This window comes from Mariniflexile fucanivorans, from assembly GCF_004341235.1.
GTDB classification, from domain to species: Bacteria; Bacteroidota; Bacteroidia; order Flavobacteriales; family Flavobacteriaceae; genus Mariniflexile; species Mariniflexile fucanivorans.
This window is the reverse complement of record NZ_SLUP01000002.1, coordinates 692,056-749,726: the sequence shown is the minus strand read 5'-3', so window position 1 is coordinate 749,726 and position 57,671 is coordinate 692,056. Positions and strand designations below refer to the sequence as shown.

The window sequence follows — 57,671 nt, the reverse complement described above, 5'->3', positions numbered from 1 at the left end:
TGATTTTTTTGCTTCCGCACATTTACACATGCTGCATTAAAATCTCAAAAAACAATTACAATTTTATAAAGAACGTTACCTTATTAAGAAACCAAATTTTAATTCATTGTTTAGATGAAACCAGTTTTACACTGTTTTTCTGTTTCTTGTTTAGCTAAGATACAACACAAACCTTGAAAATACAAAATATTTAACATTTTATATATCAACACTTTATCAACAAGAGTTATTAACAAAAGTTAATAAAAAAAGCCCTGAAAAAATTTCAGGGCTTTTAATTTGCTTTCGCAATACTGTTTTATTAACGTCTACGCTCTTTAATTCTGGCTTTTTTACCAGTAAGACCTCTAAAGTAGTAGATTCTAGCTCTACGTACTTTACCACGTTTATTAACTTCAACTTTTTGTAATGCAGGTAAATTAACTGGGAAAATACGCTCCACACCAATAGTACCAGACATTTTTCTAATTGTAAAAGTCTCTGATGATCCAGATCCTCTTCTTTGAATTACTACACCTCTAAAAAACTGAGTACGAACTTTTTCGCCCTCTCTAATTTCGTAGTATACTGTAATTGTGTCTCCAGCTCCAAACTCTGGAAAATCCTTTTTTGCTACAAATTCGTCTTGTACAAATTTTACTAAAGATTCCATATCTTTAAATTTTAATAATAGTTAATTCGAAACAACATTCACGATTCTCGCCAGAGGTTAACCCGAAATAGGGCGCAAAGATAATTAATAATTAACAATGTACAATTAATAATTATAATTTTTATGGTGTTTCTTTTTGCTATGAGTAATACGTTAAATTTGAATGCTTTAGCTAAGCAAAAAGTCAGGCTATCCGCTATATCTTTTGCCCAAAAGCAAAAGGATGCCGCTTCTATCCTTAACACGAAATGAGTTTATAGTTTAAGTATGGGTTTACAGTCTCAGTCGCAGTTTTCAGTTGGTTGTGAATAGCTTTAGAAATAATAGTTTCATTAAAAAACAAAAATCTCAACTGAAATTGATTTTTTATTAGTTATATACGCATGTTGTAAGCCGTTTTCTGCGTTTTGGTTCAGTTCAATAATTCATTTAATCCTTCTTTATCGAATAGAATTCGCCCTACTTTGATGTCGGACCAACCTTTTTTTAGTTTATAAGTAAAGGTTGGTTTGTCTTTTATAAGTTCACAATCTATGTAATAATTTGATATTTTTTCATTAGAAACATTTTTCAGTTCTTGAATGTGAGTTGAAATAAAAAAATAAGAATTTTTAAATTTACTAAGACCGTTTATTGTAGTTTGGCAAATCTCGAACGCGTCTTCTAAATTTGTGCCACTAAAAAGTTCATCGAAAATCGCAAAACATTGTTTTCCTTTTGAAGCGTTTTCAACAACACTTTTGAGATTCATTACTTCTGTCATAAAATGACTATAACCATTTAGGATATCGTCCCGTCTATTGATTTCAATTGAAAAGTGATTACAAAACGGAATTTCCCCAAAAGATGCAGGTATTCCGATTCCTAAATGTCCAAAATATATGCAGAGCCCAACAGCTTTGAGAAAAGTTGACTTACCTGACATATTCGGTCCGTTCAATAAAATCACGTTGCTCTCGGTCTCAAAATCGTTCTTTACTGGTTTATTTATTAGAGGATGATAAAAATCCTTTAATTTAATGTGTTTTTTGTCAAAATTTGGAAATGTAAAGCCGTTTTTATTAATTCCTAAATTGATTGATAAATAAGCCTCAAACAGAAATAAATTTTCCCAAAAAGGCTTAATCAAATCTGTTTCTTTAAGGGTTTTTATTTTTTTTGTTAATTCTATTACGTGCTTGTCCTTTAACCTTTTTTCTCGAATAATATGCTCGTATTTGAAAAGTTCAAAACTTGATAGAAATATTAAAATTTCTTTAATTTTTGTAGCATATTCTTCTGGATATTGATTTAATTTTAGACGTGTAAAGTACCTTGATTCTAGGCGATGAAAAAATAGTATTAGTTGATTGAACTTACTTGTATATCGAGTTTTTTCTTGTTTGGAAGCAAACAATTTATACTTCAATTTTTTTTGTGATAAGTCTTCTATTTTGTCATCGTTTAAAAAATAATGGACTTCATTCAAGTATAAAACGGTATATGAATAGTCTTTAAGAATTTCATTGTTGGCAGTAAACCCTTTTAAAATATTTTGGCGTGCAACAATTTCGGTTGTCGATTCTAAAGGAGTTTTTAAGATTCCAATAATTTTTTCCTTGGCGAACATATTTAAAGAATAGTCGAACAATGGTAACAGTTCTTTTTCGATATTTAAGTCCTTCAAATTGTTCATTCTAATTCTTAGCTGGATATTTTTTAAATGGCTTACAACGTGTTATATAGTAATCTTTATTACTTATATCCCGTAAACAAGTCAGGATATAGTAAGTTTCTTGTTACTGTTATCCCGTAAATATAATTTATTATTTGTAAGAAAAACGAGTTTTTAAGTTTTTCTGTCAGAAATAAAAGCAATCAGATTGTTTTTAAATTTCCGCTAATAATCGAGAGACTTATAACGTAAAATCAATCATCCAACAAATCCGGTCGTCGTTCTTTAGTTCTCAAATAAGCCTGTTCTTCACGCCACTTTTCAATTTTAGGAAAGTTGCCGCTAAATAATAATTCCGGTACTTTCCAGCCTTTATAATCACGAGGTTTGGTGTAAATGGGTGGTGCGAGTAAATTATCTTGAAAGGAATCGGTTAGGGCAGAGGTTTCATTACCTAAAACACCAGGTATTAACCTAATAATAGCATCGCAAAGTACGGCAGCTCCTAATTCGCCACCAGATAGTACATAATCGCCAATAGAAATTTCACGGGTTATAAAATGGTCGCGAACCCGTTGGTCCACACCTTTATAATGTCCGCATAAAATAATGATGTTTTCTTTTAATGATAAATGGTTGGCAATGCCTTGTTTAAGGGTTTCACCATCGGGGGTCATGTATATAATTTCGTCGTAGTTACGTTGTTCTTTTAAAGCAGTAATACATTTATCAATAGGTTCTACCATCATCACCATACCTGCACCACCACCAAACTGGGTGTCATCAACCGATTTATGTTTATCTGAAGTGTAATCGCGTAAATTATGAAAATGGACTTCAACCAAATTAGCTTCAATAGCGCGTTTTAAAATAGAGGCTTCAAAAGGGCTCTTAAGTAATTCTGGTAAAACGGTAATAATATCAATGCGCATGGTTCTGTTTTAAGAATTGCAAAGATAATTGAATTAATGGGTTTAGAATATGGATTTATATTTAAACCTAAACGGTATTTTAATAGTGAGTTGAAATCATCAACATTCGTTTAGGGATTTTTTAGTTAAATAGGTTGAGTTTAGGAATTTATGGAACTTAGTGTTTGGAGATAGCTATAAAGATGGACATTGTAAAACGATTTGGATTTAGATTTTTTAAGATTGTTATTAAATGGTTTTTTAGAATATAGTATAACCAAATATTAATGATAAAGTTTTGTAGTCTGAATACCAGTAATTGTAGTTGCCTAAAATATGTCTAGTAGTTTGGTACCTAAATTCTAAACTATATTTTCCATTTTGTTTAAAGCCTACACCAAATGCATTATTTGTTGAACTTGAAATATCTAAATCACTACCAGGATTAAAATAAATTTTTGAATTAGCTTTAATGTCTAGTATATACAAAGCGTTAATAAAAATTTTAGAATTATTATTCAAAAAGAAATAATGTCTAATTCCTATTGGAAGTTCAATGGATTTATAATCTGCTTTAGCATTTGTTGTAGCTAACTCTTTTTCAGATTTAAAATACTGGTAAGTTGGTTCCACTAAAATACTCCATTTATTTTTGTTAAAAGGTAAAACAATTTCTGCTTCAAGTCCAAAACCTAATCCGGTTTTATTACCAAAATCAGTGTTCTTGTAATTGTTTTCAGTGTTGTTTATTGTTAATGAAGAACTGTTTAAACGAGGTCTAATAGTTAGATTAAACAAATCCTTTTTTTGCTTTTCTTCAAAATTGATTATTTCAGAATTGTTGCACTCATTATATTTTGTGAAAAAATTCATTAAGTCTTCTTTTTTATACTCAAGACTTTCAATATCTTTAATTCTTATGCTTTCGCATTTTAAATCATTCAGCAGTTGTTGTTTAAACCTGTTATTTTCCCCTATTAAATTTTTTGTGGAATTGTATCTTTTAAAAATTAATTGTTCAATATTTTTTGACTCAGTACTATAAAAATAACGAACTAAATTTCGATCTTCATAAATATATAGATTTGATTTTCCTTCAATCAAAACTTTTAAAAAAAGTTCTTCTTCGTTAAAGTCTGGATTTCGGTTTACACTTAAATTCTCTAATATGTTACTAGACCTGTCTATGTTTACAGTAATTCTTATATATTTTGAGTAATTGTAAATACCAAATTCTTTGATAGATTTTAGAGTGGCTGTTTGTTGTTCGTTGTTTTCAGAAAGTTTAAATAAAAATTCAACTGGGTTGTTTTTCCAATCCATATTTTTAATGTAACATTCTACTTTTTCATTGTTATTATTAATGTAATATCCTTTATCAAAAGAAATTTGAGAATAGCAATAAGTGTTTAAGATTGTTATAAAAATAACTAAAAATTGATTTTTCATTTTACTATTAATTTTAGTTATGTAATTCAAAACACTCATAATTAATAAGATGGATGTTTTTATCACAAAAGCGAAGCAATTTAATTAATTTTTCTTACATGATAAAAATATTCATAAAAAAAGTCTGTAATTATATTACAGACTTTTGTTGTTATTTATTTTAAAACCTATTTTTTGGTTTTAATTATTTTTTGCTTGTTAATTTCGTCTTGTAATTGGCGGCGTACTTTTTGTTCGCGCTCTACAGCTGTTTTACGGTGTTCTTCAAATTCGTCTTCCACATCGGCAAGTACACGTTTTGCTTCTTTAGTAACCGCATTGCTGTTTTTAAATTGGTAGATGAAAAACAAAAGTAAAGCTAATAGCACACCTATTATAGACCACATAAGTCCGCTGTAACCACTTTTACTCATTTGGATTCCAAGCAACGACATATTATTTTTTTCGCTCTTGGTTTTATCTAAATTATTCTGTGTGTTGGTAAGTCTGGTTTTTAAATCTGCAATTTCTTGCGTTTGTGCTTTTACTGTTATTTCAGTAGCTATTATATCTTTTTTAATAGATTGTAATGAATCTAGCACATGAGCTTTTAACTCGGTTAGCCAATAGGTTTTTATAACTCTATATGATTGTCCGCGTTCATCGTTCCAACCATTCGATTTTTTTATAACATATTCAAATTGATTATCAAGGGTTCCGCTGTTTAATGATAGTTTATCCTCATCACTATCAGTTGTTTGAGAGATTGCGGTTAAGGATAATAAAAGTGTTAGTAGGGTTAAAGCTTTGGTAAGATTCATTTTTAAGATTGGTTTTCGATTTTTTTGGTTCACTAATTTATAAAAAAATGTTAATAAACCGTTTAAATTTAACAAAAAGCCTCACAAAGTGAGGCTAATTTATATACGGTGAAAACTCCGTATTAGATTTTTTTAAATTCTTTAAAATATTCTACTTTTAAAAAATGATAAAAAAAAGCTGTTTTTATCTAAAATTATAACGCTCTTTTTCTCCTTTTGAATTTATAAGTTCAATACGCAAAGGTTCATAATCCGATTTGTTTTTCATGGCTTGCTGCACATCATCAACAGAGTTTATTTTTGTATCGTTTATTGACGTGATAATAGAGCCTTCATTGATGCCATTCTTTTTCCAGTACTCGGCATATTTTTCGTCTAATTCAATAATTTTAACACCATTTGAAGCTTTAAACTTTTTCAAATCTTCTTGTTTTGCGTTTTTAACACGACCTACAAGTGGTAATGTTAGGGTTTCGTTTCGGGTTAAAGTCACATTAATAGTTTTTAACGAACCATCTCTTGACACCTTTAAAGTCACTTGGTCACCAACACGTTTAGCACCAATATGTCCTGTTAAATCGGCAAATTTTGATACTTTTACATTGTCAATTTCCTTTATAATATCACCTTTTTTAACGCCTGCTTTTTCGGCACCCGATTCTTCAACCACACTGTCAACATAAATACCTTCGGTATCGTTTACGCCTAATTTTTCAGAAAAGGCACTGTTCAGCGAGCCTCCGCTAATACCTAGAATTCCGTTCTGTACGTTACCAAATTCCATAATATCTTCGATAACTCGACGTGCAATATTACTTGGTACTGCAAACGAATACCCAATATAAGAGCCTGTTTGCGAAGAAATAGCCGTATTAATACCTATCAATTCACCTTTGGTATTTACAAGTGCACCTCCCGAATTCCCTGGGTTTACAGCCGCATCTGTTTGTATAAACGATTGCGAACTCGTACCCGATAAATCTCTAGCTTTCGCACTAATAATACCTGCGGTAACAGTAGATGTTAAGTTAAACGGGTTGCCAACTGCCAACACCCATTCACCAATTTTAGCTTGGTCAGAATCGGCGAAGGTTACAAAAGGTAAATCTTCATCAGCTTTAATTTTTAACAGCGCAATGTCTGTTTTAGGATCCGACCCAACAATTTCAGCTTTATATGCTTTGTTATTGTTCAAAGTCACTGTTAGTTCATCCGAATTATTAATTACATGGTTATTCGTAATAATATAACCATCTGCATTAATAATCACGCCCGATCCTGTTCCCATTTGTGTACGAGGTGAGCTGTTTCCAGAAAATAAATCTTGCAAACTCATTTGCCCCGAACTAATCGATACATTTTTAACGTGAACAACCGCATTCACCGTATTTTCCGCGGCAAGTGTTAAGTCGGGAGTTTCAAAAGCTAAATTGCTCACATTTGTAGCGGGTAAAAACGTAGAGTCTGCTGTTGTATTTAAAGTAAAGTCACTTTTTGGCTCTACAAAAATTTTATAAGCACCAAGTGTTAAAGCGCCACCTAATGCCGAAACCAGTACTAATGATAATATCTTCTTCATATATTTTCGTTTAAGTTTTAAATTATTAACGATTAAAATTAAATATTTATTGAATCAAGAAATCAACTTTAACTCTTTTTAACGCCCACTTTAACGCCTGTTTAACAAACATAATATGGAATAATAATTTGGAAGTTATTCCAAAATAGGGTAGGCTTTCTAATATACAAAGACGTATTCCTTCATTTTTAAGATGGATACCATTTTATCATTCGCTTTTTTATCATTGTATTTTCAACTAAAAAAGACATCAAGAAACCATACATTAAGAAATATTTATTTTTAGTGTTTTGCCAGTTGCTATTCTTAAACAATTGCTTCAAAAAAAAGATGATTTATTAAGTTTTTTTTAACAGTTTCCACATTAAACCTTTGTTTGGTTAAAGAGTCAAATAACAGACTTAATAACCAAAAACTGTGAAAAAATTACCATTATTAGTATTAATTTTATTTTTTTCAACATCCTTATTTGCACAAAAATTCAACTTAGAAGGTGTTGTTAAAGATCAAGGTGCTACTGTTTTAGAAGGTGCAACCGTATATATTCAAAGTATAACAGATAGTATCCCCATCGCTTACGGGATTACCAATAAAAACGGCGAGTTTTCATTGCAAGTAAATACAGAAAACGATTCCAAAGCCATTTTCAATATAGCCTATATGGGTTATAAACCTTACAAAGAAGATATAACCGTGCCTACTGGAAAGCAATTAAATATGGGTATTGTTACTTTGGAAGACCAAATTGAAGAATTAAATGTGGTGTCTATTATTGGTAAAGCACCACCAATTTTAATTAAGAGAGATACTATCGAGTATAATGCCGATAGTTTTAAAACCTTACCAAACGATAAGGCCGAAGACTTATTAAAAAAGTTGCCAGGTATTGAAATAGATTTGGATGGTAACATTACCATGAACGGTATTGAGGTAGAGGCTATTAATGTGGATGGTATGCAATTTTTTGGTGAGAAAAAGGGCGAAATTGCTTTAAAAAACCTACCTAGTAATGTAATTAGCAAGGTTCAAGTTACCGACTATAAAACTAATAATCAAAAGTTTACAGGTGAAGAATCGGACTCTGGTACTAAAGAAATTAATTTAACCATAAAAAAAGGAAAAAACAGGGCCATGTTTGGCGATGTAAAAGTAGGCTATGGTACCGATGAAAAATACCAAGCCAATGCCAACGTGTTTCAGTTAATAGATGGAAAACAGTTAGGACTTATAGGCGGAACCAATAATATTAACATGTCTAGAGGTTTTAATGCACTTCCAGATACCGATACGAGTAATGGTTATATAGAATCAGATTTTGTTGGTGCCAATTTCACTAAGGGTAAATGGAACGAAACACGTGTTAATGGAAATTATAGATATGGTGCGCAAAGCACCGATAGAAATCAAAAAAGCCTTACTCAGTATTTTTTACCCAACTTAAATTATATTACAGATTCTGAAAGTAGAAGTTTTGATGATTCAGATAGTCATAAATTAGGTGGGGATTTAAAATTTATTATAGCACCTAAAAACAAACAATCCAATAACAAAGTTCAGATTTCAAATGAAATTGATGTGAATGTAGAGAATTCTGAATCGGGATCTGTTACCAATAGAACATCTGAAAGTACTAATGGCGATTTGGTGAGTAATTATTATTCCGAAAACGAATCAGTATCCGATAGTTATGATATAAATAACGAATTTAGCGTTACAACCATTACCGGAAAAAGAGATTATTTAAATATTGAATTAAATACGGATTTTAGTAAAGGGAATTCAGATAGTAAAAAATATTCAGAAAATTATATTGAAAGGTTAAATGAAACTATTGTTCAAGACCAAATAAATAATACAGATAATTATAGTAGTAATATTAGGTTGAGTGCTTTTTGGAGTAAAGAGCTGTTTACAAATTTTAGAATTATGCCTAGGTATAACGCTAGTATCAATTCCAACAAAAATGAAAAATATATTTATGATTATGATGAAGCTACTAATGACTATGATGATTTTAATGAAGTTTTAAGTTCAGACAGTAGATATTCCACCACCACGATTAGACCCGCTTTAAGATTACGTTATGAGTATAAAGATTTCCGTTTTGAAGTGGAAGGTGGCTACACAAATACCTATAGAAATTATAGAGATGAATTGGTGGTAGCTCGTAATTTTAAAACCGATTTTGAATATGCAACCTATTCAACAAGAATACGTTATCGCGATAAAAACGGTTACAAAAACATTAACTTACGTTATGATCAAAATGTCGATTTACCATCCGTAAACCAGTTACAACCCGTTGAAGATGTGAGCGATATAACCCATATTCGTGTTGGGAACCCGTTTTTGGAACCAGAAATTAACCATAATATAAGTTTTGATTATCAAAATAATTTAGCATTCAACAATATCAATATTACAGGAAATCTTAGAGCAGAATTTGTTCAGGATAAAATCATAAGTTCTACTATTACAGACGAAGATTTAAATAGATACACAACTTATGAGAATATAAATGGCGATTATTCTTATTCAGGAAACGCAGCTATTTCTAAATCATTTTACAATAAAAAAACCAATATCAATTTAAATGCACGTATTAATGGTTCGTATAAAAACTCCTTATCCATACAAAACGCTATTGAATTTACAGGGAAAACAACGAATGTAAGACCATCGTTTTCTTTCAAATATTCCTATGATAATAAATTGGATTTTAGTGGAAGTTACAGCTATTCAGTCACAAATAGCGAGTATGATACCGATGCGTTTAATGATAACAAATATTTTGTTCAGAATGTAGATTTTGAATCGTCTGTGTTCTTTATAAAAAATGTATTCCTATCCAATAAAGTATCATACCGTTACAACAGTCGTGTGGGCGATGAATTTGATGGCGATGCTATTTTTTGGAATGCAGGACTTGGTATTGAATTGTGGGACAATAAAGCAACTTTAACGCTTGTGGGTTACGATATGCTTGGGAAAAATAATGGTTACAGACGCTCGGTAACAGAAACGTCTATTCAAGATGTTGAAAGCAATATTTTAGAACAGTATTTTATGCTCAACTTTACCTATAAATTTGGAAGTTTTGCTGGACAGAAAATGAATATAGGAGGCGACCGAGATAGACGTGGCGGCGGTTCCAGAGGCGGTGGCGGAAGAGGACGCTAGAATATAAATATTGTTTTTTTAGATATAACCCTTTCATGTTTTTAAAATATGAAAGGGTTAAATTATACATTTTGAACCCATTGGGTGCTTTGCATTGGTTTATAAATCACTATTTTTTATTCCTTAAGTTTTAAACGATTCAAACAGAAAAAATATGTATATTTGCACGCAATTATAATCATAATTGCATCATGACTGCACATCAAAATAAAATTCTAGGAGAAGGTTTAACATACGACGACGTTCTACTAGTCCCAGCATATTCTGAAGTACTTCCCCGCGAAGTGAATATTCAAACAAAATTCACAAAAAACATCACCATAAATGTGCCTATTATTTCGGCAGCTATGGATACGGTTACCGAAAGTAAAATGGCTATTGCCATGGCACAAGAAGGTGGGATTGGGGTATTGCACAAAAACATGACCATTGAAGCGCAGGCTTTAAAAGTTAGAAAAGTAAAACGTGCCGAAAGTGGTATGATTATAGACCCGGTAACTTTGCCGCTTACAGCCATTGTTAAAGATGCTAAAAATTACATGGCAGAATATGGCATTGGTGGTATTCCTATTGTAGCTGAAGATGGAACGTTAAAAGGTATTGTAACCAACCGCGATTTACGTTTTGAACATGATAATACAAGGTCTATTACGGAAGTTATGACTAGCGAAAACTTGGTTACTGCTGCTGTAGGTACGTCATTACAACAAGCTGAAATTATTTTGCAAGAGTATAAAATTGAAAAATTATTAATTGTTGATGATAATTATAAACTATCTGGGTTAATAACTTTTAGAGATATCACCAAACTTAAGCTAAAACCCATGGCTAATAAAGACCAATACGGTCGTTTACGTGTTGCCGCAGCAATTGGTGTTACAGGTGATGCTGTTGATAGAGCAGAAGCCTTAGTAAATGCAGGTGTTGATGCGGTGGTAATTGATACCGCACATGGACACACCAAAGGAGTCGTAGCTGTTTTAAAAGAAATAAAAACAAAATTTCCAGAGTTGGATGTTATTGTTGGTAATATTGCAACAGGAGCAGCTGCAAAATATTTGGTAGAAGCAGGTGCCGATGCTGTAAAAGTAGGTATCGGTCCAGGTTCTATTTGTACCACACGTGTAGTGGCAGGTGTTGGTTTTCCTCAATTTTCTGCGGTATTGGAAGTTGCTGCAGCCATTAAAGGTACAGGAGTTCCAGTGATTGCAGATGGTGGTATTCGCTATACGGGCGATATCCCTAAAGCCATTGCAGCAGGTGCAGATACGGTCATGTTAGGATCGCTTTTGGCAGGGACTAAAGAATCGCCAGGAGAAACTATTATTTACGAAGGACGAAAATTTAAATCGTATCGAGGTATGGGTTCTGTGGAAGCTATGAAAGAAGGCAGTAAAGACCGTTATTTTCAAGATGTTGAAGACGATATTAAAAAATTAGTACCTGAAGGTATTGTGGGGCGAGTGCCTTACAAAGGTGATTTATTTGAAAGTATTCATCAATTTGTTGGAGGTTTACGTGCCGGTATGGGCTACTGTGGTGCAAAAGATATAGCTACCTTAAAAGAAACAGGACAATTTGTAAAAATTACTGCCAGTGGTATTAACGAAAGTCACCCGCACGATGTTACTATTACTAAAGAGTCGCCTAATTATTCTAGGTAGGTTTTATTAAAAATATTTATAAAATTAAAAAAGCTTAGAATTTTTGAATTCTAAGCTTTTTTTGTTCGTTTAATATATTCGGTTTTTCTGAAAAAGTTGAAACTTGTTACTTTTTTAGTCTCATTTTTCAAGTTTAGAAATATTACGATCTAAACTATTTTTAAATTAGTCTTCTAAAATGTGTTTTTCTAAAATAAAACAAACAAATTCACCTTCAAAAACCAATTCGTTTTTTTGATTTTTCACATCTACGGTCACAATAACTTTTTTTCCATTTGAATTGTCGCTTAAAGTTGCAACTGCAGTTACTTCATCATTTAAAACAACTGGTTTTAAAAATTTTGTAGTTGCTTTTCCTAAAACTACAGTTGGTTTATTTACGGCAACCATGGCCGCATAATCTGCGAGTCCAAAAACAAAACTACCATGCGAAAGATTGTAAGTGTCAACAATCATATCGTTCGTAATTGTTAATTTAACGGTAGCACAATCTTTTCCTATGGATATTACAGAACCTATTAATTTTTTTGATGCTAGAAGGTGTGTATTTTGCGTATTAGAGTTCATTGTTTTTTTAATTTTGGTCTTTGGTAATATGTTAAGGAATGATTTTATGAAAACAGAAATGAAGAAGTTTTATAAATAAGGATCTGTGTTTCTGGTATTAAGAATACAATATAAATTTATGTGTTGTGTATTTAAAATAAACTAAATACGCTCGACTAACCATTTCCTAAATTCATAAAAATTTTGAGGCGCAACACCGTGTCCTACTGGGAATTCTGCATATTTGTTTTTAATATTTAAGCTATTTAAAAACGGTGCTGTTTGGCGTGCCCATTCTACAGGAATCACTTGATCTACGCTACCATGCGAACAGTAGAAATCTAGATTCGAATAATCTTTTGTTTTGATGTCGTCAGGTAAAATATCTTTATTTATATAGCCACTTAACGCAATAATATTCTTAATTTTTTCAGGATAGGTTAGTGCGACTCCATAACCTAAAATACTTCCTTGGCTAAAGCCTAAAAGCGTTACATTATTTTTGTTTACGGGATATTCCGCAATAGCTTCATCAATAAATTTTGCAATTAAATCAAGCGATTCTTTAGCTTGCTCGTTATCGTTCCATTTGCCTTGTTCCTGATCAAAATTAATAGCATACCAAGCGTTTCCGTAAGGTTGCATGGGGTAAGGGGCACGAACCGAAATGATGAAAAGTTCTTCGGGTAATTCTGACGAAAATGAAAATAAATCATTTTCATCACTACCATAACCGTGCATCATAATAAGCAAGGGGGCATTTTCGTTTAAAGTAGATTTTCTAGTAATATGGTATAAAGAAAGCGATGGATTTGTCATAGTTATTTTCCTAAGTTTGAAAATATATTTTGGTATAGTTCACCAACTAGTGGTACGGGTTGTGTTTTTTTGGTTAATGCATTTGTAAATCCGAAAATAAAAAGAACAGCAAAAAACAGGTAAAATGAAGAGGTAATTAACCAACTATCAAAAATACCAACCATATACCCAAGAGCAAAAAAAGTAAGCCATAACCCAAGCGATTGCCTAATGTGAAAACTGGCAAATTCACTGTGGGTATCTTCTACGTTATTCAAATAATAAGCGATGATAACACCAATAATTGTTATGTAACTAATAATGGCGTTGTTTCTTCCTCTTTCAATATCCTGTTCTGTCATGTTTAAGAATTTAAAGAAACTTTATTGTTTGCGATAATGCCATACACGGTTCCTTTTAAAGTTTCATGTTCAAAAATGGTGTTTTTAGATTTGGAAATAATGTGTTTTGCCGAAAATGTATATTTAGTATCTGGATTAAAAAGTGTGATATTCAGTTTGTTACCAATATTTATAGGCGTTGATTCTAAGCCAAATCTGGTTTTTCCTTTCGTTAAAATATCGATGGTTTTTTTTGTGGTGAAAATAGTTTGCAACGCACCAAATGCACTTTCTAAACCAATGCTTCCGTAAGCGGCATAATCAAATTCTATTTTTTTGTGTTCAATATCCATGGGGTTATGGTCACTGGTAACCATATCAATCGTGCCGTCTTTTACGCCTTCTATTAAAGCATCTACATCTGTTTGTATTCGTAACGGCGGTAATACTTTATAATGGGTATTGAAGTCGGTTAAAACAGCATCGGTAAAGTATAAGTTATGAATGGCAACGCTACATGTTACATCTAACTTTTTCATTTTTGCCTCACGAATTAATTCCACCGATTTTGCCGTAGAAATAGTTGGAATATGCAATTTCCCACCCGTATATTCTAATAAAAATAAATCGCGTGCTACCTGCATTTCTTCAGCTAAAGCAGGAATCCCTTTTAGACCCAATCGGGTACTCGTAATATGTTCGTTAGCAACGCCGTTTCCTGCAATTTTATTTTCCTGCGGAAAGGAACACACCAAACCACCAAAATTACTCGCATATTGCAGCGCAATTTTCATAAGGTTTGGGTTGCCTATTGGTTTTTTATAATCATAAAAAGCGACAGCTCCAGCAGTATTCATGTCATAAAGTTCTGCTAAATGATCGCCTTTACTGCCTTCGGTTAAAGCACCAACGGGCAAAAGTGTTACGGCATTGTTTGAAGCTTTTGAGTTAACAAACGTAATGTCAGCATTACAATCTATCACCGGGTTAGTATGCGCATTCATAGCAACGGTTGTAAAGCCAGATGCTGCAGCTGTTTTTAATCCGTTTGCAATAGTATCGCGTTCCTCAAAACCCGGTTCACCAAAACACACGCTACTATCAAACCAACCTTGTGAAATATGAAGGTTTTCAAAAGTAATTTCTTGGTATTTTTTAGGGTTTTTTATGGAGTTGGCAACTTGGGTAATCACACCATTTTCGACTAAAATATCTTGAGTTGTATTGTGAAACTCGCTTTTAGTATCAATAATGGTGGCAGATTTTATAAGTATGTTCATTTAAAGTATTTTAATATGAGCATTTCAATAATCAATAACGCTAGTGCAAAAATAACAAACCATTTCCACAAGGCGTTAATTTTTGCATCACTTTTTATGGTATCGAAAATTTCGGTAATGGAATCGTTAACGGTAATATTTTTTGAAGCTGAAAGGGGCACGTAAACTAACGAACTTTCATCTCTGTTATAATTATAACTTACGTTTTTAATAGTTTCGTTTTTATCTTTGATAGCATAAATAGCTGCTATGGAAGGCGTTTCAGAGGTGTTAATAACCACTTTATTATTAAAGTACTGTTGTTTTGGGATGCTATTTTCATCACCATTTACTAAAGAAAGGATGTCGTCTTGCTGTAATGAAATGTCAACATCAAAGGTGTTTTCTTTTCCAATGGTATAATAAAGCGCCGGGTTTTTAAAGCTGAATTTCCCCATGTTATAAAGCGTTGGCACAATCAATGGCGAATTTTTAAAACTAGAATTATCTAAATTTAAGGACGAAGTGAATATGTATGTGTTTTTAATCTGATTTAAAAACGGTTTACCATCTTCAAATTTTAAAATAGCAGAGGCATTTTTAGAAATTATATTATAAAAACTGGCAATTGTTGGATATTGAAAATTATCAACTTGCTTTTCAAACACCCCCGAATTATACAAAGGATGCGAATAATTAATGGAAGTGATGCGTTTTTCGGTTTTAATAATAGTGCCAAAATTACTTCCAAAAGCATTTAATAATTGGTTGTAAGATTCTAGATTGATATCTGTTGAAGGAATAATAATAAGCGAACCACCTTGGTTTGTAAACGCTTTTAATGCACTTGCAAGGGCATTTGGAATATTGTTTAATTCATTTAAAATTATAACATGTTGTTGGTCTAAAAGCGTATAGTTTAATTGATTTTCGGGTGTTGAAGTGAAATTAAATTCATCTTCGGTGTAAATACGTTTTAAAAAGGAATCGTCTTCTGCATTAATAGACAGCACATTTATTTTTGAAGTTTTATTAATGTTGAAAAACAAGCTGTTATCAAACTGTAAATTCACATCATCAATCGTTATTTTGCCATTTATAACATCATTTATAGGAAGTGATAATATGGTTTCAACTTGGTCTTTTATGGCAACCGATGTTTTTGCTATAAGTTCGGTATCATTAAACAAAGAAACAGGTAAGTTTTCTATTGGTTTCCCGCTGTTTGTTAAACGTACTTTTAATTCAATGGAAGTAGGCGTTGTTTCAGAAATATAAGCGGAATCGATAGCGATATTATTACTATTCACAGGTTTTAATTGAACCAAATGTACATAAGTAAGTGAATCTGTTTGTGGACTGAACCCTGATTTATCTTGTTGAAAATCTGAAATAAACACGAGATTTTTTAACGTGTTTTTTTGTTTGCTGAAAAAAGTATTGCTTTTCAATAAAGCCGCTTCTGAAGTTATGGAACTTGATGAATAATCTAATTGTAGTAAATCGTTTTTAATGGCTTTTATGGTGGTGTTCTTAAAAACGGCGTCGTTGGTAATTAAACTTATATTTTCATCTTCGGGCACATTGCTAATAAGATCTTGCACCGCACGTTTTAATAATTCGCCTTGGTTGCCTTTTGCTTGCATGCTAAACGAATTATCTAAATAAATAACCGTTTCTTTTTTTGAATTAAATGTGTTTGAATTGGTAGTAAATGGTTGTGCAAAAGCCAGAATTATGGCAGCCAGCAACAATAGTCTGGTGCAAAGTATCAACCATTTTTTTATTTGTGAACTTTTTCGGGTTTGAATGGTAGCTTCTTTTAAAAAAGCAACATTGGTAAACGCTTCTTTTTGAAATTTACGTAACTGAAATAAGTGAACAATAATAGGGATGAGCAGTAAAAATAAAGCGTAAAGAAGTTCGGGGTTTTTAAACTGCATTTCTTGTTAGATTATTCAAATATAAAAAATGAATTATGAAAATTAACCGCAAATTCGCAAATTATTGCATTATAAATATTTTAAAATATGCGAATTTGCAGTGTTAACTTTGTGATGGCAATGAACATGCTAAATTAACAAAAGAATATATAATCTGTAAACGACTGCTTGTTTATTTTTTTCAAGTAGACTCTAATTTCTTTTTGAGCTGTTTTGTTGGCTACTGTAATAATGCTTTGGGTGTTTTTTAATTTTGAAAGTGCCTTAAAATCTTTTAATTCCTTGCCATAAATATCTTTCCCTATTTTTTTTGGGTTATCGCAAATCCATTCAAAAGGAATATTTTTTTCAATTAAAATGCTTGCCATTAATTTGCCTTTTGTACCTGCACCCCAAATGGTTATTGTTTTTTCTTTATTGTAATCAATTTCTAAAAAATGACGAAGTTTTAATTCTGTAAAATGGTTTTGTGCATAATGAATGTGCGTTCTTGAAGTTCGCGTGCTATAATCGCGCCATTGGTGCAAAACCACATCACAAGGAATGCATTTAAATTGGTGTTTGTAAAAGCGGAAGGTTAAATCGTAATCTTCAGGATATAAATTTGGGTTAAAAGCATCACAAGCCATAAAATCGGTTCGGTGAATCATCCAACATGGAGATGGAATCACGCATTCTTTATAAATTTCAGAATAATTCGTTCCTGTTTTGGTTAAGTTATTAAGCCACGTTTCATAACTTTTATAGCCTTCACCCACGCCCGTTTCACTAAAATATTCCACCAAACCAACAGCCACATGTTTTTTACCAAAGGTGATTAAATTATTCAACAAAACTTCTAACTTGTTAGGCATCATAATATCATCACTATCCATTCGGGTAATATAGTCGCCTTTGCTATGGCTAAAAGCAAGTTGTAACGCATCTATAATACCGCTACCTGAATTTTTAAACAATTTTATTCGAGGCTCATGTTCCGCGAAAGCGTTCACTATTTTATAGCTTTCATCGGTAGAACCATCATCAATAATTATTAGTTCCCAACTTGTAAAAGTCTGATTCAAAATAGAATGAATACAGTCTGCTAAATACGCTTCGGTATTTTTAAAGGGGGTTAAAATGCTTATCAATGGTTTTTGCATGCAGCGAATATACATAATTAAGCTTTTTAACAAAACCTTAAGATGCGAATGCGTAACATAATAGTAATTTGGACGCCAATTAAAGAAACTCAAAAAAAGGTATTAATGAATACAAAAACTTTAGCCGCTGTATTTGCGGGTATCATGTTAGCCAGTTGTAGTGGTACAAAAACGTCTGTAAACGATTTAGCAACAAGTTTGCCCATTGAGACATCAATAAATTTAATGCAAGTAGTAAACGATAAAGCACCTGTTGTTATCAATCCGGGCCGTTTTACTGAAGAAACGGTTGTATATCATATACCTAAAGTAATTCCGGGAACCTACTCGGTAAGTGATTTTGGAAAATATATTGATGATTTTAAAGCCATCGATTATAAAGGAAACGTAATGCCGGTTACCAAAACCGATACCAATACATGGACTATTAAAAATGCCAAAGAATTAGATAAAATCACCTATTTGGTAAATGATACTTTTGATATTGAAGAAGAAGGCGGTATAGGAAAAGAAGAACCATTTTCACCAGCAGGTACTAATATTGAACCAAATAATTATGTACTTAATTTACATGGTTTTATTGGATATTTCGATTCGTTAAAAAACAACCGATACAAGTTAGATGTAACGGCTCCTGCCGATTTTATTCGTACTTCAGCTTTACAAAACACAGGTTCAAAAACCAGTGAAGATGGTACTAGTGTAACAACCAGTTATCTTGCAACTAGATATTTTGATATTACCGATAACCCTATGATGTACGGTGATTTAAGCGTTGAAGAATTTCAAGTTGGTGATATTAAAATTGTGTTAAGTGTATATTCGCCTAACAAAATACATACCGCAGCGTCTTTAAAAGAGACGATTTTTAAGATGATGCAAGCTCAAAAAGCATTTTTGGGCGATATAAATTCTACACCTCGTTACGATATTTATTTGTATTTATCTGAAGAAAAAGAAGAATCTCCAAAAGGGATGGGAGCTTTAGAACATCATACATCTACCGTAGTGGTTTTACCAGAATCTATGGATGAAGAAGAACTTGCTGAAAGTATGGTTGATGTGGTATCGCATGAATTTTTTCATATTGTAACACCATTAAGCGTGCATTCTGAAGATGTGCATTATTTCGATTATAACAACCCAACCTTCTCAAAACATTTGTGGATGTACGAAGGCGTAACCGAGTATTTTGCTAACTTATTTCAAGTAAACCAGGGTTTGGTAGATGAAAAGGAATTTTTAAACAATATGATGCAAAAAATTCAAGGATCTAAGCGTTTAGATGATGCTATGAGTTTTACCATTATGAGTGAGAATGTATTGAAAGAACCTTACAAAAGCCAATACTTAAATGTGTACCAAAAAGGTGCTTTAATAGGTATGTGCATTGATATTATTATGCGTGAAGAAAGTAGTGGTAATAGAGGTATTCTATCTTTAATGAAAGAACTATCAAATAAATACGGGAAAAATAAACCGTTTGAAGATGATAAATTGATTGATGAAATTTCAAGCATGACCTATCCATCGGTTCACGAGTTTTTAACTACACATGTAGTAGGCGATATTCCCATTAACTACAACGAGTTTTTAAATAAAGTAGGGTTGGAAATAGGAGAAGGCCAAGTGGAAACCAACTATATTTTAATGGATGGCGTGCCTATTGTTAGCGGTGATCCGCAAACCAGTAGCATATTTTTCACCGATGCCGTGTTGCAAAATAGTTTTTGGGCCGATAGTGGCGCACAACCAAACGATATTATAAAAACTATTAATGGTACAGATCTTTCAATACAAAACGCAAATCAAGTATTACAAAGCGTATTTATGTGGAAAACAGGCGAAGACGTTGAGGTAAAATTGATAAGAGATGGTAAAGAGGTAATAATAAAAACTAAAACCACTCCAACTTACACAACGGGTGAAAATATTGTAGAAAAAGCGGATGCAACGGCTGAACAAAAAAGCATGCGTGAAGCTTGGTTAAAAGGTTAATGTAATATTTGTGAATTACGAATTACTATGAACGAGGCTGCTTGAAAAGTGTAATTATGTGTCATATTGAGCCTGTCGAAATATTTTAATTTACTGATAATCAATATCGGTTTCGACAAGCTCAACCTGACAAAGTAAATAGAATACACTTTTAGGACAGCCTCGTTTTTTTATGGAGTTAACTATTCTGCTTTCAGTGATGAAAAAATTAGTATTTAGCCGATTTTCCTTTTGATAATGAATTGATTATAAAGTCACGTAAATCATCACAAGAAGACTTTAAATCTTCACTGCGTATGTACATCATGTGCCCACTTTTGTAGCCTTTAAAGGTAAAACGGTCTTTCATTTTTCCACTTGGGTCTATTTGCCACATGGTATATTTAGCACCAAAATAAGTGGTTGCACCATCATAATATCCCGATTGAATTAAGACTTTCAAATATGGGTTTTTTGCCATAGCTTGTCTTAAATTATCTCTGGTATTATCATTTTGTCTATCCCAAGGGTGTACATCACCAAACATATTATATTTTGTGTCCGTTTTAAAACCTAGGTGTTCTCTTATGTAATAATTTATGGCAGGAGTGAAGGCGTGGTTCCAGGTAGTTAGCTCCGGGCTGTAATCAGGACTATCACCAGTATCTCTTTTATCAATGCCTAAATATCTGGAATCTAATCTGCCAATTGTTTTTCCAGTTTCGTCACGCAATAAATCTTTCCAAAAAAAATCTGCAGGGACCTCTAAATTGTTTTGTAAAACAGCTGTTTCAGACAAACCAGAATAGTAAGCTACCTTTTTAGCAATTTCATTTTTTTCATTTTCAGAAATAAAACCACCTTTAGCAATGGCAGGCATCAATGAATTAATGGCAAAATTTTCAGCTTCGGGTAAAAGGTCTAACAAATCTTTATTTTGTAATTCGGTAGCTAATGCTTTATGATACCAAGCGGTTGCTGTGTAATACGGTAAATTTAATGAAGAATATATAGGTTGACTGGTATTGTAAAGTTTATAATCTGCCGGAGATACTAAAATAACACCATTAAGGTACATCCATTGATTATTCTGCAGTTCGTTAGCTAACCCCATGACGCGTGTGCCTCCATAACTTTCACCGATGATATATTTAGGAGATTCCCAACGGTTTTTTCTAGAAACAAATGTTGTCATCCATTCGGCTAAGTATTTTATATCGGCATTTATTCCAAAAAAGAGGTCTCTCTCAGGTAGTTTGCCTTCTTTGTCTTCAATCATTCTGGAGTAGCCAGTATTTACAGGGTTAACGTAAACAATATCAGCAATATCTAATATGGAATTTGGGTTGTTTTTAACGCCATAAGGCTGAATAGGATAGCCTTCTTCATCAATATTTAGTATTTTCGGACCTGTATATCCAATGTGCATCCAAACAGATGCAGAACCAGGTCCACCATTAAATGAGAAAACAATAGGTCTGTTAGCTTTATCTTTAATATTGCTACGCTCATAATAGGTGTAATAAAGTGTTGCAATAGGCTCGTTTTTATCGTTCCAAACAGGCTGTGTGCCGGTGGAAGCTGTGTAAGTAAATGTTATATTTTTTACAATAGCGGTACTTGTAGAAACTACAACGGTGTCTATGGGGATGCTTCTTTTTTGGGCGATAACTACTGCAAATGAAAGTGTAAATAGAAGTATATGGATTTTTTTCATGTGTTTATATTATTGTTGAAATGGTTTATTCATATCATCTTTTTTATTGGGTCTTAAGATTTAGTTATGGATGTTTCATTTCTGAATTTAATAAGAATTGGGTTAAAGATACAGATAATAATTATTTTAAAAGCCTTCAAATACACCTAAACCAAATAAGGCAAAATCATATTTCACAGGGTCGTTTTGGTCAAAATTTCTTAAAGCAATATCTAATTCCATTAACGCTTTTCCATCATTTTGTTTTCTTTTTAGAAGGCCTAATTTTCTAGCAACATTACCAGAATGTACATCTAGCGGACACGATAGTTGAGCAGGAGAGAGGCTTTTCCAAATACCAAAATCCACCCCAGTTTTATCGTTTCTAATCATCCAACGTAAAAACATATTAATCCGTTTGGCAGCCGAATTTTTTAGTGGGTCACTCACATGTTTTTGGGTTCTATTTAAATGTTCTATCTCAAAAAAAGTAGTTTTAAATTTTGAAATGGAAGTTTGAAGTGAGATGTTTTCAGCATGTTTGGCAAACACAGATTCTAAACCGTTATGCGCTACATAAATGTGTTTTAAACTTTTTATAAACTGAATGGTATCATCACCATTAAAAGTTCTATGTACAAATGGTTGAAGTTTTTCTAAATCGCCTTCATCATGATTCATTATAAAATCATATGGGGAATTATCAAGCAATTCCATCAACCGTTTAGCGTTATTAATAATGCTTTTTCTATTTCCCCAAGCTATGGTAGCCGTTAAGAACCCTGAGGTTTCAATATCTTCTTTTAGAGAAAATTGATGCGGAATTTGAATAGGATCGCTTTCAATAAACTTCGGGTTGTTGTATTGTTCAACTTTGCTATCCAGAAAGTCTTTTAGGTCGGTTTTGTTCAAAAGTTCAATTTTAAAACCCAAAAATAGGGCTATTTATTACTTATTCCGCATAAATTATCTTTATAAATATTACTAAATCAATCACTTATTGAATTATTATTTAGATTTATTCTAAATAATTTGTAAAATCTAATTCTTGTATATATTTTTGCGTGAAAATTAATTATTTATAACAAGTCTAAATAAAAACAGATGAAAAAACAACTAACCAGCATACTTCTTTTTTTAATCTTCAGTTACATTGGGTTTGCGCAAATCGGAACTGTTAAAGGCATTATAAAAGACCACACGAATGTTACTTTGTTCGGGGTAAATGTTATTGTTAAAAATACAGCAACAGGAACACAAACGAACGAAAAAGGTGTGTTTGAAATTTCTAATATTAAAACAGGTAATTATATATTAGCTATTTCATATTTAGGGTTTAAAACAAAAGAAATACCTTTTAAATTAAATTCAAATGAAACTATTGATATAGGAACCATCACACTTTATGAAGGTAACGAGCTGTTACAAGAAATTGTGATTGATACTGAAAGAAAAAATAAATTTTCCAGAAAGCAAAGTGCCTATGTTTCTAAAATGCCTTTAAAAAACATAGAGAACTCACAGGTTTATAACACGATAACAAACCAATTATTAATTTCCCAATCGGTTAACACTTTTGAAGATGCTTTAAAAAATGCTGCTGGTATTACTAAATTATGGTCGTCTACAGGTAGAAGTGGCGATGGTGCTGGTTATTATTCTAGCCGTGGTTTTGCTGTGCAACCACAATTAGTAAATGGTGTTGCTGGTATTACAAACGGATTTATAAACCCATCAAATGTTGAACGCGTAGAAGTTATAAAAGGACCTTCAGGAACTTTGTTTGGTAGTGCTGTAACTTCTTACGGCGGTTTAATTAACATCATCACAAAAAAACCATATAGCGGTACTGGCGGAGAAATTACAGTTTCTGGCGGTTCTTACGATTTTTCTAAACTAAATGCAGATGTTAACGTAAGTGCAAACGATAAATTATCATTACGTTTTAATGCTGGTTTTCAACAAGAACACAGTTTTCAGGATGCTGGTTTTAAAAAATCGGTATTTGTAGCGCCTTCCATTTCATATAAAGTGAATAATAACCTTGCACTTAACTTCTCTTATGAAGCTTCTGGAAATGAACAAACTAATGAAACATTTTTATTTTTAAATCGTTATGCACCATTAGCTTTTAATTCTATTGAAGATTTGAATTACGATACAAATTTATCGTTCACAAGTAATGATGTTGCTATTGAAAATATTACCCAAAACTACCGTGGCGAGGTTGCTTGGAAAATTACAGACCAATGGTCGTCTCAAACCTTAATTTCTGGAGGTTTAGCAAAATCTTTAGGGTATTATACTTATTTATGGAATGGTTCAGACAATTTATTCAATTTATACGCCCAAGATACCGATGCAAAGACTAAAACTCTTAATTTACAACAAAACTTTACGGGAATATTTAAGTTAGGAGATTTACAAAACAAATTATTAGTTGGGGTCGATTATCTGGATTATAATATTATTGATAAAAGCTCGAATTGGGGTTATTTACATACTATAAACCTTGATGGCGATTTGGTTTATGGAGAACCTGAAATCAACGAAGAAAATTTAAGAGCAGCTTTATCTGTATTAGGAAATGTTGATAGTAATATTCGTCAGAATATATTTGGTGCTTACATTTCTGATGTTATAAATATTTTGCCTTCTTTATCAATCATGGGGAGTGTGCGTTACGATATATTTGATTATCAAGGCGATAGAAAAACAGATACGGATGATGAAACAGAGTATACCGAATCAACATTTTCACCTAAATTCGGAATTGTATTTCAACCTATTCTTAATGAATTATCCATTTTTGCAAACTACCAAAATGGGTTTTCTTATTTAAATCCACAATATATTACAGATTATTCTACGGGTGAAATTTCATTACAAGCGTTTGATGTAGAGCAAGCTAACCAACTTGAAGTTGGTGTAAAATCTGATTTGTTTAACAATAAATTAGAAGCTACTTTAAGTTATTATAACATTAATGTAGATAACAAATACTATTGGGCAACGCAAACTCAAGACTTAGAAGTTAACAGTCAAGGTATAGAGTTGGAGGTAAACGCAAACCCAATAGATGGTTTAAACATTCACTCTGGTTTTAGTTATAATGATTCTGAAATTACAAAATCGCCTTCTGCTACTTTTTTAGAAGGAAATCGTTATGGGGAATCTGGTCCAGAAATTACGTATAACTTTTGGGCCGATTATAAATTCTTTAAAAATTTTGGTGTGGGTGCTGGTTTTAATGGTCAAACCAAATATGATACTATGGTTGATTATAAAGCAACAACAGGTAGTTTTTACATACCAAGTTATACTATTTTCAATTCCTCTGCTTATTATGAAAACGATAAATTCAGGATTAGTATTAAAGGAAATAACCTAGCAGATGAAACCTATTATTCTGGATGGAGTACAGTAACACCTCAGCAAAAACGTGTGTTACTAGGTACATTTACATATAAATTTTAACTTAATTAAATAAAATAAAGGCAATCATTACGGTTGCCTTTACCCGTTTAAAATGGCATATAAAAAAAGCATTCTTTGGCTACACAAAATTTTAGGATTGGCAACAGGTGTTGTTGTTTTTATTGTAGCAATTACAGGTTGTTGTTGGGCTTTTAAAGATGAAATAGAAAGTCTGTATATAGATGATTATTCTGTTGAAATTCAGAACAAACCTATTTTAACCCCTTCCGAAGTTAAAACTATTGGTAGCTCCGTTTTTCCAAATAATACGATACACGGAGCCATTTTTAATAACAGTAATGAGGCCATTGAAATCATTTTTTATGATGCTGAACCAGAATTCTATCACAGTGTTTTCCTAAATCCGTATTCTGGTAATGTGATGCATGTTGAAGACCATCTTTCTGGATTCTTTGCGTTTATTTTAAAAGGACACATGCGTTTATGGTTTCCAAAGGATATTGGTGAACAAATTGTGGGAGCCTCTATTTTAATATTCATTTTAATCATCATTTCGGGTTTTATTTTATGGATTCCAAAAAAGCGTAAAAACTTAAAACAACGTTTAAAATTCATGTGGAAACCTACAACACGTTGGAAACGTAAAAACTTCGACTTACATGCTATTGTTGGTTTTTACATCTGTTCGTTGGCTTTAATTTTGGCTTTTACAGGTTCTGTAATGTCATATAATTGGATGAAGTATGTAGTGTATAAAACAGCAGGAGGCGATAAAGTGCCACAGTTTATAATTCCACAGAATGAAAGTGAAACATTTTTAGATAGTGAAAAGTTAGCTATTGATAATTTAATTGTGAAGCTAAAACGAGAATTACCAAATGCTGTATGTTATGAATTACACTATCCAGAAACCGATTCTTCTAGTGTTTATGTTGAGGTTTCAAACAGTAAGGATATTTATTACGATGCCGATTTTCGTTTTTATGACCAAAATACCTTAAAAGAAATAGAAACTCCAGGGGTTTATGGCAAATACAGTGATGCTAAAGTAGCCGAAAAAATTCTTAGAATGAACTACGATATACATATTGGAGCCATAGGTGGTTTACCAGGAAAAATCATTGCATTTTTGGTTAGTTTGCTTACGGCAACCTTACCTGTTACAGGCATCCTTTTATGGTATGGCAGAAAGTATAAAAAAGATAATTCCACGGCACAAATACCGATAAACGGTATTAATTGACTTTAAACGGTTGTTTTTTAATGTTGAAGCAGAATAAAATAAAAAATTATAACGTTATTTAACCCATAAATAAAAATAACGTATTATGAAAAAAATGATAGTCCCCATTCTTGCACTTTTTTTTGTGAGCTGTGAAGAAGAAATACAAAACACCCTAGATTCAGCATCTGCTGTTGAAGCTTTAACTGAATATGCCATAGTAAATAATGTTTTTCAGGATGCAGGAAATAATAGTGGAGACGCTATTTTGAGTTCTGAAGATTCAGCATCTAGTTCTAAAACTAGTCAAACGAAAGCTGATGGTCCAATAATAACCATTGAACCTTTAGATTTTAGCACCTTTCCAAAAACTATAACTGTTAATTATCAAGATGGTTTTTTATGTAAAGATGGCATCACACGTAAAGGAATTGTTACTATCATTTCAACCAACTGGTATGGAATTGAAGGCAGCGAGCATACCACCACTTTTAATAATTATTACCATAACGACTATAAAGTTGAAGGGACTCATTATGCAAAAAATATGGGAGAAAATAGTGATGGTGATTTAGAATACCATGTTACCATTACAAATGGAAAAATAATTACAACAGCTGGTAAAACCATAAATTATACAGAGAATTCTACCAGAACCTGGGTAGCTGGTTCCAACACACCTCTAAATATTTGGGATGATGAATATATGTTAGATGGTACGCAATCTGGTGTAAGTTCCAAAGGTGTTACTTATACACTAACAGTTGAAGAACCATTACATTTTGTGTTATTGCCAAGAAGTATCGATTCTGGTATTCTAGATATTGATGTAGCAAGTATCAACGATATTAAATTAAATTATTCAACGTCTACAATTACCATCTTAGGAAAAACGTTTCCTTTTGGTAATTAATTGATTATTATAAAATAATAAAACAGAAAGGGTTTGCTATTAGCAAACCCTTTCTGTTTTATTTATAAATGAGTAGTTTGGTTAATTGTTGGTTATTTTCCCATCAACCATTACTAATTTTCTGTCTGCTAAATTCGCAAGTTCTTCATTGTGGGTTACAATCACGAATGTTTGTCCGAATTCGTCACGCAGTTTAAAAAACAAGCTATGTAAGTTTTCAGCACTTTCGCTATCTAAATTTCCCGAAGGTTCATCAGCAAAAATTAAATCAGGGTTGTTTATTAACGCCCTTGCTACGGCAACACGTTGTTGTTCACCGCCAGAAAGCTCGTTTGGTTTGTGGTTATAGCGATGCGATAAACCTAAAAAATCCAATAATTCTTTAGCACGTTTTTCGGCATCAGCTTTTTTAGTCCCTTTTATAAATGCTGGTAAACACGCATTTTCTAAAGCCGTGAATTCAGGTAATAATTGGTGAAACTGAAAAATAAATCCAATGTGCTCATTTCTAAACTTAGCTAAAGCTTTATCGTTAAGTCCGTTAATGCTAATATTGTTTATGGTAAGTTCATAAGGTTCTTTGGAAGACGCTTTATCTAAAGTTCCCAAAATCTGCAATAAAGTTGTTTTTCCAGCACCCGAAGCTCCAACAATAGAGATAACTTCACCTTTCTGTACATGAATATCAACACCTTTAAGTACCTCTAAATCCTTATAAAATTTATGAATGTTTTTTGCTTGAATCATACCTGTAAAATAATAGCGTGAAAATACTACTTTAAGCGGTTCTAAACAATTAAGAATTGTTTTTATTGCCATATGCTTTTTATGCTTTATATTTAATACTACAAAAACATGAACAATGCCATATAAACATTTTGAAGAATACAATATTCAGGTTACTGATGACGTAAAGGATAGATATAAACATATTATTGAAGATTTAGGTGAGAATACCCAGCGTGATGGGTTGTTAAAAACACCTGAACGAGCCGCTAAAGCCATGCAATTTTTAACACAGGGTTATAATCAAGATCCCGTTGAAATTCTTAAAAGCGCTATGTTTAAAGAAAGTTATAATGAAATGGTTATTGTAAAAGATATTGAGCTCTATTCACTTTGTGAGCACCATATTTTACCTTTTTTTGGAAAAGCGCACATTGCCTATATACCCAACGGGCAAATTGTTGGTTTAAGTAAATTACCCAGAATCGTGGATGTGTTTGCAAGACGTTTGCAAGTACAGGAACGCCTAACAGAGCAAATTTTAGATTGTATAAACGATACTTTAAACCCTCAAGGTGTTGCCGTGGTTATTGAAGCGTCGCATATGTGTATGATGATGCGTGGGGTACAAAAGCAAAACTCAACGACAACGACCTCAGGTTTTAGAGGGCAGTTTGAAAAAATTGAAACCCGAAACGAATTTCTAAAATTAATAGGGAAGTAGGTTTTGGTATGTTTTTTGTTTAACAACATATTAAGAAAACTCGTTTCTTATGAAGAACTTATTACTTTTTTTAATTTCCATAACGCTGGTTAACTGTTCAAGTAAAACAGAGAAAAAAAATATTTCTTTAATAGGAATGGAATTTAAGGAAGCAAAACAAGTTGAAAAGCTTTTCAATTACACAAAAGTAAGCGATACCGTTTTTTATGAAAATGCTAGTGATTTTGAGGCAAAACACGGAATTTTACATTTGAATAATGTCATCAATAACTTGATAATTTTTAAAAGCATTTTGTATTATGTGAATAATAATAGAAGTTTTAAGATATTAGATACTCTGATTATTACTAAACTAGATGGCTCTGAATTTGTTACAATTGGTTATTGCGAAAACAAGATGAATAATAATAACTTTATTGCATTAGTAGATAAAACCGATAGTCTCGAAATTCAAAAAATCAATAAAATTTGGTTAGCTAATGTTTCGTCTGAAAAAATAGAATTAGTAAATAATATGGATAATATTACATGCATTAATGAATGGTTTATCGATATTAATAAAAATTAAGAATGAACAAATACAGTAAATTATTATTAGGGATTCTGTTTGACGCCATAGGTTATGTATCCTTTTTAATTCCCGGTGTTGGAGAGTTTTCAGATATAGTTTGGGCACCACTTTCGGGTTGGTTAATGACTAAACTTTATAAAGGAAAATCTGGCAAAATAGCAGGAGTTATTACCTTTATTGAAGAAGCTTTACCAGGATTTGACATCATCCCATCTTTTACACTTATGTGGATTTATACCTATGTTTTTAGTAAAGAAGAAGAAAGTGTTATTGAAATTAAACAATAGAAAAACAGAGGCTATCTGAAAAGTATATTATATTTACTTTGTCAGGTTGAGCTTGTCGAAACCAATATCGATAACTAATAAGTTAAAATATTTCGACAGGCTCAATATGACACAGAATTACACTTTTCAGATAGCCTTTTTTGCTTTTTTATAAATTGTATGTTAAGCCAAAAGTAATATTTGTTCCCATATTATAAATATTATCAGGTTTTAAACGCGATAAATGATTAATATAGGCTTTGTTAGTTAAGTTAGTACCGGACAAAGTAACAGTCGCTTCATTTTTAAATAGGTTGAAACTACCAACTATTCCAGCACTAAGTAAACTATACCCACTGCTGCTTGTTTCAAACGCACTTATGTTGTTTTGGCTAAATGTTGTTGTTAATTTTACAAATGAATAGCCTTTTTTTAACCACGTTTTTTCAAACTCAACTCGTAATAAATTGGTTAATGAATTTGCAGGAATTAAAGGTAAATAAGTGTCATCAGTTTTTTCTCCGGTAACGGTTTCAAAACTACTTTCAATATGTAACCAATCTAACGGATGTGGATGAAAATGTAACCCAATTTCACCACCATATAAATTAGCATCATCTTGAAGATAAAGATAAACAGGGTCTTCATTGATTGTATTTCCGTTAGGAGATAAAAAAATGTAGTTATTAATTTTGTTATAAAATCCGTTTATAAAAAACTCAACGTGCTCGTTTTTAAATTCTAAAGCGATATCTGTTTGGAAATTTTGCTCGCTTTTTAAGTCAGGATTACCAACTTCATAACGGTTGGTACCTTCATGCGAACCATCAGAAGTCAATTCAGATAAGTTTGGCGCTCTAAAACCTGTGGCTAAATTTACTCGGGCAGTGAATTTTTTAAAAATATCGGTTTTAATTCCAAAGGCACCATTAAAACTATTAAAGTCTTTTTGCAAACCAGAAACAACTTTTATATTTCTGTTATCAAATCGAGCACCAAATTGAATGCCTACTTTTTCAAAGTGGATATGTGATGTTGCCAAAACACCAATATCATTAGTAGTCGCATTTGGAATAAGTTGTTCTTCACCGTAATTGCTGTTAACCTGGTTCATACCTTGAACCCCAACAATGGTTTCAAACTTTCCTAGTTCTGGTAGGTTGTATTTTACATCATAATTAGCTGTTTTTAGCTTCATATGAAGTGCTGCTTCTAAAATTTCATCGTCATGATCTTCTTCATGTTCCTCTTCATGCTCATCTTCATCCTCATCATGGTGGTGTTCCTCAAATTCTTTTCTATCATTATAGAGATATCCTAAATTGATATCTAAACGGGAATTATTTAAGAAGACTGTTGATTTTGAACTAAAAATGTGATTTGTAATATTTTGATAAGGAAGCAAAGGCGTTTTTAAAGTAGATTGTTCGCCAATACCTTCAGGAATTCCAAGTTTTGAATTATTTACATTATAACGAAATTCCGTTTTAAAATTATTGTTTTGGTAGCCCATACCTGCTTTAAAGTCTTGTTCTCTAAAACGGGTATTTGTAACCCGGTAGTCGTCTGTTTTATAATCGGCATGTTCGGCTAAACTTCCTCTAAATAGAAATTTAAAATGATCATCAGACGATTTATAACCTACATTTGTGTTGAAACCTTGGGTGTTGCTAAAGTAATTACCATTAAAATCGGCATGCGATGTATTGCTTTCGGCAAATTTTTCGGGGTTTAAATATAACACACCACCAAGCGCATCGCTACCATAGAGTAGGGATGCGGGGCCTTTTATAACTTCAACACTTTCAATACCAGAATCGCTAAGTCCTAATCCGTGCTCGTCTCCAAATTGCTGATTTTCCAGTCTCACGCCTTGCGCATACACCAAAACGCGATTGGAACTTAACCCACGAATAACGGGCTTTCCAATACTTAAACCAGTGGTAATACTTTCTACACCCGCAATATTGGTAATCCCGTCCGATAAGTTTACGGCACCGTTTGCTTTTAGATTTTTTATGGTTTCGTGTTCCACCTTCATAACGTTATCACTTTGAAGTTTATGGAACGGCGTAGAAACTATAATGGCTTCCATTTCAATAGCCGAAGGATTTAAACTTATTTCTAAATTTGTGATGTTGGGAATTTTTAGGTTTACAGATTTTGTTTCGTAACCTAATATAGAAACTAATATTTTGTAATTTCCTGAAGGTAAATTTTCTATTTTAAAATTACCGTTTTCATTGGTAGATGTACCTTTTTCAATATCAATAAAGTACACGCTGGCATCCATTAAACCTTGTTTTGTGTTGGCGTCAACAACTGTGCCTTTTATTGAATTTTGTGCATATAAGTTTGCGACTGCTAAAAATAGCAATGCATTTATGAATAATTTCATTTATTATTGTTTTTTTTAATTTCCGTGAAAACGGAAATATATTAATTTAATAATGTTTTGATACTGAAAATGTTCCAGTGAATTTGTAATTATTAAACTAATGAAGGAGGCCCCCGAAGTGCTGTTTGTAAGCGTTGAAATTTACTTAAAAATTGATATTGCGACACCATTTTTAAGCTGTTTTCTTGAGGGCAAATAAATACGAAATTAGAAAAAGTAATGGTGTACGAAGTGCTTAATTTGAATTTGTAAAAATCACAATCAGGATTGATTTCGTGCAAGTGAGTAGATTTTTCGCCTTTACAAATATCATGTTTATGATGTGCGAAAATATGAGCAAATTTATAAACAGCAGGAACTAATAACGTTAATGCAAGCATTACTATTATTGTTTTGAAAACGATATGTTCCTTTATTTTTTGCATTTAATCTATTAGACGTTTTAATCCTATACGCCTTAACATTTTTTTCTCAAAATTCCAGAAAAACTTAAATTGACCAAATAGCCAACCAATCAATACAAGTAATATTTGATAAAAAATGAAGCCAATTATAATATATAAAACCCAATAAAGAAAAGGGTTTAGGTTTTCTTTAGTAATGCCAATAAATTTTATAATAGGTCTGCTAATAAATAAAGATGAAGAACCAGTAACTGCAAATACAAGAAAAATGCTAATCATTTCCCATTTATAATTTACTTCCCATTTATTTTCCAATTTATTAAAAATGAAAAGTGTGAACTTTAATAATAAAAAAAAGATAACGGCACTTAAAAAAATATTGAATGCCATATTAAATTCTTTTAGAAAAAGGTAGGACAATTTATAAGAAGAATAAGCTAAAACAGTTATCCCCAAAGCGGGAAATAGCAGTTGCCAATTTTGTTCAATATCCCAACGTTCTTTTAATTTATCCAAAAATTATTATTTAGAAAGGCAAAAGTAAGTAAACAAGTTTAAATTCTAGGAACAAAACTTCCCAATCTTTGTTTGTAGGTAAGTTGAAAATAGATAAAGTAGTTATATAACTTGTAGTTTACTTCATATCCATAATCGATACCTGGTTGGTAATCAATCTGCATTTCATATAAATTAGGGTCGTATCGCTGAGGTTGTAAAACACGTTGATTCCATTCTATAACATATTGGTAATTCCTGGTTTCCATATATTGTTGGGAATAAAAACCTTCGGGTTTAGCTGTACTTGCTAACCAAAAATTAAAACCTGGTTCTATGATAATAATTTGGTATTCTAATTCATCATTAGAAATACTTACAGTATCGCTTAGTTTTGCGTTTTCAAGTTTCTCGTCTGTTTGAGATGTTGTATTTTTAGTTGTACTACAACTAAAAATTAAAAAACAAGTTAATACTATGGAAGCTAAAGTTTTCATGAGTGTATGTTTTATGTTATAGTCAAAACTATGCTTTAGTGTTGTAAAATAAAAGTTACAATTAGTGAATGGTGCTTTTCAGTTAGTAAAGTAGTCTTATCAATATATCTAAAATTACAAAAAACGTTCCTTAAATAGTTGTTTCTGAAGTGGTTTAACAAAAAAAAACGTCAAACTATTAAGTTTGACGTTTCTAAATTTATGAGTTAATGTGTTATTTGCCACCAAAAAGACCACCTAGTAAGCCACCAAGTCCGCCTTTCTTTTTATCGCCACCTAATACCATGCCTGCAACATCGTCAATAATACTACCATCACCATCGGCATCCAGAATAGATTCTAAAAAGCTTTGCTCATTTTTAGCAGAACTACCACCAAGTAGTCCTCCTAATAGGCTTTCAATACCATTGGCACTATTTACATTTTCCTGTTTTGCTTTGTTACCCAAAACTCCCATTAAAATAGGTGCAGCTACTTTTAATATTTGCGCCACTGAACCTGCATCAATTCCAGATTTTTGACTAATTGCATTTTGAACATTTTGCTGTTTTCCGCCTAATACATGTCCTAAAATTTTGCTTCCATCATCCAAAACATTTGTGTCTACACCACCACTAAATAAACCTCCAAGGTTATCTAAAATACTTCCATCATGTTTACCACTATTTAAAGCACCAAGTAATCCTTCCGCTCCTTGAGGCGTAGAGGCATTACGTTTCATAGCCGCCATTAAAACTGGTAAGGCCATAGTTAATACATCTTGTGTTTTGTTAGCGGGTTGATTGGTTTGATTAGAAACACCATTAACAATGGTTTTACCAAGGTCGCTGTTTAATAAGTCTAAAATTCCTGACATGTTTTTTATATTTAAGATTTATGATTTACGGTTTTTGAACTTTTCACTTTTCACTTTTTTCACTTCGGCAGTTCAAGGTACAAAAAAAGTCCCAACTATAAGTTAGGACTCCATTTTATGCAATAGGTCACAATTTTTTATGACTTATTTTAAGATACTAATTATTTGTTCTGCTAATTCAGTACCAATTCTATCTTGTGCTTCGTTAGTTGCAGCACCAGTATGTGGTGTTAAAGATAAACATGAATTCATTAATAATTGCATTTCTGGTTTTGGTTCGTTTTCAAAAACATCTAAAGCAGCACCCGCTACTTTTCCGCTTTCAATAGCTTTTACTAAAGCTAATTCATCTACCACACCACCACGAGCTGCATTTGCAATAAACACGCCTTTTTTCATTATTTCAAATTCTGGAGCACCAATAACGTATTCTTTTTGGGCTGGAACGTGTAAGGTGATAAAATCGGCTTGTTTTAAAACGTCTTCTTTAGAAATGGTTTTAATTTCAAAGTTCACTTTTTGACCATCGAAGAAATCTAATTCTAAATTAGCTTTTTCCATAAATGGATCGAAAGCAATAACTTTCATACCAGCACCTAAAGCAACTTTAGCGGTAGCTTGACCAATACGTCCAAAACCTAAAACGCCTAAGGTTTTACCTTTAAGCTCTACGCCTTTAGCATATGCTTTTTTAAGTTTCCCAAAGTTAGCATCACCTTCTAAAGGCATATCTCTGTTTGAGTTATGTAAAAAACGTGCTAATCCGTAAAAATGACCAAATACTAATTCAGCCACAGAATGCGATGAAGAAGCAGGTGTATTGATAACGTGTAAACCTTTGCTTTTTGCATAATCTACATCAATGTTATCCATACCAACACCACCACGACCAATAATCTTGATACTTGGGCAAGCATCAATTAAGTCTTTGCGTACTGTTGTTGCACTACGTACTAATATAACATCAATTTTATTTTCATTTATGTAATTTGCCAATTGCTCTTGTGCAACTGTAGTAGTAATTACCTCAAAACCTCCTTGTTCAAGAGCTTCTTTACCAGTTTGAGAAATACCGTCGTTTGCTAATACTTTCATTTTTTATGTTTAAAGTTTAAAGTTTAAAAGTTTAAAGTTGTAATAACCTTCACTTTCACTTCAATTTATAATTTTATTTTTTTATCGCTTTTGAGTAAGCACTGCAAACTGCAACTGCTTACTGCAAACTTTTTATGCTTTACTTTCCAATTCGCTCATTACTTCAACAAGTGCTTTTACACTTTCTATTGGTAATGCGTTGTACATAGATGCTCTGTAACCACCAACACTTCTGTGTCCGTTTACGCCGCTAATTCCTGCTTCTTTAAGCATAGTTTCGAAGGTTTCCTTTAAATTTTCATTCTCTAAAGTAAATGTAGCATTCATGATAGAGCGATCTTCTTTTGCAGCAAAGCCTTTGAATAATGGATTAAGATCTATTTCAGAATACATTAAACGTGCTTTATCTTCATTCAATTTTTCAATACCTTTAATACCACCAAGATTTTTTAACCATTCTAAAGTTAGCATAGAAGTGTAAACTGAAAATACTGGAGGTGTATTGTACATACTGCCATTATCAATATGGATTTTGTAATCCATGATAGAAGGAATGTTACGAGATACTTTACCTAAAATTTCTTCTTTAACAACCACTAGCGTCGCACCTGCAGGTCCCATATTTTTTTGAGCACCAGCATATATGATTCCAAATTTAGAGAAATCTATATCACGTGAAAAAATATCGCTACTCATATCGCAAACCATAGGGATTGGTGAGTTAGGGAATGATTTTATTTGAGTTCCAAAAATGGTATTGTTTGAAGTACAATGGAAATAATCGTAATCTTCAGGAATATCGTAAGATTTTGGAATGTAATTGAAGTTTGCGTCTTTAGAGGATGCTACTTCGTAAATATCATCTAATTTTTTAGCTTCTTTTATAGCTTTGGCACTCCAAGCGCCTGTATTTAAGTAACCAGCTCTTTTTTCCAAAAGATTCATGGCAACCATTAAAAATTGCGTACTAGCTCCACCTTGTAAAAACAATGCTTTGTAGCCCTTGCCTTCTAATCCCATAAGTTCTAAAACTAATGCTCTGGCTTGTTCCATGACATCAATAAAACCTTTGCTTCTATGGGAGATTTCTAAAATAGATAATCCTTCATTGTTAAAATCAAGGACTGCCTGAGAGGATTTAAGGATTACTTCTTGTGGTAATATACTTGGTCCTGCACTAAAGTTATGTTTTTTCATGTGTGTTGTGAAATTTAAAGATGCAAAGTTGCTAATTAATTAGAAAAATAATGCTAAAAATTCAATAATTTTTTTATTGAATTGCTAACAAAAATTCAATAGAATCGACACTATCCGCATAATCCCAAAGTTCTGGTTTTTGTGTGGCCCCAAATGCAATTTCGTTTTCTGTAAAACCATTGGAAACAATGCACTGAATTTGTCCTTCATCAGCCCTTAATTTTTCATTTAATTGATTAACATCATCATAAAATTCGTAAAAAATTGTCGCTATGGGCGATGCGTAGCTTGCATCTTCTTTAATCATTAAAAAACCATTTTCGAGCATATCAAATTCACTCATTAAATATACCGCTTTATTATAATCGTAATTATTGGCATATTTCGCTTTTTCAATAATGGGGCTCCAATGGTACATACCGTTAAAAAAGGCATCAAAATTGTAGTTTTTAGGTATAAATAGCTTCGATACATTTCTGCAACCCAAGCCATAATATCTAAAAATATCTTCGGCTAAGTTTTTAAAATCAGCTTCCGTTTCGTTTCCGGTTAAAACGGCTACCGAATTTCTGTTATTTCTAATAATAGAAGGTTTTCCTTTAAAATAATATTCAAAATAGCGTGCCGTGTTATTGCTTCCTGTGGCAATAACGGCATCAAAATTTTCAACTTTAGCTTCGGTGAAAGTGATTTTTCCTTTAAAAGTTGGTTCAACGTATTCCAAATATTTAGCTAAATAGGGCAGTAGGTGTTTGTCGTTTGATGATTGCTTTACCAAGACCTTATGACCTGTGACAAGCACCGATAAAAAATCGTGAAAGCCCACCAACGGAATATTCCCAGCCATAATAATAGCTACTTGTTTTTGCGAAACTGTAGTCATATTATAAGGAGTGAGCCATTTGGTTAAATTATCGTGGGTTAAAGCTTCTACCCAGCCTTTTATAGCGAATGCGATGTTTTCTTTTGTGAACCATCCGTTATGTTCTTCTGCTAATTTTAATTGATGCTTAAAACCATCAAAAAACAACTCGTTGTGTTCAATAGTATCCTTTTTTTGAATACTTTCATTAGAAAATTGACTTAAAAAATCTCCTAATTTCACAAATGCGTTAATTCTTTGGTGTAATTGCATGCTTAATTTGGTTTTGAATAGTTTTGGCGTTATTTTTGTCCGACAAAGTTAAAAAGAAAAAATGCTATGGCAATTATTATAACAGACGAATGTATAAATTGTGGTGCTTGCGAACCTGAGTGCCCAAACACAGCAATATATGAAGGCGCAGACGATTGGCGTTACAAAGACGGTACCAGTTTAAATGGTAAAGTTGTTTTAACAAATGGTGCTGAGGTTGATGCAGATGAAGCTCAAGTGCCTGTAAGTGATGAGATTTACTATATTGTACCCGATAAATGTACAGAATGTAAAGGGTTCCATGATGAGCCACAATGTGCGGCGGTTTGCCCTGTTGATTGTTGTGTGCCTGATGATGACCATGTTGAAACTGAAGAACAGCTTTTAGCTAAACAACGTTTTATGCACCCAGAAGAATAGTCGATATTCGACCTTATTATAAAATGAATCCTGAGCGTTTGCTTGGGATTTTTTTTGCTTTATGTTTTTAAAAAAGCTTTTGTTCTTGTGGGTAAATTTTTAATATATTCGTAATTGTACAATATAATTGTTAACAATTGTACTTTAAATAGATAAATATTGCTGAATTGAGTTCTGAAAAAAATAGAATGTAATATTAGATTGTTGTCGTTAAAAATACAAACATCGTTGGATTTTGAATATTTTTAAACTTCTATTAATAAACTGAATAAGTCTTTTTTAGGTTTTTAAAATAATAAGCGAATTGACTTGTTTAATATTTCGACACCTTTTGAGCAGTTGCTTCCAAAACAATTGTGACTTTTTAGAAAGATAATTTTAAAAATTAATAGCAGAGATTCAAGTTGGGAGCTTACATTAATACATGCTTTGGTAATAATCTCCTCAATAATTTGGTCTTTTGTTGCCTATATAAATTTCGCCTAATTTATTAAAAAAATCATATTATTATTCCATTGTATCCATAACGATTAAGTAATACCAATGTTATAAAATATAAATTAATTTAGATATGGTAATGTTATACTGTAAATAATTAATGAAATAACTACATTTGCACTCGCAAAACTAAAAAAGTAGGTTTTGCATTTATTCTTTTAATATTATTATACATGAAAGCAGGCATTGTAGGATTACCAAATGTAGGGAAATCAACGTTATTCAATTGTTTATCAAACGCTAAAGCGCAAAGTGCAAACTTTCCGTTTTGTACCATAGAGCCTAATATAGGTGTGGTAAATGTACCAGATAAACGTTTAGAAAAATTGACCGAATTGGTTAATCCCGTGCGTGTGCAACCAGCAACTGTAGAGATTGTTGATATTGCAGGCTTGGTAAAAGGTGCTAGTAAAGGTGAAGGTTTAGGAAACCAGTTTTTGGCAAATATTCGCGAAACCGATGCTATTTTACACGTATTGCGTTGTTTTGATAATGATAATATTGTGCATGTTGATGGCCATGTAAACCCCATTCGTGATAAGGAAACTATCGATATGGAATTGCAGCTTAAAGACCTTGAAACCGTTGATAAAAAACTTGAAAAAGTAAAACGTGCTGCTAAAACAGGAAATAAAGAGGCTCAAAAAGAAGAGGCGGTTTTATTAAAAATAAAAACGAATTTAGAAGCAGGAATTTCTGTGCGTGCTTTAGAATTTACCGAGGATGAATATGAAGATTTCGTAAAACCTTCACAATTTATTACAGAAAAACCAGTCATGTATGTATGTAATGTAGATGAAGCATCGGCGGTTTCTGGTAATAAATATGTTGATTTAGTAAAAGAAGCCGTTAAAGATGAAAATGCTGAAGTATTATTTTTAGCTGTTGGAACAGAGGCTGATATCACCGAATTAGATGATTACGAAGAACGCCAAATGTTCTTACAAGATATTGGTTTGGACGAGCCGGGTTCTGCTAAATTAATTCGTTCAGCTTACAAACTATTAAAACAACAAACATATTTCACGGCAGGCGTTAAGGAAGTACGTGCTTGGACTATTGATATAGGCGCCACGGCTCCACAAGCAGCAGGCGTTATTCATACCGATTTTGAAAAAGGATTTATTAGAGCCGAAGTAATTGGTTATGAGGATTATGTGTCTTTTGGAAGTGAATCCAAAGTTAAAGAAGCAGGTAAAATGCGTGTTGAAGGAAAAAATTACATTGTAAAGGATGGTGATGTAATGCATTTCTTGTTCAATGTGTAATGTATTTTTACTTGACTTTATCGACTAAAAGCAATTTTTTAAATTTTCTGTAAATTTTTTGTGATATAAAACTAATAAATGTAAGTGAATTTATATTTTTGGGTACACGTTGTAATATTATTACCCCAAATTATAAATTGCTATGTCTCTCATTAAAATAAAAACGCTTATTGAAGCTGATGTCAAAACATGTTTTGATTTAGCTCGAAATATCGATGTTCATCAGGAATCTTTAAAGTATTCGGAAGAAATTGCGATAGCTGGAAGAACATCGGGTCTAATAGAATTAAATGAATCTGTTACATGGGAGGCCAAACATTTTGGATTTGTACAGCATCTTACTTCTAAAATTACCGAATATAAATATCCAAATTATTTCATTGATGAAATGGTTGCTGGTGCATTCAAATCTTTTAAACATAAACACGTTTTCATCGAAAAGGGTAATAAAACATTAATGATTGATGTTTTTTACTTTGAAGTACCCTATGGTTTTTTAGGTAAACTTATAGATGTTTTGTTTATAAAAAGATATATGACGAAACTTTTAAAAAAAAGGAATACTTTTTTAAAAATGTATGCAGAGAAAATGAACTCGATTTCTCGACAAAAAGCACTACAAAATAGTATGTATGGTCTAAATGATGTTTTCATTCGTATTTAATTCTAGTGAACTAAATACAACCTCAAATTTATGAATGCAAAACAATCACTTTTAACACTTTTATTAGTTGTGTACACCGTCTTATCCTACGCACAAATAGATGGTAATAAACACGACTTTTCAGTAGGTATTTCAACAGGTTATAATCGCGGATTAGGCTTTCAAATTAGCTTGACGGCTTTAAAACCTTTAGAAACTCTACCCGTACAAATGCGTTTAGGTATTGGAATAACTAGTTTAAATCCAGGAAATTCTGCCGATGCAAGACGTATTTTTATAAACAATGCGACCAATGGCGTTCCTGAAGAAAAAGCCAGAGCTTTTGATTATAGATTTGATTTTATGTTCGATTCCAACGTTCTTAATTTAGAAAACTCAAAGTTGGTTTTTGGCCCTCGCTATTCTAGTTTTAAAGCTAATTTTAAATATGTTGGAGGTAATGAAGATTTTGATGTAACCTCCAAACAATTTGGTGTTGGTTTAGGTTTGGAAAGTCAATTTAAAATGAACAGAAAGCTAAATTTAATAGCTGCTGTAGGGTTGGATTATTTTTTCAATAATACCCTAAAGGGTCATGATACATCATATAGTCCAGATGATGATAATGTGAATCCAAGAAATGATAATGCTAATGATAATGTTGAGTTTACGTATAAAGAAGCAAACAAGGCCATTAAACAACCAAGTCTAATGCCTAGGGTTTTTATAGGCGTTGTATATGCACTATAGAACATAAAATAGAATTTTATAAAAGCCTAATGCGTAAAAAACATTAGACTTTTTTATTTCTTATAATTTACGTGAAAAGCTTGAACATCGTAATTTTTCCTGCATTTAATTACTCATAAGTTTTTGCATGTTTATATTCGCTGCATGCAAGCAAAAAAAAAATTCATCTCTGGTATTTTAATAGGTATTTTAGGTATCGTTCTATTTTCATCTAAAGCCGTTATGGTAAAATTGGCGTATCAATATCAAGTAGATGCGTTGAGTTTATTGTTATTGCGTATGCTGTTTTCGTTTCCATTTTATTTGGTTGTTGCCATTATTTACAGTAAAAAAGAAAACCCAGCGATTAATATAAAAAGCGATTATTACTGGATTGTGTTTTTTGGTTTGGTGGGTTACTATTTGTCTAGTTATTTCGATTTTGTAGGGCTTCATTATATTAAAGCAAGTTTAGAGCGTATTATTTTGTTTTTGTATCCAACCATCATCATCATTTTCAATAAGTTTTTTTTTAGAAAACCTATAAATTCAACACAAGCATGGGCTATATTTCTAACCTATATTGGTATCATTATTACCTTTTGGGGAGAAGTGGCTATTTCTGGGAATGATACCTATTTGGGCGGTTTTTTCATTTTATTGTGTGCTATTACTTATGCCGCTTATGTGTCGGGGAGTGGTTGGTTAATCCCGAAATTTGGCGTGGTTAAATTCACGGCGTATGTAATGTTGGTTTCTTGCTTTTGTGTATTTATTCATTTCGGACTCTTTTCTAAAATTGATATATTTAGTTTGTCTTGGGAAGTATATTTATTAGGGTTTTTAATTGCCATTTTTGCTACCGTTATTCCATCATTTTTGGTTTCAGAATCTATTAATCGCATCAATTCTTCAAATTTTGCGGTTATTGCAGGTTTTGGGCCTATTTCAACTATCATTTTAGCAGGAATATTCTTAAACGAAATGCTTACTTTATTGCAGTTATTTGGTGCTTTGGTAGTGATTTTTGGCATCTTATTGGTATCTTTAAAAAAGCAATAATTTAAAACAATTTTAAAAAGCAATAAGCTTCATAATTGCTATAAAAACCGTAATTTTGACTTATTAAAAGACATTGTTAATTTCTTTGCGTCATAGCAGTTTCTTTTTTTCTATGGTTGTATTATATTAGCGTCCAATCACGAAATTTTACTCAAATTTATGGCTGAATTAACCAATTATACCGAAGATAATATACGTTCACTCGACTGGAAAGAGCATATCCGTATGCGACCAGGGATGTATATTGGTAAGTTGGGTGATGGGTCTTCGCCAGATGATGGTATTTATATTCTACTAAAAGAGGTTTTAGACAATTCCATTGACGAGTATGTAATGGGGGCTGGAAAAACCATCGAAATTTCCATTCAAGGCAGTAAAGTGACCGTTCGCGATTATGGACGTGGTATTCCATTAGGAAAAGTGGTTGATGTGGTTTCTAAAATGAATACCGGAGGAAAATATGATTCAAAAGCTTTTAAAAAATCGGTTGGACTTAATGGTGTTGGTACAAAAGCTGTAAATGCTTTGTCGTCTTTTTTTAGAGTCGAATCTAATCGCGATAATAAGTCCGCTTCCGCAGAATTTGAGCAAGGAAATTTAATAAACCAAGATTTATTAGACGATACTACCCGAAGAAAAGGAACGAAAGTATCCTTTGTCCCCGATGATACTATCTTCAAAAATTATAAGTACCGTAACGAGTATATCGTTAAGATGCTTAAAAACTATGTGTATTTAAACCCAGGTCTAACCATTGTTTTTAATGGTGAAAAATATTTTAGTGAGCATGGTTTAAAAGATTTATTATCTGAAAATATTAATGAAGGCGATCGTGCTTATCCAATCATTCATTTACGAGGGGAAGATATTGAAGTAGCCATTACGCACAGTAAAACACAATATAGCGAAGAATATCATTCCTTTGTAAACGGACAAAATACCACACAAGGAGGAACCCATTTAAATGCGTTTAGAGAAGCTTACGTGAAAACCATTCGTGAGTTTTATGGTAAAAATTACGATGCTTCCGATGTTCGTAAATCTGTTGTTTGTGCTGTAGCCATTAAAGTCATGGAGCCTGTTTTTGAAAGTCAGACAAAAACAAAATTAGGTTCAACCGATATGGGGGGTGAATTGCCAACAGTAAGAACTTACATTAACGACTTTTTAAAAACCTATTTAGATAACTATTTACATAAAAATCCTGATGCTGCCGAAAAAATTCAGCGTAAAATTCTGCAAGCAGAACGTGAGCGTAAGGAACTTTCAGGAATCAGGAAATTAGCAAAAGACCGTGCAAAATCTGCCAGTCTTCATAATAAAAAATTACGCGATTGCCGTGTGCATTTTGGTGACACTAAAAACGAACGTAATCTAGAATCAACTTTGTTTATTACCGAGGGTGATTCAGCTTCTGGAAGCATCACAAAATCACGCGATGTAAATACACAAGCGGTTTTTAGTTTAAAGGGAAAACCTTTAAATAGCTATGGACTAAGTAAGAAGATTGTTTATGAAAATGAGGAGTTTAACTTGTTACAAGCCGCGTTAAATATTGAGGAATCTTTAGAAGATTTACGTTATAACAACGTAGTGATCGCTACCGATGCGGATGTGGATGGTATGCACATTCGCTTGTTGTTAATCACGTTTTTTCTTCAGTTTTTCCCTGAAGTCATCAAAGAAGGGCATTTGTACATTCTGCAAACGCCACTTTTCCGTGTAAGAAATAAAAAGGAAACTATTTATTGTTATTCCGAAGAAGAAAGAAAAGATGCCATTGAAAAATTAAAACCAAAACCAGAAATAACGCGATTTAAAGGACTTGGTGAAATTTCACCAGATGAATTTAAACATTTTATAGGGGAGAACATTCGTTTAGACCCTGTTATGTTAGACGATAATATGTCCATAGAAAATTTACTAGAATTTTACATGGGAAAAAATACACCAACCAGACAAGAATTTATTATTGACAATTTAAAAGTGGAATTAGATTTAATAAAAGAAGAACAAAATTAAGACATTATGTTGTACAAAAAAGACAAAAAAAAGAGACGTAGTTACGATTATTTAGTAACGCCAAAAAGTAATGAGCATTTAAAAAAGAACAAACAAAAAGGTCAAGTTATTTTAGCAAGACTTGAAAAAAATAATAAGTAATTAATGATTGAAGACGATAACGATTTAATTAACGGTCAAGACGAGCCAAAAGAAACCATAACCCGTATTACGGGCATGTACAAAGAGTGGTTTTTAGATTATGCGTCCTACGTTATATTAGAACGTGCTGTACCCGCTATTGAAGACGGTTTTAAACCCGTGCAACGCCGTATTATGCATTCTATGAAAGATTTAGATGATGGGCGTTATAGCAAAGTAGCAAACATAGTTGGTCATACCATGCAATACCATCCACATGGTGATGCTAGTATTGCCGATGCTATGGTACAAATTGGTCAGAAAGATTTATTAATTGACACCCAAGGAAACTGGGGAAATATTTTAACTGGTGACAGTGCCGCTGCATCACGTTATATTGAAGCACGTTTGTCAAAATTTGCTCTGGATGTTGTTTACAACCCCAAAATAACCGAATGGCAAGCAAGTTATGATGGACGAAGAAAGGAACCCGTTAATTTACCAGTTATGTTTCCGCTGTTGTTGGCACAGGGAGGCGAAGGTATTGCGGTAGGTCTTTCAACCAAAATATTACCTCACAATTTTGTAGAGCTAATTGATGCGTCTATAAAGCACCTACAAGGTAAAAAGTTTGTTATTTTACCCGATTTTCCAACTGCTGGTATCGCCGATTTTTCAAATTATAATGATGGGTTGCGTGGTGGCCGTGTTCGGGTTCGTGCTAAAATATCACAGTTAGATAAAAATACCTTGGTAATTACGGAGTTGCCTTTTGGTACAACCACATCCTCGCTTATAGATTCCATTCTAAAAGCAAATGATAAGGGGAAAATAAAGGTTAAGAAAATTGAAGATAATACCGCTGCCGAGGTGGAGATTTTAGTGCATTTACCAACTGGTTTATCACCCGATAAAACTATAGATGCTTTGTATGCATTTACAAGTTGTGAATCTTCTATTTCTCCTCTAGGATGTGTTATTGAAGATAATAAACCCTTATTTGTTGGCGTAACCGAAATGTTGCGTCGTTCTACTGATAATACAGTTCAGCTTCTAAAAAGCGACTTAGAAATTAAGTTGGATGAACTTGAGGAACAGTGGCATTTTGCTTCCTTGGAGCGTATTTTTATTGAAAATAGAATTTATCGTGATATTGAGGAAGAAGAAACTTGGGAAGGTGTAATTTCTGCTATCGATAAAGGTTTGAAACCTCATATTAAACATCTAAAGCGTGCCATTACGGTTGAAGATATCGAACGATTAACTGAAATTCGAATCAAGCGTATTTCAAAATTTGATATTGATAAAGCGCAACAAAAAATCGATTCTTTAGAAGATCAAATAGCCGAAATAAAACACCATTTAGCAAATCTTATCGATTATGCTATAGCTTATTTCACAAGACTTAAAAAAGAATACGGTACGGGTAGAGAGCGAAAAACAGAAATCCGCACGTTTGACGATGTTGATGCTACCAAGGTAGTGATTCGAAACACCAAATTATACGTTAATAGAGAAGAAGGTTTTATTGGAACTTCGCTTCGAAAAGACGAGTATGTTTGCGATTGTAGCGATATAGACGATATTATTGTATTTACCAAAGAAGGTAAAATGATGATTACCAAAGTGGATGCAAAAACCTTTATTGGCAAAGATATTATTAGGGTAGAGGTTTTCGATAAAAAGGATAACCGAACCATTTACAACATGATTTATCGTGATGGGAAAAGTGGCCCCTCCTATATTAAACGCTTTGCAGTTACAAGTATTACTCGCGATAAGGAATACGATTTAACTAATGGCAACAAAGGTTCTACCACCTTGTATTTTTCTGCAAATCCTAATGGTGAAGCCGAGGTTGTTAGTATATTATTACGTCAGGCAGGTAGTATTAAGAAACTAAAATGGGATATCGATTTTGCCGATATTTTAATAAAAGGTAGAAACTCAAAAGGAAATTTAGTTACTAAATATCCTGTTAAAAAAGTAGAGCTAAAAGAAAAAGGTATTTCCACTTTAAAACCCCGAAAAATTTGGTTTGATGATGCCGTACAACGTTTAAATGTAGATGGTAGAGGCGAGCTGTTAGGTGAATTTAGAGGTGAAGACCGCATCTTAATCATCAGTCAAAAAGGTGTTGTAAAAACCATCATTCCAGAAGTGACTTCGCACTTTGATAATGATATGATCGTAATGGAAAAATGGATTCCTAAAAAACCTATTTCCGCAATATATTATGATGGTGAAAAAGATAAATATTTTGTAAAACGTTTTTTAATTGAAAACGAAAATAAAGAAGAAAGTTTTATTACAAGTCATGATAAATCGCATTTAGAAATTGTCTCAACCGATTGGATTCCTATGGCTGAAATTGAATTTACTAAAGAACGGGGTAAAGAACGAAAAGATAATTTAATTATAAATTTAGAAGAATTTATAGCGGTGAAAGGTCTTACGGCTTTAGGTAACCAACTCACTAAGGAAAAGGTAAACCAAATTAGTTTATTGGAGCCACTACCTTATGAAGCGCCTGAAGAAGTGCATGCTGATGATTTGGAAGTTATTGATGAAGAAGATGTTACTTCAGATTCTGAAGAGAATATAGATGATGCAACTAAAAAAAATAACGATTCAGATTCTGAAAATGATGACGATAAGCCAGATGGTAAAGGGCAAACCAAACTGTTTTAATATTTTTGGTTTATTGATTTTTAGAATCATCATAATTGTTGTTCTAACTTCAGGATTCAACTGTTTTTCGCAAACTCAAGCAGAAATGAACCGAGAGGCTTATGCGGAATTTGATAAATCTGATAAGGAACTGAATGACGTCTATAAAAAGATTTTAACGGCCTATAAAACAGATTTAATTTTTGTTGAAAACTTAAAAAAATCACAAAGAATTTGGATTCAGTTTCGTGATGCTGAAATGCAAATGAAATATCCTGAATATCCAGACAAAATCTATGGTACAATTCAACCAACGTGTAGAGCTTTCTATTTAATGGAACTTACAAATAAAAGAATTGAAACTCTTTAAGAATGGATTAAAGGAACTGAAGAAGGGGATGTTTGTAATGGTTCTGTTAAGATAATAGAAAATATAGATGCCAATTATATGGGAAAGGCATTTATTGAAAAAGATGGTTCCATATGGATGTCTGCTAATATGAAAAAAGACCATCGCATTTTCGGTTATAAAGAGAAAGATATTTACTCAACGAAAATGATTCTATTATCAATATTTACAAATGAAGTAGAGAATAATCCTTTTAACTGTAAATATGGAGCATTTTATGACACAAACGGCATGCATAATTTAAAGTTAAGATACATAGCTACTGAGGACGATTTTTTAAAGATTGAAATTATAAATGAAGGAAAACCCATTGATGAAGTGTATATGCTTAAACAATGGTTTGAATTTGAACAATAATAAAAGCGGTAAAAAATAAACTACTTTAAAAAAGTGATCAGTCCTTTCTTTTTTTCTGAATCCTAAAATTCAAAAACTCCACAAAAAGCGAAAATGCAATAGCGAAATATAAGTAGCCTTTAGGTATAGCGCCAACTTCATTTCCTAAAAATTTAGTGTGCGATAAGTGAGCCGCTTCAGTAATTAGCATAAAGCCAATTAATATTAAAAAGGCTAAACCCAGTAACTGCATACTGGGGTGTTCGTTTATAAACCTGCGAATGGGGTTTGCAAAACCAATCATAACACCTATTGAAATTACCACGGCAATAATCATTAACATTAAATTGTAATTGTGGTTTGGGTGCAGTCCGTTTGTCATACCAACAGCGGTTAAAATAGAATCGATTGAAAAAATAAAATCAATGAGCATAATTTGCACAATAGCTTGCGATAAACTTTTTATTTTTTTGCCTTTTACAACATTTTCATCGTGTTCTGGCATTTCAACTTTTTCATGAATTTCCGAAGTACTTTTGTAAATTAAAAACAAGCCACCACCAAACAAAATTATTGCTTGCCAACTTATGGCTACATGTAGCCACGTTAATTCAACCGTATAAAAAGGTTCTTTTAAGCCTATTAAAAAAGTAACAAAAAACAATAGAATAATACGCTGTACCATAGCCAGAAGTAAGCCAATGGTAGTTGCTTTCGATTGCTGGTGTTCGGGTAGTTTATTGGCAGCAATAGAGATGAAAACAATATTGTCTATACCTAAAATTATTTCTAAAAAAGTTAAGGTTAATAATGCCATTATAGCATCACCGGTAAGTAAAAAATCTATCACAATATAAAAATTTGTATGTAAAATTAATTAAAATTTACATTCACAAATTGTATTTTGAATAAATATTTTAAGTTCTTTTTAATTGTTTCTTGATTTTTTCAATAGCAGATTCTATAGATTTTTCGGGTTCAATAATATTGTATTCACCCCAAAATGCAGGATCTTTAAAACCAGAAGTTTCATCGGCTAAAATGGTGGTTGGTTTTAGCATGTTTTCTCTGCTTTTGGCTATATTAGTGTTGTTAACACGCCAATCAGTTATTGCCATTTCACTATTTAACGTGTAAATACTGTTAAATAATTTTCCTTTCCAATTCACTTTAAAAGTTAATAAAATATTACTGTAAGCATATTGCCATTTCCCATTTTGAGTTCTGTAATTTACCCGATACGTGGCTTCGGTAGGGTACACATCTACTTTTCTTGGTTTTTTCCGAATGTACATTTCGCTTGCTAGTTTCCTGTTTTCAACATTTAAACTGAAAACGGCATTTGTTAACGCTAAAGTTTTAGAATCTATATAAAGTTTGCCGTAATATAAAGGCTCAATAATGCTCGGTTTTTGCTTAAAATTTATAACATAAACAGGGTTGTTGTTTACTTGTGTGGACTCCCCAAAACTAAAATCATAAAGAGGTATGTTGTCGTTAGTGAAAATATATTCAGGGTATTTTATAATATCGGTATATAAATTACAAAAAGGGCCACCTTGTAATTTTACAGCAAGCGTATCTAACCTAGTATAATCGGTACTTTTCCTAGATTTTATAAGTTCTATAGCATCATTTTTAAAATTGCTATACGGTTGTTTATGTATTTGAACCACAGCTTCAGATAAAGAAGCATTTTTTCGTCTTTTCTTAATGGTTTCTCTATAAAAACCAGTCATTAAAGCATTATCACTATTATAAACATGCCTATTTTTTAGGGTTTCTCTTAATAAAGTTTCAGCATTTTTAAAGGTTTTAATTTCTATAGCGCTTAATTCTGTAGCAGAAGGAGTTAAGGTGATTTTTGAATTTGAAATTAATTCAGAAATTTTTAATTCCTTTTTTTGATACCCTAAATGTGAAAATATTACAGCTTTTGAAGTTAATGAATCGGGTACTTTCAATACAAATTCACCATCGGAATTAGTTATAGTACTCATATTCGAATCTAAAATAATGATATCTGCAAAAATGAGAGCATCTTTTGAATCCTCATCAATTATTTTTCCTTTTATTTCGATAAATGTAGGTGAAGTTTGCGCATAATAATGTTGCAATCCAATAAAGAAAAGGAAGTAACTAAGTATCAAAATAAAAAAACGTTTATTTTTCATGACGCATTGATATATAAATGATTATACTCTATTAAGATACGAATAATTGTTCTGTTTTATATGTATTTTAATGAAATTTTAAGATTATATTTAATATGTTGTGGTTAAACTCTTAACTAAATTTTTAGATTTTAAAATTGTATTAACTGTATCTTTACGTTTTAATTATTTAGTATATGCCAACCGATTGTATTTCATTTAAAAAAACAGGATATTTTTCTTCACTTATAGGTGATTATTTAGATGAAAAACCAGAACAAAAAGTGTTTTATAACCGCTTTCCTAAACTAGAGAATTTTAAAGCTCAAATTGAAGAAAAGCAATCAACAGTGCGGTTAGACATAAGAATAGCTTTAGCAGAAACTTTAGAAAAACAATATAAAAGCATTGAAACTTCTAACGCTACCTTAAAAAACATTGAAAGTTTAACGTCTGAAAACACCTTTACCATTACCACAGGGCATCAATTAAATCTATTTACGGGGCCTTTATATTTTTTATATAAAATAGTTTCCACAATCAATCTTACAAAAACATTAAAACAGAAATATCCTAATTACAATTTTGTACCCATTTATTGGATGGCTACTGAAGACCACGATTTTGAAGAAATTAACTACTTCAACTTTAAAGGTAAAAAAGTACATTGGACAAAAGAAGCAAGTGGTGCTGTTGGGGAATTGTCAACCGAAGGTCTAGACGCCGTTTTTAATCAATTTTCTTTAGAATTAGGCACAACCAAGAATGCTGAAAATATAAAATCACTTTTTAAAGAAACGTATTTAAACCATGATAATTTAGCTGAAGCAACGCGTTATTTAGCTAATAAATTGTTTAAAGATTACGGTTTGGTCATATTAGATGCCAATGAAAGGACGCTTAAAAAGAAATTCGTTCCTTTTATGGTGGATGAAGTTATTAATAACACAGCTTGTGAAAGTGTTACTAAAACAAACGAAAAGCTTGCTATCCACTATGGCATTCAAGTAAATCCGCGCGAAATAAATCTGTTTTATTTGGCTGAAAATTTAAGAGAACGCATTGTTTTTGAAAACGATACATACAAAGTAATTAACACCAACATTACTTGGAATAAAGATGAAATTGCCAAAGAAATTTTAGATTTCCCAGAGCGTTTCAGTCCAAACGTTATTATGCGTCCGTTATATCAAGAAATTATTTTACCTAATTTATGTTACATTGGTGGTGGTGGCGAGTTGGCTTATTGGTTTCAGTTAAAACAGTTTTTTAATAAAGTGGAAGAACCTTTTCCTATTTTGTTGTTGCGTAATTCGGTATTAATTCAATCGGAGAGACAATCTAAAAAGCTTCAAAAATTACAAATTTCAAATGAAGATATTTTTTTGAAACGGAACAGTTTTATTAACAAAAAAGTACGTGAAATTTCAAATATAGATATTGATTTTTCAGAACAAAAAAAACTATTAAAATCTCAGTTTGAAGGTTTGTACAAACTTGCAGAAGAAACCGATAAATCTTTTTTAGGCGCTGTAAAAGCTCAAGAAGTTAAACAAATAAAAGGTTTGGATGCTTTAGAAAAACGCCTGCTTAAAGCACAGAAACGTAAATTATCAGACCAAGTTTCTAGAATGATAGACATTCAAAATGAATTATTTCCTAACGGAAGTTTGCAAGAACGAAACACCAATTTTTCAGAGTTTTATTTGGAATATGGCGAGAAATTAATTCCAGAATTAATAAAAAACCTAAATCCGCTTCAACAAGAGTTTACACTTTTAACCTTATAATTAAAAATGCATAAAATTGATATTGAATTGGTAGAAATGACACTAGATGTCATGAAATATACTATTGATAGAATTTCATCAACAGCCAACAAAATAGGAAAACCTCAAAAAGAAGAAGCTTTAAAGGCATTGGTAGGTGAAACAATTACAAATGAAGGCATAGGCGGTGAAGTGGCTTTTAACTTGTGGAAAAAGCATTTAATGCATGCTAATGTGCCGTTAGATCATCCTAGAAATTTAGCTTTTGTTCCGGCATCACCAACGAGGGCCGCTATTATGTTCGATTTAGTAACTTCGGCATCAAGTATTCATGGTGCTTATTGGATGGAAGGTGCTGGTGGTATTTTTTGTGAAAACGAAGCCATGCGTTGGATGGTCTCTTTAACAGGATTGCCAGAAGGCGCTTTTGGAGTGTTTACTAGTGGAGGTACCGCTGCAAATCTTTCTGCTATAGTCACAGCAAGAGAGTATTGGAGAAGTATAAATGAAGATAATAAATATAAAAAAGGACTTATAATAACTTCTATAGGAGCACATTCATCTGTAAAAGCTATGGCAAAAGTAGCCGATATTGATGTGTTACTTGTAGATACTGAAGATAAGTTGGAAGCCATCGAATTACAACAAACTATCAATAACTTAACAGGTCTTCAACGTGAGCGATTGTTTGCTGTTGTTGGTACTGGAGGCACAACAAATGCGGGTATAATTGACGATTTATCCGGTATCGGGCAAATATGTAAAACGGAAAAATTGTGGTTTCATATCGATGCCGCTTATGGTGGAGGCGCCTTGGTAGCCGATTCTGTTAGGTATTTATTTAATGGTATTGAAACGGCGGATAGTATTACCATAGACCCACATAAATGGATGTTTTCGCCTTACGATTGTGGTGCTGTAATTTATAAAAATCCAGAATTAGCAAAACAAGCGCATACACAAGAAGGTTCGTATTTAGATATTTTTAAAGATGAAGGTGCTGTTGGTTTCAACCCGAGCGATTATCAAATACAGCTTACGCGTCGTGTACGTGGGTTGCCTTTGTGGTTTTCGTTAGCGATGCATGGCGTTAACAGATATAAAGAAGCGGTAGAACGTGGTCTGGAATTGGCACAAATAGCAGGTAAATTAATTGAAGAAATGCCTCATGTTGAGTTGGTTCGAGACCCTAGCTTATCTTGCGTTTTGTATAGAAGAATAGGTTGGAAACCAGAAGATTATACGCATTGGACGTATGAAAACCATAAAAAAGGATTTGCTTTAGTAACACCTACCAAATGGAAAACGGGTGCTAGTTTTGAGACCGTTTCACGTTTTTGTTTTATAAATCCTGATACCACAGAAAACGATATTCAGATGATTTTAGAGAGCATGATTTAAAATTTTAAAAAAAATCATAAATCATAAATCGTAATTATAAAATCCTTGCTATTTTTGCGCATGCAACATGACAAGGTACTTATTTTAGACTTCGGATCGCAATACACACAACTTATTGCACGTCGAGTTCGAGAACTCAACATTTATTCCGAAATTCATCCATTCAACAAAATTCCAACCGATATTGAAAGTTATAAGGCAGTGATACTGTCTGGTAGCCCAAATTCTGTTAGAAATGAAGATGCTTTGCATCCAGATTTATCGAATATTAGAACTAAAAAACCACTTTTAGCAGTTTGTTACGGTGCGCAATATTTAGCTCATTTTTCGGGTGGAAATGTAGCGCCTTCAAACACAAGGGAATATGGTCGTGCTAATTTATCTTTCATAAAAAGTAACGAACCATTTTTTGCACATATCCATACAGGAAGTCAAGTGTGGATGAGCCATAGTGATACTATTAAAGAACTACCAACTAATGGGGTTTTAATAGCAAGCACACACGATGTTGAAAATGCAGCATATAGAATTGATGGTGAAGAAACCTATGCCATTCAATTTCATCCAGAAGTGTATCATTCAACTGATGGAAAACAGATACTACAAAATTTTTTAGTAAACATTGCAGGGTTACATCAAGATTGGACTCCCGATTCGTTTGTTGAAGAAACCGTAGCCGCTATTCAAGAAAAAGTAGGAAACGATAAAGTAGTGTTAGGCTTGTCTGGTGGCGTCGATTCTACCGTGGCCGCTGTACTTTTACACAAAGCCATTGGTAAAAACTTATACTGTATTTTCGTAAATAACGGTTTGCTTCGTAAAAACGAATTTGAAAGTGTATTGAATCAATACAAAGGTATGGGACTTAACGTAAAAGGTGTTGATGCTTCCGAGAGGTTTTTAACGGCTTTGAAAGGATTAGAGGATCCGGAATTGAAACGTAAGGCCATTGGTAATGCATTCATAGAAGTTTTTGATGATGAAGCTCATAAACTTACCGATGTAAAATGGTTAGCGCAAGGTACTATTTATCCAGATGTTATAGAGAGTGTTTCTGCTACAGGAGGGCCTTCAGCAACTATAAAAAGTCATCATAACGTAGGTGGTTTGCCCGATTTTATGAAACTTAAAATCGTAGAACCGCTTCGTGCTATTTTTAAAGATGAAGTAAGACGCGTTGGTGCTACTTTAGGGATTGATCCAGAGCTTTTGGGACGTCATCCATTTCCAGGTCCAGGTTTGGGAATTCGTATTTTAGGCGATATCACTGCCGAAAAAGTGCGTATTCTACAAGAAGTAGATGCTATTTTTATTAACGGCTTAAAAGAATGGGGCTTGTACGATAAAGTTTGGCAAGCTGGTGCTATGTTATTGCCTGTTAATAGCGTAGGCGTTATGGGAGATGAGCGTACTTATGAAAAATGTGTAGCTCTTAGAGCGGTGGAGAGTACCGATGGAATGACAGCCGATTGGGTAAATTTACCCTACGAGTTCCTTCAAAAAACATCAAACGACATCATAAATAAAGTGAAAGGCGTGAATAGAGTTGTTTACGACATCAGTTCGAAACCACCAGCAACTATTGAGTGGGAATAAATGCCTGCGAAAGCTGTAATCTTTTGATATTAAATAAGTTGTTGGATAAACAAAATTTATAAGTTATATTTATTGCGTTAAGTTGTATTGTTTATACAATTTAAACGTATATAATTAAGACGGTACAAAATACGTGTTGCCTCATTTTTGGCATGTTATATGTATACAGCAAACCGTATTGTTCTTAACACAATTAAAAAAAATAGATTTACATGATTAAATTCTTTTCCGTTTTATGTTTCGCATTCGTGTTCAACTTAAACGCTGTAACTGCACAAAACTTTAGTACTCACCAAGTTAAAAAAGGAGAAACTATTAACGGTATTGCCTCCCGTTATGGCGTAGGTGTTTCCGATATTTATGCTTTGAATCCAGATGCAAAAAAAGAATTAAAAGCCAATACTATTTTAATCATCCCTATTTCTAAAGCGAAAAAAACAGAAATTTTTACTACAAAGGAATTGGTAGGCTATAAGGAACATAAAACAAGTAGAAAAGAAACCTTGTATAGCATTTCAAAACGCTATGATGTGACTGAAGATGATATAAAAAAGCACAACACTTTTTTATATGCCAATACATTAAACAAGGGCGATAAACTTCAAATACCTGTTTTTAAAATAGTTAAAGAGGAAGCGAAATCAGTAACTAAAAAGTATACAGTTCTGCCTAAAGAAGGAAAATGGCGTGTTGCTTATAAATTTGGTATTACGGTACAGGAGCTTGAAGATTTGAACCCAGGTATGGGAGAGGTTTTGCAAGACGGACAAGAAATTAATGTGCCGAATATAGGTGGGGATAATGTTAAGGTTTTTGATGAAAAATACAGCTATTATAACGTATTACCTAAAGAAGGTTTTTATCGGTTAAAAGTTAAGTTAGGATTAGAGCAAGCTCAATTAGAAGCTTTAAATCCTGAACTAAAAGAAACGGGTTTAAAGGAAGGTATGGTTTTGAAAATTCCGTACACAAATAGTATGAATGTTGCTGGGGAACCTATTGCTAAAAAAACGCAATTAGTAACTAAAATCACAAATTTTGATACCAAGCATATTGCAATTATGTTGCCTTTTAGGTTGAATCGTGTCGATTTCGATTCCATTCGCGATGTAAAAGGGAGCATAAAAAAAGATCCTTATTTAGATGCCTCTCTAGATTTTTATACAGGGGTGTTAACCGCTTTAGATTCCCTAAAATCATTAGGGCTATCTGTTAAAGTGGATGTTTACGATACCAAATATCAAGTAAGTGAAGTATTAAAAATATTGAACGAAAATAATTTTAAAGATGTTGATGCAGTTATTGGCCCCCTAACATCTGAGACTTTTGACAAAGTAGCTTCCGAATTACGTGCTTTTCATGTACCGGTGATATCTCCCATTGGTACTAATTTAACTTTGTATGATAATGTGTTTCAATCACGACCATCAGATGATTTGTTAAAGGATAGAATAGTAAATTTTGTTAAAGCAGATTCCATAGAAAAAAATATAGTTATTGTTTCAGATACTAAAAATGCCGCAATTGCAAACAACCTTAAACAAACATTTGCTTCTGCTAAAGCGGTTTATTCAAGAAAAGGAAAAACAGGCAACGATTTAAATTTTCTTTATGTTGAAGATATTCGAAGCCATTTAAAACCAGGCAGAAATTATGTGTTTTTAGAAACGCAAAGCGAAGGGTTTGCATCAAACGTTGTAAGTGTTTTAGCGTCTTTAAATAGTGCAGCTACAGAAGTTATTTTAGTAACAACCAATTTTAATCCAGCTTTTGAAGGGGAACAAGTATCAAACGATCAGTTATCAAAACTTCAACTTCATTTTGCAACTACCACAAAGTCGTATGAAGATATGGAAAGCAATTCGTTTGTTAAAAACTACACCAAAACATATAACGCCACACCTAGCAAACGTGCTGTAAAGGGTTTTGATTTAACTATGGATGTGGTATTGCGTTTAGCAACGTCTAAAGATTTGTACCAATCTGTTAACAATGCGCCACTTACCGAGCATGTTGAGAATAAATTTGGCTATAAAAAGAAACTGATGGGTGGTTACTACAATGATGCTACTTATATTGTAAAGTATCAGGATTTAGAAATAGTTGAAGTAAAATAAGTGCTTCCAGACAAACAATTCTTAATAGATTTAGCACATACCAAAATGCCGTTTGGTAAGTATAAAGACCGCTATTTAATAGATTTACCCGAATATTACGTGGTCTGGTACCACCAAAAAGGCTTTCCTAAAGGAAAATTAGGCGATATGCTGAAACAGGTATACGAGCTTAAATTAAACGGGTTGGAGGATTTGATCCGGAATATTAGGAGGCAGTATCCTAAATAGGGTTTTGGAAGGTTCGTATGATGTTAGTTATATTGTTTTATTCGATAAGTTTCATTTTATACCTAACGTAATGAATGCTTTCAGTAGGTTTTCCATCTTTTAAAGCAGGTTCAAATTTCATTTCTGCCATACTTGCTTTTACTTCTTTATCTAACCACAAATTATCAGCAATCGCAAATTTTATATCCTTGACATTTCCTTTTTTATCTACAAATAAGTAATATCCATAAGACATTATGTGGTCATCTCCATATCCTTCGAAAATTGATATTTCTGCCTTGAAATTTTCTGCCAATTCTAAATCGTTAATGGGCATTGGTTCATTGTCTGGTAATTCGAAGTTTTCGTGGTCTTTATAACATCCTTCACACAACTTTGAAATGATGAATGTTTCAACTTTTGAATTTTTATATTTGGGAAAATTTTTAGTTGAAACTGAACTTCCATTTTTGTAAACAGTTTCTTGTTTTAGATTACCATTCTCATAAAAATTTCTAGTAATTCCGTTTTCCTTACCATTTTCCATTTCTTGATAAAGTGTTAGAATTCCGTTTGTGAAAGTTTTCTGTTTTCCGTGTCTTTTATAGTCTTTGTACTCTTGTTCATTTCTGTTAACTTTATCTCCAAACATTAAATATTCATTGACATAAAGACCAGTACCATTTGTTAAAGTTTGCTCTCCTTTATTATTCCAATGATTTT

General features: G+C 32.5%; 50 protein-coding genes (1 of these 50 running past the window's edge). 24 read left to right on the top strand and 26 right to left on the bottom strand.

Features of this window, described 5'->3' with window-relative positions; all coding sequences use genetic code 11:
• Nucleotides 1–301: 301 nt before the first annotated feature.
• The 6 genes from rplS to EV196_RS06585 all read right to left on the bottom strand — a co-directional run bounded on the left by rplS (nt 302) and on the right by EV196_RS06585 (nt 7,045).
• The gene (gene rplS, locus EV196_RS06610) at nt 302–652 is read right to left on the bottom strand and encodes a 50S ribosomal protein L19 (RefSeq protein ID WP_132216449.1); all 351 of its coding nucleotides are present in this window, start codon (nt 650–652) and stop codon (nt 302–304) included.
• 412 nt (nt 653–1,064) lie between these two features.
• Nucleotides 1,065–2,327: a MutS-related protein gene (locus EV196_RS06605; RefSeq protein WP_132216447.1), complete on the bottom strand. Its 1,263-nt coding sequence runs from the start codon at nt 2,325–2,327 to the stop codon at nt 1,065–1,067.
• A gap of 233 nt (nt 2,328–2,560) precedes the next feature.
• A complete protein-coding gene (gene trmD / locus EV196_RS06600) occupies nt 2,561–3,238 on the bottom strand; it encodes a tRNA (guanosine(37)-N1)-methyltransferase TrmD (RefSeq protein ID WP_132216445.1) in 678 nt (225 codons plus the stop codon).
• 240 nt (nt 3,239–3,478) lie between these two features.
• The gene (locus EV196_RS06595; protein ID WP_132216443.1) at nt 3,479–4,666 is read right to left on the bottom strand and encodes a tRNA modification GTPase; all 1,188 of its coding nucleotides are present in this window, start codon (nt 4,664–4,666) and stop codon (nt 3,479–3,481) included.
• 167 nt (nt 4,667–4,833) lie between these two features.
• A complete protein-coding gene (locus EV196_RS06590) occupies nt 4,834–5,466 on the bottom strand; it encodes a tRNA (guanine-N1)-methyltransferase (protein WP_132216441.1) in 633 nt (210 codons plus the stop codon).
• A 184-nt stretch (nt 5,467–5,650) separates the two neighbouring features.
• Nucleotides 5,651–7,045 (bottom strand): trypsin-like peptidase domain-containing protein, encoded by a 1,395-nt coding sequence (locus EV196_RS06585; RefSeq protein ID WP_132216439.1) that lies wholly within the window; start codon nt 7,043–7,045, stop codon nt 5,651–5,653.
• A 417-nt stretch (nt 7,046–7,462) separates the two neighbouring features.
• On the opposite strand from EV196_RS06585, the gene EV196_RS06580 reads away from it, so the two are divergent.
• Together EV196_RS06580 and guaB are read left to right on the top strand one after the other, a co-directional pair.
• Nucleotides 7,463–10,225: an outer membrane beta-barrel protein gene (locus EV196_RS06580; protein WP_132216437.1), complete on the top strand. Its 2,763-nt coding sequence runs from the start codon at nt 7,463–7,465 to the stop codon at nt 10,223–10,225.
• Between the two features lie 191 nt (nt 10,226–10,416).
• Nucleotides 10,417–11,889 carry an IMP dehydrogenase gene (gene guaB, locus EV196_RS06575; protein WP_132216435.1) on the top strand — a complete coding sequence of 491 codons (1,473 nt, stop codon included), beginning with the start codon at nt 10,417–10,419 and terminating at the stop codon, nt 11,887–11,889.
• A 165-nt stretch (nt 11,890–12,054) separates the two neighbouring features.
• Here guaB and EV196_RS06570 read toward each other — a convergent pair whose 3' ends face one another.
• From EV196_RS06570 to EV196_RS06545, 6 genes are all read right to left on the bottom strand, one after another.
• Entirely contained in the window at nt 12,055–12,456 is a 402-nt protein-coding gene (locus EV196_RS06570; RefSeq protein WP_132216433.1) for a PaaI family thioesterase, read from the bottom strand.
• A gap of 141 nt (nt 12,457–12,597) precedes the next feature.
• Complete coding sequence (locus EV196_RS06565; RefSeq protein ID WP_132216430.1) at nt 12,598–13,254, bottom strand: alpha/beta hydrolase; 657 nt, start codon at nt 13,252–13,254, stop codon at nt 12,598–12,600.
• A gap of 2 nt (nt 13,255–13,256) precedes the next feature.
• Nucleotides 13,257–13,595 carry a hypothetical protein gene (locus tag EV196_RS06560; RefSeq protein WP_132216427.1) on the bottom strand — a complete coding sequence of 113 codons (339 nt, stop codon included), beginning with the start codon at nt 13,593–13,595 and terminating at the stop codon, nt 13,257–13,259.
• 2 nt (nt 13,596–13,597) lie between these two features.
• Nucleotides 13,598–14,854 (bottom strand): dihydroorotase, encoded by a 1,257-nt coding sequence (locus EV196_RS06555; protein ID WP_132216424.1) that lies wholly within the window; start codon nt 14,852–14,854, stop codon nt 13,598–13,600.
• A complete protein-coding gene (locus tag EV196_RS06550) occupies nt 14,851–16,776 on the bottom strand; it encodes a BatA domain-containing protein (protein ID WP_132216421.1) in 1,926 nt (641 codons plus the stop codon). The genes EV196_RS06555 and EV196_RS06550 overlap by 4 nt, the downstream gene beginning before the upstream one ends.
• A gap of 134 nt (nt 16,777–16,910) precedes the next feature.
• Entirely contained in the window at nt 16,911–17,918 is a 1,008-nt protein-coding gene (locus EV196_RS06545) for a glycosyltransferase family 2 protein (RefSeq protein ID WP_132216580.1), read from the bottom strand.
• 105 nt (nt 17,919–18,023) lie between these two features.
• Between EV196_RS06545 and EV196_RS06540 the strand changes: the two genes are divergently transcribed.
• Nucleotides 18,024–19,916, top strand: a complete 1,893-nt coding sequence (locus tag EV196_RS06540; protein ID WP_132216418.1) for a M61 family metallopeptidase — start codon at nt 18,024–18,026, stop codon at nt 19,914–19,916.
• Nucleotides 19,917–20,124: 208 nt separating this feature from the next.
• Here the strand turns inward: EV196_RS06540 and EV196_RS06535 are convergent, their stop codons facing one another.
• Complete coding sequence (locus EV196_RS06535; protein WP_132216415.1) at nt 20,125–21,612, bottom strand: S10 family peptidase; 1,488 nt, start codon at nt 21,610–21,612, stop codon at nt 20,125–20,127.
• Nucleotides 21,613–21,738: 126 nt separating this feature from the next.
• Nucleotides 21,739–22,503, bottom strand: a complete 765-nt coding sequence (locus tag EV196_RS06530; protein WP_132216412.1) for a TIGR02757 family protein — start codon at nt 22,501–22,503, stop codon at nt 21,739–21,741.
• 192 nt (nt 22,504–22,695) lie between these two features.
• Between EV196_RS06530 and EV196_RS06525 the strand changes: the two genes are divergently transcribed.
• From EV196_RS06525 to EV196_RS06515, 3 genes are all read left to right on the top strand, one after another.
• Nucleotides 22,696–25,068: a TonB-dependent receptor gene (locus EV196_RS06525; protein WP_132216409.1), complete on the top strand. Its 2,373-nt coding sequence runs from the start codon at nt 22,696–22,698 to the stop codon at nt 25,066–25,068.
• A gap of 52 nt (nt 25,069–25,120) precedes the next feature.
• Nucleotides 25,121–26,272, top strand: a complete 1,152-nt coding sequence (locus EV196_RS06520) for a PepSY-associated TM helix domain-containing protein (protein WP_132216406.1) — start codon at nt 25,121–25,123, stop codon at nt 26,270–26,272.
• An 85-nt stretch (nt 26,273–26,357) separates the two neighbouring features.
• A complete protein-coding gene (locus tag EV196_RS06515; protein WP_132216403.1) occupies nt 26,358–27,164 on the top strand; it encodes a hypothetical protein in 807 nt (268 codons plus the stop codon).
• 81 nt (nt 27,165–27,245) lie between these two features.
• Here the strand turns inward: EV196_RS06515 and EV196_RS06510 are convergent, their stop codons facing one another.
• Nucleotides 27,246–27,911 (bottom strand): ABC transporter ATP-binding protein, encoded by a 666-nt coding sequence (locus tag EV196_RS06510; RefSeq protein ID WP_132216577.1) that lies wholly within the window; start codon nt 27,909–27,911, stop codon nt 27,246–27,248.
• A gap of 115 nt (nt 27,912–28,026) precedes the next feature.
• Between EV196_RS06510 and folE the strand changes: the two genes are divergently transcribed.
• From folE to EV196_RS06495, 3 genes are read left to right on the top strand one after another with little or no spacing between them, the layout of a single operon-like run.
• Nucleotides 28,027–28,614: a GTP cyclohydrolase I FolE gene (gene folE / locus EV196_RS06505; protein WP_132216400.1), complete on the top strand. Its 588-nt coding sequence runs from the start codon at nt 28,027–28,029 to the stop codon at nt 28,612–28,614.
• 49 nt (nt 28,615–28,663) lie between these two features.
• On the top strand, nt 28,664–29,182 hold the full coding sequence (locus EV196_RS06500) for a hypothetical protein (RefSeq protein WP_132216397.1): 519 nt from the start codon (nt 28,664–28,666) through the stop codon (nt 29,180–29,182).
• Nucleotides 29,183–29,184: 2 nt separating this feature from the next.
• The gene (locus EV196_RS06495) at nt 29,185–29,472 is read left to right on the top strand and encodes a hypothetical protein (RefSeq protein ID WP_132216394.1); all 288 of its coding nucleotides are present in this window, start codon (nt 29,185–29,187) and stop codon (nt 29,470–29,472) included.
• Between the two features lie 148 nt (nt 29,473–29,620).
• Here EV196_RS06495 and EV196_RS06490 read toward each other — a convergent pair whose 3' ends face one another.
• From EV196_RS06490 to EV196_RS06455, 8 genes are all read right to left on the bottom strand, one after another.
• A complete protein-coding gene (locus EV196_RS06490; protein WP_132216391.1) occupies nt 29,621–31,849 on the bottom strand; it encodes a TonB-dependent receptor in 2,229 nt (742 codons plus the stop codon).
• Between the two features lie 92 nt (nt 31,850–31,941).
• Nucleotides 31,942–32,274: a hypothetical protein gene (locus tag EV196_RS06485; protein WP_165876113.1), complete on the bottom strand. Its 333-nt coding sequence runs from the start codon at nt 32,272–32,274 to the stop codon at nt 31,942–31,944.
• Nucleotides 32,275–32,769: a DUF6787 family protein gene (locus tag EV196_RS06480; protein WP_132216385.1), complete on the bottom strand. Its 495-nt coding sequence runs from the start codon at nt 32,767–32,769 to the stop codon at nt 32,275–32,277. It lies immediately after the preceding gene.
• 38 nt (nt 32,770–32,807) lie between these two features.
• Nucleotides 32,808–33,245: a DUF6146 family protein gene (locus EV196_RS06475; protein WP_132216382.1), complete on the bottom strand. Its 438-nt coding sequence runs from the start codon at nt 33,243–33,245 to the stop codon at nt 32,808–32,810.
• Nucleotides 33,246–33,459: 214 nt separating this feature from the next.
• A complete protein-coding gene (locus tag EV196_RS06470; protein ID WP_132216379.1) occupies nt 33,460–34,101 on the bottom strand; it encodes a DUF937 domain-containing protein in 642 nt (213 codons plus the stop codon).
• A gap of 144 nt (nt 34,102–34,245) precedes the next feature.
• A complete protein-coding gene (locus EV196_RS06465; protein WP_132216376.1) occupies nt 34,246–35,196 on the bottom strand; it encodes a D-2-hydroxyacid dehydrogenase in 951 nt (316 codons plus the stop codon).
• A gap of 132 nt (nt 35,197–35,328) precedes the next feature.
• The gene (gene serC, locus EV196_RS06460; RefSeq protein WP_132216373.1) at nt 35,329–36,393 is read right to left on the bottom strand and encodes a 3-phosphoserine/phosphohydroxythreonine transaminase; all 1,065 of its coding nucleotides are present in this window, start codon (nt 36,391–36,393) and stop codon (nt 35,329–35,331) included.
• 73 nt (nt 36,394–36,466) lie between these two features.
• The gene (locus EV196_RS06455) at nt 36,467–37,528 is read right to left on the bottom strand and encodes an acyl-CoA reductase (RefSeq protein WP_132216370.1); all 1,062 of its coding nucleotides are present in this window, start codon (nt 37,526–37,528) and stop codon (nt 36,467–36,469) included.
• 66 nt (nt 37,529–37,594) lie between these two features.
• Between EV196_RS06455 and EV196_RS06450 the strand changes: the two genes are divergently transcribed.
• The 10 genes from EV196_RS06450 (at nt 37,595) to EV196_RS06410 (ending at nt 47,726) form a co-directional block, all read left to right on the top strand.
• The gene (locus EV196_RS06450) at nt 37,595–37,948 is read left to right on the top strand and encodes a 4Fe-4S dicluster domain-containing protein (RefSeq protein WP_132216367.1); all 354 of its coding nucleotides are present in this window, start codon (nt 37,595–37,597) and stop codon (nt 37,946–37,948) included.
• 671 nt (nt 37,949–38,619) lie between these two features.
• Entirely contained in the window at nt 38,620–39,714 is a 1,095-nt protein-coding gene (gene ychF / locus EV196_RS06445; protein ID WP_132216364.1) for a redox-regulated ATPase YchF, read from the top strand.
• 142 nt (nt 39,715–39,856) lie between these two features.
• Nucleotides 39,857–40,378: an SRPBCC family protein gene (locus EV196_RS06440; RefSeq protein ID WP_243652189.1), complete on the top strand. Its 522-nt coding sequence runs from the start codon at nt 39,857–39,859 to the stop codon at nt 40,376–40,378.
• A 30-nt stretch (nt 40,379–40,408) separates the two neighbouring features.
• Nucleotides 40,409–41,107, top strand: coding sequence for a hypothetical protein (locus EV196_RS06435; RefSeq protein WP_132216361.1), 699 nt, complete (start codon nt 40,409–40,411; stop codon nt 41,105–41,107).
• Between the two features lie 144 nt (nt 41,108–41,251).
• Nucleotides 41,252–42,148: a DMT family transporter gene (locus EV196_RS06430; protein WP_132216357.1), complete on the top strand. Its 897-nt coding sequence runs from the start codon at nt 41,252–41,254 to the stop codon at nt 42,146–42,148.
• Nucleotides 42,149–42,307: 159 nt separating this feature from the next.
• Nucleotides 42,308–44,170, top strand: coding sequence for a DNA topoisomerase IV subunit B (locus EV196_RS06425; RefSeq protein WP_132216354.1), 1,863 nt, complete (start codon nt 42,308–42,310; stop codon nt 44,168–44,170).
• Nucleotides 44,171–44,176: 6 nt separating this feature from the next.
• Complete coding sequence (locus EV196_RS20215; protein WP_262711328.1) at nt 44,177–44,311, top strand: hypothetical protein; 135 nt, start codon at nt 44,177–44,179, stop codon at nt 44,309–44,311.
• A 3-nt stretch (nt 44,312–44,314) separates the two neighbouring features.
• The gene (locus EV196_RS06420; protein WP_132216351.1) at nt 44,315–46,981 is read left to right on the top strand and encodes a DNA gyrase/topoisomerase IV subunit A; all 2,667 of its coding nucleotides are present in this window, start codon (nt 44,315–44,317) and stop codon (nt 46,979–46,981) included.
• Nucleotides 46,953–47,330, top strand: a complete 378-nt coding sequence (locus EV196_RS06415) for a lysozyme inhibitor LprI family protein (protein WP_132216574.1) — start codon at nt 46,953–46,955, stop codon at nt 47,328–47,330. The genes EV196_RS06420 and EV196_RS06415 overlap by 29 nt, the downstream gene beginning before the upstream one ends.
• A 78-nt stretch (nt 47,331–47,408) precedes the next feature.
• A complete protein-coding gene (locus tag EV196_RS06410; RefSeq protein WP_132216347.1) occupies nt 47,409–47,726 on the top strand; it encodes a hypothetical protein in 318 nt (105 codons plus the stop codon).
• A 37-nt stretch (nt 47,727–47,763) separates the two neighbouring features.
• Here EV196_RS06410 and EV196_RS06405 read toward each other — a convergent pair whose 3' ends face one another.
• Entirely contained in the window at nt 47,764–48,555 is a 792-nt protein-coding gene (locus tag EV196_RS06405) for a TerC family protein (protein WP_132216344.1), read from the bottom strand.
• A gap of 67 nt (nt 48,556–48,622) precedes the next feature.
• A complete protein-coding gene (locus tag EV196_RS06400; RefSeq protein ID WP_243652188.1) occupies nt 48,623–49,855 on the bottom strand; it encodes a carboxypeptidase-like regulatory domain-containing protein in 1,233 nt (410 codons plus the stop codon).
• Between the two features lie 200 nt (nt 49,856–50,055).
• Here EV196_RS06400 and bshC point away from each other — a divergent pair, with 200 nt between their 5' ends.
• The 5 genes from bshC to EV196_RS06375 all read left to right on the top strand — a co-directional run bounded on the left by bshC (nt 50,056) and on the right by EV196_RS06375 (nt 56,969).
• On the top strand, nt 50,056–51,648 hold the full coding sequence (gene bshC, locus EV196_RS06395; protein ID WP_132216338.1) for a bacillithiol biosynthesis cysteine-adding enzyme BshC: 1,593 nt from the start codon (nt 50,056–50,058) through the stop codon (nt 51,646–51,648).
• A gap of 6 nt (nt 51,649–51,654) precedes the next feature.
• A complete protein-coding gene (locus tag EV196_RS06390; RefSeq protein WP_132216335.1) occupies nt 51,655–53,028 on the top strand; it encodes a pyridoxal phosphate-dependent decarboxylase family protein in 1,374 nt (457 codons plus the stop codon).
• Between the two features lie 60 nt (nt 53,029–53,088).
• A complete protein-coding gene (gene guaA / locus EV196_RS06385; protein WP_132216332.1) occupies nt 53,089–54,624 on the top strand; it encodes a glutamine-hydrolyzing GMP synthase in 1,536 nt (511 codons plus the stop codon).
• A gap of 212 nt (nt 54,625–54,836) precedes the next feature.
• Nucleotides 54,837–56,741, top strand: a complete 1,905-nt coding sequence (locus EV196_RS06380) for a PBP1 and LysM peptidoglycan-binding domain-containing protein (RefSeq protein WP_132216329.1) — start codon at nt 54,837–54,839, stop codon at nt 56,739–56,741.
• A complete protein-coding gene (locus EV196_RS06375) occupies nt 56,742–56,969 on the top strand; it encodes a DUF3820 family protein (RefSeq protein ID WP_132216326.1) in 228 nt (75 codons plus the stop codon).
• Nucleotides 56,970–57,006: 37 nt separating this feature from the next.
• On the opposite strand, the gene EV196_RS06370 is transcribed toward EV196_RS06375, so the two are convergent.
• Nucleotides 57,007–57,671: the end of a DMP19 family protein gene (locus tag EV196_RS06370; protein ID WP_132216323.1), read on the bottom strand. Its footprint extends 1,075 nt past the window's final position; the window shows 665 of its 1,740 coding nt (coding positions 1,076–1,740); its start codon lies off the right edge, out of view; the stop codon is at nt 57,007–57,009.

Excerpts from the sequence above, each read along its gene's own strand:
- rplS (WP_132216449.1), bottom strand. The coding sequence starts at position 652 with ATGGAATCTTTAGTAAAATTTGTACAAGACGAATTTGTAGCAAAAAAG.
- EV196_RS06605 (WP_132216447.1), bottom strand. The coding sequence starts at position 2,327 with ATGAACAATTTGAAGGACTTAAATATCGAAAAAGAACTGTTACCATTG.
- trmD (WP_132216445.1), bottom strand. The coding sequence starts at position 3,238 with ATGCGCATTGATATTATTACCGTTTTACCAGAATTACTTAAGAGCCCT.
- EV196_RS06595 (WP_132216443.1), bottom strand. The coding sequence starts at position 4,666 with ATGAAAAATCAATTTTTAGTTATTTTTATAACAATCTTAAACACTTAT.
- EV196_RS06590 (WP_132216441.1), bottom strand. The coding sequence starts at position 5,466 with ATGAATCTTACCAAAGCTTTAACCCTACTAACACTTTTATTATCCTTA.
- EV196_RS06585 (WP_132216439.1), bottom strand. The coding sequence starts at position 7,045 with ATGAAGAAGATATTATCATTAGTACTGGTTTCGGCATTAGGTGGCGCT.
- guaB (WP_132216435.1), top strand. The coding sequence starts at position 10,417 with ATGACTGCACATCAAAATAAAATTCTAGGAGAAGGTTTAACATACGAC.
- EV196_RS06570 (WP_132216433.1), bottom strand. The coding sequence starts at position 12,456 with ATGAACTCTAATACGCAAAATACACACCTTCTAGCATCAAAAAAATTA.
- EV196_RS06565 (WP_132216430.1), bottom strand. The coding sequence starts at position 13,254 with ATGACAAATCCATCGCTTTCTTTATACCATATTACTAGAAAATCTACT.
- EV196_RS06560 (WP_132216427.1), bottom strand. The coding sequence starts at position 13,595 with ATGACAGAACAGGATATTGAAAGAGGAAGAAACAACGCCATTATTAGT.
- EV196_RS06555 (WP_132216424.1), bottom strand. The coding sequence starts at position 14,854 with ATGAACATACTTATAAAATCTGCCACCATTATTGATACTAAAAGCGAG.
- EV196_RS06550 (WP_132216421.1), bottom strand. The coding sequence starts at position 16,776 with ATGCAGTTTAAAAACCCCGAACTTCTTTACGCTTTATTTTTACTGCTC.
- EV196_RS06545 (WP_132216580.1), bottom strand. The coding sequence starts at position 17,918 with ATGCAAAAACCATTGATAAGCATTTTAACCCCCTTTAAAAATACCGAA.
- EV196_RS06540 (WP_132216418.1), top strand. The coding sequence starts at position 18,024 with ATGAATACAAAAACTTTAGCCGCTGTATTTGCGGGTATCATGTTAGCC.
- EV196_RS06535 (WP_132216415.1), bottom strand. The coding sequence starts at position 21,612 with ATGAAAAAAATCCATATACTTCTATTTACACTTTCATTTGCAGTAGTT.
- EV196_RS06525 (WP_132216409.1), top strand. The coding sequence starts at position 22,696 with ATGAAAAAACAACTAACCAGCATACTTCTTTTTTTAATCTTCAGTTAC.
- EV196_RS06520 (WP_132216406.1), top strand. The coding sequence starts at position 25,121 with ATGGCATATAAAAAAAGCATTCTTTGGCTACACAAAATTTTAGGATTG.
- EV196_RS06515 (WP_132216403.1), top strand. The coding sequence starts at position 26,358 with ATGAAAAAAATGATAGTCCCCATTCTTGCACTTTTTTTTGTGAGCTGT.
- EV196_RS06510 (WP_132216577.1), bottom strand. The coding sequence starts at position 27,911 with ATGATTCAAGCAAAAAACATTCATAAATTTTATAAGGATTTAGAGGTA.
- folE (WP_132216400.1), top strand. The coding sequence starts at position 28,027 with ATGCCATATAAACATTTTGAAGAATACAATATTCAGGTTACTGATGAC.
- EV196_RS06500 (WP_132216397.1), top strand. The coding sequence starts at position 28,664 with ATGAAGAACTTATTACTTTTTTTAATTTCCATAACGCTGGTTAACTGT.
- EV196_RS06495 (WP_132216394.1), top strand. The coding sequence starts at position 29,185 with ATGAACAAATACAGTAAATTATTATTAGGGATTCTGTTTGACGCCATA.
- EV196_RS06490 (WP_132216391.1), bottom strand. The coding sequence starts at position 31,849 with ATGAAATTATTCATAAATGCATTGCTATTTTTAGCAGTCGCAAACTTA.
- EV196_RS06485 (WP_165876113.1), bottom strand. The coding sequence starts at position 32,274 with ATGCAAAAAATAAAGGAACATATCGTTTTCAAAACAATAATAGTAATG.
- EV196_RS06475 (WP_132216382.1), bottom strand. The coding sequence starts at position 33,245 with ATGAAAACTTTAGCTTCCATAGTATTAACTTGTTTTTTAATTTTTAGT.
- EV196_RS06470 (WP_132216379.1), bottom strand. The coding sequence starts at position 34,101 with ATGTCAGGAATTTTAGACTTATTAAACAGCGACCTTGGTAAAACCATT.
- EV196_RS06465 (WP_132216376.1), bottom strand. The coding sequence starts at position 35,196 with ATGAAAGTATTAGCAAACGACGGTATTTCTCAAACTGGTAAAGAAGCT.
- serC (WP_132216373.1), bottom strand. The coding sequence starts at position 36,393 with ATGAAAAAACATAACTTTAGTGCAGGACCAAGTATATTACCACAAGAA.
- EV196_RS06455 (WP_132216370.1), bottom strand. The coding sequence starts at position 37,528 with ATGCAATTACACCAAAGAATTAACGCATTTGTGAAATTAGGAGATTTT.
- EV196_RS06450 (WP_132216367.1), top strand. The coding sequence starts at position 37,595 with ATGGCAATTATTATAACAGACGAATGTATAAATTGTGGTGCTTGCGAA.
- ychF (WP_132216364.1), top strand. The coding sequence starts at position 38,620 with ATGAAAGCAGGCATTGTAGGATTACCAAATGTAGGGAAATCAACGTTA.
- EV196_RS06440 (WP_243652189.1), top strand. The coding sequence starts at position 39,857 with ATGTCTCTCATTAAAATAAAAACGCTTATTGAAGCTGATGTCAAAACA.
- EV196_RS06435 (WP_132216361.1), top strand. The coding sequence starts at position 40,409 with ATGAATGCAAAACAATCACTTTTAACACTTTTATTAGTTGTGTACACC.
- EV196_RS06430 (WP_132216357.1), top strand. The coding sequence starts at position 41,252 with ATGCAAGCAAAAAAAAAATTCATCTCTGGTATTTTAATAGGTATTTTA.
- EV196_RS06425 (WP_132216354.1), top strand. The coding sequence starts at position 42,308 with ATGGCTGAATTAACCAATTATACCGAAGATAATATACGTTCACTCGAC.
- EV196_RS20215 (WP_262711328.1), top strand. The coding sequence starts at position 44,177 with ATGTTGTACAAAAAAGACAAAAAAAAGAGACGTAGTTACGATTATTTA.
- EV196_RS06420 (WP_132216351.1), top strand. The coding sequence starts at position 44,315 with ATGATTGAAGACGATAACGATTTAATTAACGGTCAAGACGAGCCAAAA.
- EV196_RS06415 (WP_132216574.1), top strand. The coding sequence starts at position 46,953 with ATGGTAAAGGGCAAACCAAACTGTTTTAATATTTTTGGTTTATTGATT.
- EV196_RS06410 (WP_132216347.1), top strand. The coding sequence starts at position 47,409 with ATGGGAAAGGCATTTATTGAAAAAGATGGTTCCATATGGATGTCTGCT.
- bshC (WP_132216338.1), top strand. The coding sequence starts at position 50,056 with ATGCCAACCGATTGTATTTCATTTAAAAAAACAGGATATTTTTCTTCA.
- EV196_RS06390 (WP_132216335.1), top strand. The coding sequence starts at position 51,655 with ATGCATAAAATTGATATTGAATTGGTAGAAATGACACTAGATGTCATG.
- guaA (WP_132216332.1), top strand. The coding sequence starts at position 53,089 with ATGCAACATGACAAGGTACTTATTTTAGACTTCGGATCGCAATACACA.
- EV196_RS06380 (WP_132216329.1), top strand. The coding sequence starts at position 54,837 with ATGATTAAATTCTTTTCCGTTTTATGTTTCGCATTCGTGTTCAACTTA.